The organism is Buttiauxella sp. A111 (assembly GCF_014189855.1).
Classification (GTDB): domain Bacteria; phylum Pseudomonadota; class Gammaproteobacteria; order Enterobacterales; family Enterobacteriaceae; genus Buttiauxella; species Buttiauxella selenatireducens.
In genome coordinates this window covers 514,761-572,431 of the sequence record NZ_BJFN01000001.1, presented here as the reverse complement: position 1 = coordinate 572,431, position 57,671 = coordinate 514,761, and the positions used below count along the sequence as shown (strand labels likewise).

General features: G+C 50.4%; 49 protein-coding genes and 1 pseudogene (2 of these 50 cut by a window edge). 40 read left to right on the top strand and 10 right to left on the bottom strand.

From position 1 onward, the window contains the following. The 5 genes from BSPA111_RS02570 to BSPA111_RS02550 form a co-directional block, all read left to right on the top strand. A protein-coding gene (locus BSPA111_RS02570; protein ID WP_183269639.1) for an ABC transporter substrate-binding protein crosses the window boundary here: on the top strand, positions 1 to 133 show its end. It extends 1,463 nt beyond the left edge of the window; only the last 133 of its 1,596 coding nucleotides appear in the window; the start codon falls outside the window, past its left edge; its stop codon occupies positions 131 to 133. Positions 134 to 194: 61 nt separating this feature from the next. Beyond that, the gene (locus BSPA111_RS02565; protein ID WP_183269638.1) at positions 195 to 1,148 is read left to right on the top strand and encodes an ABC transporter permease; all 954 of its coding nucleotides are present in this window, start codon (positions 195 to 197) and stop codon (positions 1,146 to 1,148) included. A gap of 4 nt (positions 1,149 to 1,152) precedes the next feature. Next, on the top strand, positions 1,153 to 1,998 hold the full coding sequence (locus tag BSPA111_RS02560) for an ABC transporter permease (protein WP_183269637.1): 846 nt from the start codon (positions 1,153 to 1,155) through the stop codon (positions 1,996 to 1,998). Further along, a complete protein-coding gene (locus BSPA111_RS02555; RefSeq protein WP_183270272.1) occupies positions 1,991 to 2,986 on the top strand; it encodes an ABC transporter ATP-binding protein in 996 nt (331 codons plus the stop codon). The genes BSPA111_RS02560 and BSPA111_RS02555 overlap by 8 nt, the downstream gene beginning before the upstream one ends. Continuing rightward, entirely contained in the window at positions 2,973 to 3,950 is a 978-nt protein-coding gene (locus tag BSPA111_RS02550) for an ABC transporter ATP-binding protein (RefSeq protein ID WP_183269636.1), read from the top strand. Before BSPA111_RS02555 ends, BSPA111_RS02550 begins: the two co-directional genes overlap by 14 nt. A 13-nt stretch (positions 3,951 to 3,963) precedes the next feature. Here BSPA111_RS02550 and BSPA111_RS02545 read toward each other — a convergent pair whose 3' ends face one another. Then, the gene (locus tag BSPA111_RS02545) at positions 3,964 to 4,536 is read right to left on the bottom strand and encodes a sugar O-acetyltransferase (RefSeq protein WP_183269635.1); all 573 of its coding nucleotides are present in this window, start codon (positions 4,534 to 4,536) and stop codon (positions 3,964 to 3,966) included. Positions 4,537 to 4,634: 98 nt separating this feature from the next. Between BSPA111_RS02545 and BSPA111_RS02540 the strand changes: the two genes are divergently transcribed. Continuing rightward, positions 4,635 to 4,886 carry a DUF2766 family protein gene (locus BSPA111_RS02540; RefSeq protein WP_064559159.1) on the top strand — a complete coding sequence of 84 codons (252 nt, stop codon included), beginning with the start codon at positions 4,635 to 4,637 and terminating at the stop codon, positions 4,884 to 4,886. A 43-nt stretch (positions 4,887 to 4,929) separates the two neighbouring features. On the opposite strand, the gene BSPA111_RS02535 is transcribed toward BSPA111_RS02540, so the two are convergent. The 3 genes from BSPA111_RS02535 to BSPA111_RS02525 form a co-directional block, all read right to left on the bottom strand. Further along, the gene (locus BSPA111_RS02535; RefSeq protein ID WP_183269634.1) at positions 4,930 to 6,273 is read right to left on the bottom strand and encodes an anaerobic C4-dicarboxylate transporter; all 1,344 of its coding nucleotides are present in this window, start codon (positions 6,271 to 6,273) and stop codon (positions 4,930 to 4,932) included. Between the two features lie 148 nt (positions 6,274 to 6,421). Then, complete coding sequence (locus tag BSPA111_RS02530; RefSeq protein WP_183269633.1) at positions 6,422 to 8,440, bottom strand: heparinase II/III family protein; 2,019 nt, start codon at positions 8,438 to 8,440, stop codon at positions 6,422 to 6,424. A gap of 11 nt (positions 8,441 to 8,451) precedes the next feature. Next, positions 8,452 to 9,675 (bottom strand): alginate lyase family protein, encoded by a 1,224-nt coding sequence (locus tag BSPA111_RS02525; RefSeq protein WP_373925623.1) that lies wholly within the window; start codon positions 9,673 to 9,675, stop codon positions 8,452 to 8,454. Between the two features lie 563 nt (positions 9,676 to 10,238). On the opposite strand from BSPA111_RS02525, the gene BSPA111_RS02520 reads away from it, so the two are divergent. From BSPA111_RS02520 to BSPA111_RS02500, 5 genes are all read left to right on the top strand, one after another. After that, positions 10,239 to 11,531 (top strand): sugar ABC transporter substrate-binding protein, encoded by a 1,293-nt coding sequence (locus BSPA111_RS02520; protein WP_183269631.1) that lies wholly within the window; start codon positions 10,239 to 10,241, stop codon positions 11,529 to 11,531. Positions 11,532 to 11,718: 187 nt separating this feature from the next. Then, positions 11,719 to 12,597 carry a carbohydrate ABC transporter permease gene (locus tag BSPA111_RS02515; protein ID WP_183269630.1) on the top strand — a complete coding sequence of 293 codons (879 nt, stop codon included), beginning with the start codon at positions 11,719 to 11,721 and terminating at the stop codon, positions 12,595 to 12,597. Positions 12,598 to 12,607: 10 nt separating this feature from the next. Next, entirely contained in the window at positions 12,608 to 13,447 is an 840-nt protein-coding gene (locus BSPA111_RS02510; RefSeq protein WP_064545771.1) for a carbohydrate ABC transporter permease, read from the top strand. A gap of 10 nt (positions 13,448 to 13,457) precedes the next feature. After that, a complete protein-coding gene (locus tag BSPA111_RS02505) occupies positions 13,458 to 14,546 on the top strand; it encodes an ABC transporter ATP-binding protein (protein WP_183269629.1) in 1,089 nt (362 codons plus the stop codon). 10 nt (positions 14,547 to 14,556) lie between these two features. Next, positions 14,557 to 15,693 carry an alginate lyase family protein gene (locus BSPA111_RS02500; protein ID WP_183269628.1) on the top strand — a complete coding sequence of 379 codons (1,137 nt, stop codon included), beginning with the start codon at positions 14,557 to 14,559 and terminating at the stop codon, positions 15,691 to 15,693. Between the two features lie 44 nt (positions 15,694 to 15,737). Here the strand turns inward: BSPA111_RS02500 and BSPA111_RS02495 are convergent, their stop codons facing one another. Further along, positions 15,738 to 16,241 carry a non-heme ferritin-like protein gene (locus tag BSPA111_RS02495; RefSeq protein WP_183269627.1) on the bottom strand — a complete coding sequence of 168 codons (504 nt, stop codon included), beginning with the start codon at positions 16,239 to 16,241 and terminating at the stop codon, positions 15,738 to 15,740. Positions 16,242 to 16,613: 372 nt separating this feature from the next. Next, entirely contained in the window at positions 16,614 to 17,480 is an 867-nt protein-coding gene (locus tag BSPA111_RS02490; protein WP_183269626.1) for an AraC family transcriptional regulator, read from the bottom strand. Positions 17,481 to 17,708: 228 nt separating this feature from the next. On the opposite strand from BSPA111_RS02490, the gene BSPA111_RS02485 reads away from it, so the two are divergent. The 7 genes from BSPA111_RS02485 (at position 17,709) to araH (ending at position 26,639) form a co-directional block, all read left to right on the top strand. Then, positions 17,709 to 19,541 (top strand): DUF2264 domain-containing protein, encoded by a 1,833-nt coding sequence (locus tag BSPA111_RS02485; protein WP_183269625.1) that lies wholly within the window; start codon positions 17,709 to 17,711, stop codon positions 19,539 to 19,541. A 19-nt stretch (positions 19,542 to 19,560) separates the two neighbouring features. Beyond that, positions 19,561 to 20,838 (top strand): oligosaccharide MFS transporter, encoded by a 1,278-nt coding sequence (locus BSPA111_RS02480; RefSeq protein WP_183269624.1) that lies wholly within the window; start codon positions 19,561 to 19,563, stop codon positions 20,836 to 20,838. A 16-nt stretch (positions 20,839 to 20,854) separates the two neighbouring features. Continuing rightward, positions 20,855 to 22,060, top strand: coding sequence for a glycoside hydrolase family 88 protein (locus BSPA111_RS02475; RefSeq protein WP_183269623.1), 1,206 nt, complete (start codon positions 20,855 to 20,857; stop codon positions 22,058 to 22,060). A 45-nt stretch (positions 22,061 to 22,105) separates the two neighbouring features. Further along, positions 22,106 to 22,663 carry a DJ-1 family glyoxalase III gene (locus tag BSPA111_RS02470; RefSeq protein WP_183269622.1) on the top strand — a complete coding sequence of 186 codons (558 nt, stop codon included), beginning with the start codon at positions 22,106 to 22,108 and terminating at the stop codon, positions 22,661 to 22,663. 321 nt (positions 22,664 to 22,984) lie between these two features. Next, positions 22,985 to 23,974: an arabinose ABC transporter substrate-binding protein gene (locus BSPA111_RS02465; protein WP_183269621.1), complete on the top strand. Its 990-nt coding sequence runs from the start codon at positions 22,985 to 22,987 to the stop codon at positions 23,972 to 23,974. 131 nt (positions 23,975 to 24,105) lie between these two features. Then, the gene (araG, locus tag BSPA111_RS02460; RefSeq protein ID WP_183269620.1) at positions 24,106 to 25,620 is read left to right on the top strand and encodes an L-arabinose ABC transporter ATP-binding protein AraG; all 1,515 of its coding nucleotides are present in this window, start codon (positions 24,106 to 24,108) and stop codon (positions 25,618 to 25,620) included. 14 nt (positions 25,621 to 25,634) lie between these two features. After that, the gene (gene araH / locus BSPA111_RS02455) at positions 25,635 to 26,639 is read left to right on the top strand and encodes an L-arabinose ABC transporter permease AraH (RefSeq protein WP_183269619.1); all 1,005 of its coding nucleotides are present in this window, start codon (positions 25,635 to 25,637) and stop codon (positions 26,637 to 26,639) included. A 114-nt stretch (positions 26,640 to 26,753) separates the two neighbouring features. Here the strand turns inward: araH and BSPA111_RS02450 are convergent, their stop codons facing one another. Beyond that, positions 26,754 to 26,963 (bottom strand): hypothetical protein, encoded by a 210-nt coding sequence (locus tag BSPA111_RS02450; protein WP_183269618.1) that lies wholly within the window; start codon positions 26,961 to 26,963, stop codon positions 26,754 to 26,756. Between the two features lie 478 nt (positions 26,964 to 27,441). Here BSPA111_RS02450 and otsB point away from each other — a divergent pair, with 478 nt between their 5' ends. Then, entirely contained in the window at positions 27,442 to 28,245 is an 804-nt protein-coding gene (otsB, locus tag BSPA111_RS02445; protein WP_183269617.1) for a trehalose-phosphatase, read from the top strand. Beyond that, positions 28,220 to 29,644 (top strand): alpha,alpha-trehalose-phosphate synthase, encoded by a 1,425-nt coding sequence (gene otsA, locus BSPA111_RS02440; RefSeq protein ID WP_183269616.1) that lies wholly within the window; start codon positions 28,220 to 28,222, stop codon positions 29,642 to 29,644. Before otsB ends, otsA begins: the two co-directional genes overlap by 26 nt. Before the next feature lie 198 nt (positions 29,645 to 29,842). Here the strand turns inward: otsA and uspC are convergent, their stop codons facing one another. Next, the gene (gene uspC, locus BSPA111_RS02435) at positions 29,843 to 30,265 is read right to left on the bottom strand and encodes a universal stress protein UspC (protein WP_183269615.1); all 423 of its coding nucleotides are present in this window, start codon (positions 30,263 to 30,265) and stop codon (positions 29,843 to 29,845) included. An 801-nt stretch (positions 30,266 to 31,066) separates the two neighbouring features. Between uspC and flhD the strand changes: the two genes are divergently transcribed. From flhD to cheW, 6 genes are all read left to right on the top strand, one after another. After that, complete coding sequence (gene flhD / locus BSPA111_RS02430; RefSeq protein WP_183269614.1) at positions 31,067 to 31,417, top strand: flagellar transcriptional regulator FlhD; 351 nt, start codon at positions 31,067 to 31,069, stop codon at positions 31,415 to 31,417. A gap of 4 nt (positions 31,418 to 31,421) precedes the next feature. Next, positions 31,422 to 32,000, top strand: coding sequence for a flagellar transcriptional regulator FlhC (flhC, locus tag BSPA111_RS02425; protein WP_183269613.1), 579 nt, complete (start codon positions 31,422 to 31,424; stop codon positions 31,998 to 32,000). Between the two features lie 128 nt (positions 32,001 to 32,128). Then, positions 32,129 to 33,022: a flagellar motor stator protein MotA gene (gene motA, locus BSPA111_RS02420; protein ID WP_183269612.1), complete on the top strand. Its 894-nt coding sequence runs from the start codon at positions 32,129 to 32,131 to the stop codon at positions 33,020 to 33,022. Continuing rightward, complete coding sequence (gene motB / locus BSPA111_RS02415; RefSeq protein ID WP_183269611.1) at positions 33,019 to 33,948, top strand: flagellar motor protein MotB; 930 nt, start codon at positions 33,019 to 33,021, stop codon at positions 33,946 to 33,948. The genes motA and motB overlap by 4 nt, the downstream gene beginning before the upstream one ends. A gap of 10 nt (positions 33,949 to 33,958) precedes the next feature. Further along, entirely contained in the window at positions 33,959 to 35,974 is a 2,016-nt protein-coding gene (cheA, locus tag BSPA111_RS02410) for a chemotaxis protein CheA (protein ID WP_183270271.1), read from the top strand. 28 nt (positions 35,975 to 36,002) lie between these two features. Next, positions 36,003 to 36,503 carry a chemotaxis protein CheW gene (cheW, locus tag BSPA111_RS02405; protein WP_183269610.1) on the top strand — a complete coding sequence of 167 codons (501 nt, stop codon included), beginning with the start codon at positions 36,003 to 36,005 and terminating at the stop codon, positions 36,501 to 36,503. Positions 36,504 to 36,608: 105 nt separating this feature from the next. Here cheW and BSPA111_RS02400 read toward each other — a convergent pair whose 3' ends face one another. Beyond that, the gene (locus tag BSPA111_RS02400) at positions 36,609 to 37,871 is read right to left on the bottom strand and encodes a dicarboxylate/amino acid:cation symporter (protein WP_183269609.1); all 1,263 of its coding nucleotides are present in this window, start codon (positions 37,869 to 37,871) and stop codon (positions 36,609 to 36,611) included. Between the two features lie 535 nt (positions 37,872 to 38,406). Between BSPA111_RS02400 and BSPA111_RS02395 the strand changes: the two genes are divergently transcribed. The 12 genes and pseudogenes from BSPA111_RS02395 to cheZ all read left to right on the top strand — a co-directional run bounded on the left by BSPA111_RS02395 (position 38,407) and on the right by cheZ (position 50,180). After that, positions 38,407 to 38,976 (top strand): spore coat protein U domain-containing protein, encoded by a 570-nt coding sequence (locus tag BSPA111_RS02395; RefSeq protein WP_183269608.1) that lies wholly within the window; start codon positions 38,407 to 38,409, stop codon positions 38,974 to 38,976. Between the two features lie 65 nt (positions 38,977 to 39,041). Continuing rightward, complete coding sequence (locus BSPA111_RS02390; protein ID WP_373925622.1) at positions 39,042 to 39,536, top strand: spore coat U domain-containing protein; 495 nt, start codon at positions 39,042 to 39,044, stop codon at positions 39,534 to 39,536. 18 nt (positions 39,537 to 39,554) lie between these two features. Beyond that, the gene (locus tag BSPA111_RS02385) at positions 39,555 to 40,304 is read left to right on the top strand and encodes a molecular chaperone (protein ID WP_183270269.1); all 750 of its coding nucleotides are present in this window, start codon (positions 39,555 to 39,557) and stop codon (positions 40,302 to 40,304) included. Then, positions 40,280 to 42,673: a fimbria/pilus outer membrane usher protein gene (locus tag BSPA111_RS02380; protein WP_183269607.1), complete on the top strand. Its 2,394-nt coding sequence runs from the start codon at positions 40,280 to 40,282 to the stop codon at positions 42,671 to 42,673. Before BSPA111_RS02385 ends, BSPA111_RS02380 begins: the two co-directional genes overlap by 25 nt. Positions 42,674 to 42,774: 101 nt before the next feature. Continuing rightward, positions 42,775 to 43,131, top strand: a pseudogene (locus BSPA111_RS22605) (fimbrial protein); the annotation flags it as partial. Then, a complete protein-coding gene (locus tag BSPA111_RS22600) occupies positions 43,108 to 43,647 on the top strand; it encodes a spore coat U domain-containing protein (RefSeq protein ID WP_308738506.1) in 540 nt (179 codons plus the stop codon). The pseudogene BSPA111_RS22605 and the gene BSPA111_RS22600, both read left to right, overlap by 24 nt. A 230-nt stretch (positions 43,648 to 43,877) precedes the next feature. Next, positions 43,878 to 45,539: a methyl-accepting chemotaxis protein II gene (gene tar, locus BSPA111_RS02370; RefSeq protein ID WP_183269605.1), complete on the top strand. Its 1,662-nt coding sequence runs from the start codon at positions 43,878 to 43,880 to the stop codon at positions 45,537 to 45,539. 42 nt (positions 45,540 to 45,581) lie between these two features. Beyond that, entirely contained in the window at positions 45,582 to 47,186 is a 1,605-nt protein-coding gene (locus tag BSPA111_RS02365; RefSeq protein WP_183269604.1) for a methyl-accepting chemotaxis protein, read from the top strand. Positions 47,187 to 47,205: 19 nt separating this feature from the next. Then, positions 47,206 to 48,072, top strand: coding sequence for a protein-glutamate O-methyltransferase CheR (gene cheR, locus BSPA111_RS02360; protein WP_183269603.1), 867 nt, complete (start codon positions 47,206 to 47,208; stop codon positions 48,070 to 48,072). Further along, positions 48,069 to 49,118, top strand: a complete 1,050-nt coding sequence (locus BSPA111_RS02355) for a chemotaxis response regulator protein-glutamate methylesterase (protein WP_183269602.1) — start codon at positions 48,069 to 48,071, stop codon at positions 49,116 to 49,118. The genes cheR and BSPA111_RS02355 overlap by 4 nt, the downstream gene beginning before the upstream one ends. Positions 49,119 to 49,135: 17 nt before the next feature. Beyond that, positions 49,136 to 49,525 (top strand): chemotaxis response regulator CheY, encoded by a 390-nt coding sequence (gene cheY, locus BSPA111_RS02350; protein ID WP_064545825.1) that lies wholly within the window; start codon positions 49,136 to 49,138, stop codon positions 49,523 to 49,525. Between the two features lie 10 nt (positions 49,526 to 49,535). After that, a complete protein-coding gene (cheZ, locus tag BSPA111_RS02345) occupies positions 49,536 to 50,180 on the top strand; it encodes a protein phosphatase CheZ (protein ID WP_183269601.1) in 645 nt (214 codons plus the stop codon). Between the two features lie 77 nt (positions 50,181 to 50,257). On the opposite strand, the gene BSPA111_RS02340 is transcribed toward cheZ, so the two are convergent. Next, the gene (locus tag BSPA111_RS02340; protein ID WP_183269600.1) at positions 50,258 to 51,148 is read right to left on the bottom strand and encodes a LysR family transcriptional regulator; all 891 of its coding nucleotides are present in this window, start codon (positions 51,146 to 51,148) and stop codon (positions 50,258 to 50,260) included. A 564-nt stretch (positions 51,149 to 51,712) separates the two neighbouring features. On the opposite strand from BSPA111_RS02340, the gene BSPA111_RS02335 reads away from it, so the two are divergent. Together BSPA111_RS02335 and BSPA111_RS02330 are read left to right on the top strand one after the other, a co-directional pair. After that, positions 51,713 to 52,102 carry a hypothetical protein gene (locus tag BSPA111_RS02335; RefSeq protein WP_183269599.1) on the top strand — a complete coding sequence of 130 codons (390 nt, stop codon included), beginning with the start codon at positions 51,713 to 51,715 and terminating at the stop codon, positions 52,100 to 52,102. 198 nt (positions 52,103 to 52,300) lie between these two features. After that, positions 52,301 to 57,671 carry the 5' portion of an autotransporter outer membrane beta-barrel domain-containing protein gene (locus BSPA111_RS02330; protein ID WP_183269598.1) on the top strand. It continues 1,706 nt past the right edge of the window, so only the first 5,371 of its 7,077 coding nucleotides appear in the window; the start codon lies at positions 52,301 to 52,303; its stop codon lies off the right edge, out of view.

Here is a 57,671-nt window from a genome sequence, read left to right as displayed (position 1 = left end):
CATGGCATGGTATCCGATTGCTTACACCAACGCCGTGGTTGCTGTAGATAAACATTTTGCCGGGACGCAAGAAGCCGAACCTAAGCCGGTTTATATGTTCCAGGATCTGTCAAAAATCTATCAACAACAGTAACAAGCACTTACCCCCAGCACTAAGCTGGGGGTTTTATTTTGGGGAAAACCTGGAAAGCAGTATGAACAATGTGTTAGTACGACGCCTGGCGCAACTTGTGCCGATGCTGTTCTTCATCTCTCTGGTGTCGTTTTTGCTGGTCAAACTGGCACCCGGCGATCCGGTGCAGGCCTATATCACACCCCGTATGAGCCCTGAGGATATTGAACGTATCCGTCACAGTCTTGGACTTGATAAACCCATGTTTATGCAATACCTGTTGTGGCTGAAAAACGTGCTGCAAGGGGATTTGGGATATTCACTGATCTATCACCGCCCGGTATTAACCATGATTGCTGAACGTATTCCGGCAACGCTTGGGCTAATGGGGGCATCGCTGGTTCTGGCAATAGTGTTAGCCCTACCACTGGGTTTGCTGGCCGGGGCTTTCAAACATCGTTGGCTGGATAACTTCCTGAACATGTTTGCCTACATCGGTATTTCAGTGCCGATTTTCTGGTTTGGTATCCTGCTTATCACGGTGTTTTCTGTGCAGCTCAACTGGCTGCCGAGTATGGGGATGCGCTCCATTGGCGTGGAGGATTCCTGGCTGGATGTGATTCGCCATGGGATTTTGCCGTGTATCGCGCTGACTTTTTACAACCTCTCAAGTTATGTGCGTTACATCCGCTCCAACACCATTACGCAATTGTCAGCGGATTATGTGCAAACGCAGTTGGCATACGGCGCCACTCGCCGCTCCATCTTATTCCGCCATGTTCTCAAAAACGTGCTGCTGCCGGTTATTACGCTGTTTGGTCTGTCGTTTGGCGAACTGGTGGTCGGCGCGTATGTCACCGAAAGTGTCTTTTCCTGGCCGGGAATGGGCCTGCTTGGGATCCAGTCGATAACCTCACTGGATTACCCGTTGATCATGGCGATGATCATGCTTTCTTCACTGATGCTTATCATCGGTAATTTATTGGCAGACATGCTGTATCGCGTGGCAGATCCGCGTATTAAGGCATTGAGGTAAGACGATGAGTAGACGTTGGCAACAAGTTAAACATGGCCTGAAACGTAATCGTCCAGCTCAATTCTCATTACTGGTCCTGATCGTTTTCAGCATTGCGGCATTACTGGCAGCACTGAGTCCTTTTGATCCTAACCAGATGTCGCTGACCGCAAGATTACTGCCTCCGGGTGTGACGCACTGGTTTGGCACCGATGACTACGGGCGCGACTATTTCACCCGTGCCTTATACGGTGGCCAGATCTCTTTGATGGTCGGTTTCCTTTCCATGTTATTTTCAACGCTGATTGGCACCCTGGTGGGTACGGTTAGCGGCTATTTTGGTGGCCGCGTCGACAACATCATGATGCGTGTCGTCGATATTTTGCTGTCGATTCCGGCGTTCTTCTTATTGCTGGTACTCAACGCCTACCTGAAGCCAGGAATTGCCAATATCATCTTGATTATCAGCGCATTGACGTGGATGAACATGTCTCGTCTGGTACGGGCGGAAACCTTGTCGGTCAAAGAGCGTGAATATGTGGTGTACGCGCGCGCTTGCGGTGAACACCCGTTCATCATCATTGCACGCCATATTATCCCGAATATCTTGCCGACCATTATGGTGGCCGCGACGCTGAATATAGCCTCGGCGATCCTGATGGAATCGACACTCAGCTTCCTCGGACTTGGCGTACAACAGCCGAATGCGTCGTGGGGCAGTATGCTGAACAACGCACAATCTTTCATTGGCGAAGCCACCTGGCTTGCCATGTTCCCTGGGGTTCTGATTTTGCTGACGGTACTGAGTTTTAACGTTCTGGGCGATGTGTTGCGTACCGCCTTTGAGCCGGGGGCTAACCGTGATGAATAACTTACTGGAACTCGACAACCTGCAAACGTCCTTCTTCACCCGTGAAGGGGAAGTGAAGGCGGTGCGTGGCGTGAGCTTTGCGGTAAAACGCGGTGAAGTGGTGGGGATCGTCGGTGAATCTGGCTGTGGTAAAAGTGTCACCTGTAAGTCGGTGCTCAAACTTCTGGGCAGCAATGGCAAAGTGGTGGGGGGACATGTCCATTTTAAGGGTGAAGATTTAGCCCGTAAAACACTGGAACAGATGCGTCATATTCGTGGCAATGATATTGCGATGATCTTCCAGGATCCGATGACTGCGCTCAATCCGGTGCTGACAATTGGCAAACAGATGAGTGAGATTCTGATTCGTAATCAGAATCTCAGCAAAAAAGCGGCGAAAGAAAAGGCCATTGCCATGCTGCAACAGGTGGGTATTGGCAACGCGGAAATCCGTTATAACCAGTACCCGCATGAATTCAGCGGCGGTATGCGCCAGCGCGTGATGATTGCGATTGCGCTCTCATGCCATCCCGCGTTGTTGATTGCCGATGAGCCAACCACCGCGCTGGATGTCACCATTCAGGCGCAAATTTTACGTCTGTTAAAACAACTGCAACAGCAAACCGATACCGCCATTATGTTGATCACTCATGACCTGGGCGTAGTGGCACAGGTCTGTTCACGAGTGGTCGTGATGTACGGTGGGCTGGTGATGGAGCAGGGCAGTGTGGAAGATATTTTCTACAGACCCGCTCACCCTTATACCCGTGGCTTGCTGGCGTCCCTGCCTCGTCCGGGCGAAACCGGGGCGCGTTTATCGCCTATCGAAGGTTCGCCACCCGGCTTACTGAATCCACCGCCGGGTTGCCCGTTTGCTGAGCGTTGTCCGCAGCGCATGGCGCGTTGCAGTACGCTGCCGCCAATGTATGAAACGGGAGAGGAACACCAGGCTATGTGCTGGTTATGGGACCCTGAGGTGAACGCGGAGGTGAACAATGCAGGACGTTAAGCCATTAGTTCGGGTCAACGGGCTACGCAAGTATTACCAGAGTCAGCAGGGTTGGTTTAACAAAACGCCACCGGTAAAAGCGGTGGACGGTGTGAGTTTTGATATCTATCCCGGTGAGACTTACGGGCTGGTGGGTGAATCAGGGTGCGGTAAATCGACATTAGGGCGCAGCGTGCTTCGTTTGTTTGATATTACTGACGGTGAAATTGAGTTTGCCGGCCAGAACATTGCCAACATGAGCGATAAGCAACTCAAGCCGTTGCGCCGCCGCATGCAGGCCATTTTCCAGGATCCGTACTCGTCACTTAACCCTGGTATGACGGTCGCGCAACTCATTGCCGAGCCGATGAAAATCCATGGATATGGCAAAGAGCAACGCACGGCGCGCACGCTGGAACTGCTGGAGAAAGTGGGGTTAAAAGCTGAGCATTTGAATCGTTTTCCCCATGAGTTCAGCGGCGGCCAGCGCCAGCGAATCAGCATTGCTCGCGCCTTGTCGGTCAACCCGGAGTTTGTTTTGTGCGATGAACCGCTGTCGGCGCTGGACGTTTCCGTGCAGGCGCAGGTGGTGAATATTTTGCAGGATTTACAGCAGGCGTTAGGGCTGACGTACCTGTTTATCGCCCATGACCTCTCTATGGTTCGCCATATTTCTGACCGGATTGGCGTGATGTATCTGGGCGCACTCGTCGAAGAAGCGCCGGCTGAAACGTTGTATACCGAACCGGCACATCCCTACACGCGTGCGCTACTGGCATCTATACCGGTGGCTGACCCGCATGTGCAAATGCTGGATCAGGGGGGCATTAAAGGGGAGTTACCCGGGGCTATCAGCGACTGGCAGGGGTGTAAATTCTGCAACCGCTGCCCAAGAGCGATGGACAAATGCCAGAGCCAATCACCGATGATGCGGGAGATTGCGCCAGGCCATCGTGTAGCTTGTTGGCTATTCAACGAATCGTAAACACAGCGGGGGCTTATTCAAGCTCCCGCACCACTTTACAAGGCTGCCCCATCGCCAACACGCCCGCCGGGATATCTTTGCTGACAATACTGCCCGCCGCGATGGTGGTGTTATCACCAATAGTCACCCCTGGCAAAATAACCACGTTGCCACCAATCCAGACATTGCTGCCGACCACAATCGGTTTGGCGCAGGTCAAAAATGGATAATCGGGATTTCCAGTCAGTCGCTCTTTTGCTGATAACGGATGAACCGGCGTGTAGAACTGTACATTTGGCCCCACCAGGGTGTTATCGCCAATGGTTATGGTATTGCAGTCGAGGAACACCACATTGGTGTTGATAAAGCAGTTGCGACCAATCGTGACGTGTTTGCCGTAATCACACCAAAACGGTAGCTCAATCCAACTTTCATCGCCAAAACCGCCCAGCATTTCGCGTAAAAGCGCCAGTTTGCTCTCCGCGTCGTGGGAATCGAGTTGCGCCAGTTTTTTAGTGATTGCGCGTGCGTTGTGGTACATCCCGAGTAGCTCAGGGTCGCGAGTGTTGTAGTTCAGACCCGCCAGTAATTTTTCATGTTCAGTCATTGTTGTGCCCTTATTTTTCCTGACAGCATTCTATTATTTATACCGTTTCAGCGTACAGATATGTACTATGACGCCCATTGCGAAACAGGAGAGAAATAATGTCTGAACAATTATCTGCCGACCAGGAATTAGTATCCGATGTGGTGGCGTGCCAGTTAGTGATAAAGCAAATTCTGGATGTCATTGATGTGATTGCACCCGTTGAAGTGCGTGAAAAAATGGCGAATCAGTTGAAGACCATTGATTTCGCCACGCATCCGGCAGCGGCAGATCCTGTGACCCGCCGCGCGATTCAAAAAGCGATTTCGTTGATTGAGCTGAAGTTTACGCCGCAGGGCGAAGCGCATTAACTTCTGTACGTGAATCGCCCTTTGTTAAAAGGGCGATTCACCGTCAAAAGAAGGTCATTACCAACAAATAACTCGCCGCACACGCACAACTCACACCGATCAAACCTGGCAAAATAAAACTGTGGTTAATGATGAATTTGCCTATTTTTGTGGTGCCGGAACGGTCGAAACCGATGCACGCCAAATCACTTGGATAAGTCGGCAAAACGAAGTAACCGTAGGATGCCGGGAAGAAGGCAATCAGCATTTTCGGCTCAACGCCCAGCATCAAGCCCATCGGAGCGACGGCCGTTAACGCCGAAGCCTGGCTGTTCACCAATTTCGAAACCAAAAACAGCACAATGGCATAAGTCCATGGATGGCTTTTCACCACGCCTTCCAGCGCCATTTTTAGTTCTTCAAGATGGGCCTGGAAAAAGGTATCGCTCATCCACGCGACACCAAATACCGAGAAAATCGCCACCATTCCGGCTTTAAACACCGCACCGTTGGAGATGGCCGAAGCATTCACTTTACACACGATGAGCATCACGGCACCCGCAATCAACATCATCATCTGGATAACCAGATTCATTGATAACGGTTTTAACGAACCTTTGATATCGAAAGCCGGGCGCAGCGCCGGAATCGCCCCTAACAACACCACGACCAGAATGCCGGCAAAGAAGATCCACGTTGACCAGTAGGCTTGCTTGGGGAAAACCTGGTTCATCAGGGTTTCGCTGCCGCCGTAGATAAATTCACGCTGTTTTGGATCTTTGAGTCTTTCCTGAAACTCCACGTCATCTTGCAAATCCTTGCCACGACGCAAACTCCACAGCGCCGCAATCAGCACTCCAAACAAGGAGGCGGGCACGGAAACGCAGAGAATATCTAGGATGCCCCACGCGTGGCCAATACCGTGGTTTGCCGCCAGAATCGAAATCAGCGAAACCACCGCCACTGAGACGGGAGAAGCGGTAATCGCCATTTGCGAGGCAATTGATGCCACCGCCATCGGGCGTTCCGGACGAATACCTTTCTTCAGTGCGATATCGGCAATGATTGGGAACATGGTGTACACCACATGGCCTGTGCCGCACAGGAAAGTCAGCATCCAGGTGGTGAAGGGGGCAAGCAGAGTGATGTGCTGAGGGTGTTTGCGCAGCAGACGCTCGGCAAACTGCATCATGACATTCAGGCCACCTGCAGTTTGCAAGGTGGCGGCACAACCAATCACCGCAAGAATGGTCAGCATCACATCAACGGGCGGTTTTCCTGGCTCAAGACCAAAGATAAAGGTGAGAATAAACAGCCCAATCCCACTGATCAGGCCAAGCCCCATCCCGCCAAAGCGTGTGCCGACTAACAGGCATAAAATAATAACAATGAATTCAATAGTTATCATGGTCGTCCCCTAAAATTACACATGCCATTAGCATTACAGAATGTAGGGATAACCATTGAGACGCAGATCTTGTTTGTTTAAATTCAATAAAAACAGTTGGTTAGTAACAATATATTAACACTCCGCCTATAACCGGCGGAGTGTTCTCTCATAACGGCAGATGGGAATGCTGAAGACGAGGAAGGGCCGTGAAGTCATTTGTCACATCGACGACTAACACCTCTTCACCACGTTTTAGCAAAATACGCATACCCCCGTTGTCCGGCGTAACCTGCATATCGGTGATAGGTTGCTGGTTATCAAAATCCCAAACGCTGACGAACTCCGGTTGAAGGTCATGGCTGCGTAACACCAGATAACTTAACTCCCCAATGGCAGGGTTATCCGGCGCGTTTCCCTGCCACAACTCGGCCTGACCATAAAGCCATAATGCTTGCCCGTTAGGGTGGGTGGCAAAGTGGCGAGGCTGACTGCTCGTTAACGATGCACAATGCGCGTCATTCATCATCGTCAGTGGGCCGTGGGCACTAAACTGACCTGGCTCCCCCTCAACATCCAGCGCTTTCCCCTGAAGATGAAGCGTCCAGTCAACTTGTTGGCAATGCGGATTTTGCACACTGCTGATATCAATTAATGCGTTATCCAGCCATAACAAACGGCGGCGAAAACGCACGTCACGCCACGCTTCGCTGTCCCACTGTACGCGAGTGTGGCTGTCGAGTTCAGGCGGCGTTTGTCGCCAGTCGACTTCTGTATCCAGCCAGCAGAACGCCTCGCTTGCGTGATACTGATGCACCACGGGTAGCGCAGGGGGCTGGTTGGTTTGATTGACTGTAATGGTGTTATGGGTGGCGCTGTTTTTGTAATACGCATAATGCATTGGCGCACCGTAACCGGTGGTGCCAAGATCCGGCAGGATCTCTTGTCCATCATTAAACAGTAGAATATTCAGGCGGTCATAATGGTCATGCTCACCGCCGAAAGGCGTGTGTTTAATCAATAACGCACGTTGCTTTTCTGCGTTACGCCACAGGGTCAGGCCACAATCAGGGGCATGAAGATGGCAGACTGGAATGAGCTCAGGAACCGTCTCTGGCAGTGGAGTCGTGTAAAGAAAAGCATCGAGATTCGGTTGTGGGTGCTGCGCATTGATAACCTTGAGCGCGGCGGCATACTGCTCATCACGATAGTAATGCCATGCAAATTGATAAAGATGGCTGTGGTCTAATTTTTCCTGGCCGTAGATACAATCATTGATACGTGGAAAGGTACCGTCAGGCATCAAAAGAGTCAGTGGGAAACTGAGCATTTTTTTATAGTAAGGTTTGTCCAGCAAACTCCAGCGTGTACCGATGGCCAGCTTTTCGAAGGCGAGAAAGCCTTGTAGCGCGTAGAAATGATAATGAATAGACCCCTCGAACCACAGCCCTTCGTCGAATAAACCCTGCTCAAGCTGATAGCGCAGCCCGTAAGGTTGATTGACCGCGAATTCGACTAACGCATCGTCCTCCAGCACCAGACCCAAAACCCCCACCGAGCTGCCGATTTTCACTTCATGGTTATGTAATTGGGCTGTGCGATGGGCCATCAAAAACTGCGCACCTTCGCGCAATAATCGCGTCGTAATCGTGTTGCGCTGCTCGACGGTAAGCGCCTCAGCGATGCAATCATAGCCGAGGGCGAAATCCAGCATGCAGTTCGCTTCGCACAGCGTCTGGGCATTCATTTTCCCCGGCCCATTGTACGGAATACCGCCGTGAATTTCGTAATCCGGATAGAATTCGGCATAGCGCAGCAGCAGTTCACGGACTTTATCCAGATAGACCTGCTCACCGGTAAGTTGCCACAATAAACCCAGCTGGTGGCAGGCTTTGGCATTCAGGCCGTTGAGCTCACGCCACCACGCGCCATCAAAGGGCTCGCCGCTAAACTGTTGCCCATCGACCGGGCAACAATGGGCGGTCGGGGAGTTGCGATCCCACACCAGCCTGACGCCGTGCTCAGGGCAAAAATAATAGAGATTCCAGGTTGCCCGCGCAGTTTCCGGCACGAGTACGGGGTTGTTGAGAACCACACTGTTATCGGCAATCAACTGTTCAATGATCTCGGGTTGAGCGCTAACGCGTTGCTGAAGAAGAATAAGTTGTTGCGTGGTGAACTGCTTCATCGCTCGATCCTTCATCCCTGGCTATGTGGTTTTAACGGGGTAATCAGATGTGAAATATCATCGGGATATTTCGCCATTAGCCACGCGGCTTTTTCAGAAAACACTTTGTCGTCAGGCCAGGCCCGTACGGCACTGACCATGTTGATCAGGGCTTTTTTATCGTCCATTTTATCAATATCCTTCCAGGGCCATGATTCATTGCCATTGATGTAGTGTGCAATGTAGTGATAACCCTTGCGCAAACTATGGTCATCAAGGGAGAAATTCCACACATCAACCCCAGCAACTTCCCCCAAACGCCCCAGTTTGTTGTAAGCCTCAAGATGGAAATTGCTGTAATGCCACGGTCGCGTGCGCTCAATTTCCGCCATCTGGCGGCCTTCCTTATCAAAGTGGGAAGGAATACGTCGCAGTTGGGTTATTTGCAGTCGCTTTTTTGCCGCTGCCGTATCGCCGCTAAACAGGGCAAAGGACGCTGCTTGTAAATCAAAATAAGTGCCGTGATTGTTGTGCCAGTTATCTTCTTCAAATCCGTTTTGGCTGGTGGTCATCCAATGGTAAAAATCGCCATACCACTGTTTTATCTTCTGATAATCTTCATCGCTTATCACATTCGCCGGGCGTAATAATTCAACCGCATCAATCACTTCTACCAGGGCTCGACTGTCAATCAGACCGATTCCCCGCCCATCGTTGATACCAGGAATCGCCTGCGCATACTGCAAATTAGGATTCATGCGCGTTTCTGGCTTCACAAACCAGTTCAATAACTGATCGCGTGCTTTTTCAGCGTAGGCGGGTTTTTGCGTAAATTGCCATGCCAACGCCAGTGTCCACACATCATTACTCATGCTGACTAAGCGTTTTTTGTCTGTGGCATCACTGTTGGCATCGGGATTGGTTTCTCCGTCTTTACGCAGATATGGCAGCCCATCTTTTTTCGTCGGGTCAGGCCACCAGTAGGGCGGGAAGCTGTAGTAATCATGCTTATCGCCACTGGCGGCGATCAGCGTTTTATCCATCACCGAATACAGCGGTTTATTCAGTGCTTTATCCGCGACAGCAATGAGTTTGTGATACGCGCCAACAAACTGTGGGTTTTGTGCGTTCACTTGCTGTTGGCTATAGCGCAAATCTTCGAGCTTAATTTGCAATGGATGTGCATCGGCGGCGTATAGCGGCGAGGCGGTTAGTGCACCCACCACAGCCAGCGAAAGCAATGACAGGCAAGACAATAAATGAGTCTTTTTCTGGCGCATATTCTCTACGTCCATCAGTAGGTTGAAAAAATTATCCCGGAGCGAAAAGCATCCATCGCATGGGGTCGCTGCGATATATTTAAACGCTCACTGATATTATTAATTTTTCGTTAAATATGAGATTTGAAATAATGTTTCGAATGTTGAGTGCGCAGTGTAAGAGACGGATTTAAAATTTATGTGATTCATATCAAATTAATGCCGCCAATGTGAAAATACCTCTAAAAATGTATTCCATGTCACATAAAATAGCGTTTTTAAACTTTTATTGATTATGTGTGATTATTGTTTAAGTTTATAACACATTGATTTTGTTAAAAATTTAAAAATGCATTTTTTCTACATTACTTATGAGCGTGATTTGCAGCATACTTTTTGATTATGAAATACCATTTCTTTTTTTTGCTGTTGTTTTTGAGTTAGGTGTTCTGTTTAATTGCTGGACGTTTTTTTTCATTTCAGAAATAACGTGCTTCACTCCATTAAGCTATTAATTGAATCTCTTAATTGAACCTCTTAAATAAGGAAGTGAAAAATAAATGTTTCCTACAAAATTAAAATCTCTATTGCTGATTTCAACTCTTGGTTTAGGTGCCACGCAAACATTTGCGGCTGAAACCCTGAATGTCTGGATCCGTGCCAGTAACGACTCCAAAAATATTTACAAACAAGAGGCTGAAACGTTTGAGAAAAAAACCGGGATTAAAATTGAGTACTTTAATGCCACTACCGACTTCGAACAGCGCCTCGCCAGGGCTGCGGCAGGCAACGCACTGCCTGACCTCATCTTTAACGATGCAGTCGCGATTGGGCAATTTATCCAACTAGGTATCGCGGAAGAAATTGACCCGAAAGCCATTGCCGGAGGTGAAAACCTTTATCCAACCGCGTGGGAAAGTACCCGTTACACCGACGGTAAATTCTATGGGGTTCCGACGTCAGCTCAAACCTTTGCACTGTTCGTGCGTAAAGACTGGCGCGAAAAATTAGGCTTACCTGCGCCAAAAACCTGGAGCGACGTCGAAACGTTAGCCAAAGCCTTTACGACTCAAGACCCTGATGGCAATGGCAAAAACGACACTTACGGCTTTTTACTGCCGGGTGCCACCACACGCGGTTACGCCAGCTGGTTTATGAGTGCATTCCTGTGGCAGGCCGGCGGTGATTTTATCCGCGAAGGGGCGAAAGGGACGTTTAAAGCGTCACTCGACGAACCTGCCGCTCGCGAAGCGTTGAAATTTATGCGCGGCATGTTGTGCGAAAAAGTCGTCCAGCCGGGTGCCATTAACGCCACCACCGCCGACATCATTCCGTCCTTCCGTTCCGGGCAAACGGGAATGTTTTTCACCGGCCCTTATCACATCGCGCTATTTGATAAAGATCCTGGCAAAGACAAGTTCGAAGTGGTGACGCTAACGGGGCCGAAAGGCAGCGCGACGCTTGCTGAAGGGACTACGGCGTTCATGATGAAAAGCAGCAAAAACAAAGAGGCGGCTCGCAAATTCATTGAATTTATGATTTCCCAGGAAGGGCAAGAAATTGGTATGGGCAAAGGCAGCAAACATATGCCTGTTGTGCGCTTACCTGTAAACAAAATGGTTGATACGCAAGCGGTCTATAACGATGAACGCTGGGCAACTTTCAGCAAACTTTACGCCGAACAGGGCCGCTATGTGCCGCAAGTTCCAAACTGGACACCAATTCGCCAGATAACCGCCGATGGTTTCAATAGCATTCTGGCTGACTGCAACAGCGATATTGCCGCCGAACTCAAAACCACCAACGAAAAGGTCAACGCTGAGTTGGCTAAACAGCAGGTGCTGGCGAAGTAATCCCGATCCGTCCCTTTCTCCCTTGAGAAGGGTAAAGAATGCATACCCAAAATAATTCGAGTTGCAGGAAGGCGGCAAGAGAAAGAGTCCCGATGAGCTTACTTGAGTAAGTGATTCGGGCGATTGAGCGCAGCCAACGCACATGCAGCTTGAAGTATGACGGGTATAAACAAGAGCGAAAACAACGATGTTAACCTCCCGCCAGAAACGAAACCTGGTGCCGTGGATATTTCTTGCTCCGGCGCTAGTCATTTTCACCTGGTTTAAATTCATCCCGATGCTGCAAGGGCTGGTGATGAGTTTTTACAAAGTGAACTTCAATCAACCTGACGAATGGGTTGGGTTTGCCAACTTTGCCCGCGCGTTTGCAGATGTTGAACTGCATTCGGCCGTTTTCAACACCTTTCTTTATGTGGTGGTGACCATGGTGGTTGGGGCCATTCTGGCATTCTTCCTGGCTATGTTGCTTGAAGGACCCGCCCGCCATTTGCGTTTCATCCGTACCGCGATTTTCTTACCGGCTGTGACCAGTGCGGCCATCGTCGCCGAAATGTGGCGCATCCTGTTTAACCCTACGCCTAATGGTGTAGTGAACCATATCCTGAGCTGGTTCGGTGTTGCAGACCAGGGGTTCCTCGCCAGTGCCGATCAGTCACTTTGGGTGATCATGTTGCTGCATATCTGGAAAGCGGTGCCGTACAACATGGTTATCTTTATTGCCGGTCTGGCGGGGATTAGCCGTGATTTGTACGACGCCTCAAATGTGGATGGCGCGAACTGGTGGAACCGCCTGCGTTACGTCACGTTGCCTGGCATGATCCCGGCCATTTCTGTGGTGTTGATGCTTTCGTTCATTCGCGGTTTCCGCGTATTTGCTGAAGTGTATGCCACGACAGGTGGTGGGCCATCCGGTGCCACTGAAATGATCATGACCCATATCTACAAACTCGGTTTTGAACAATTTGACTACGGCTATGCTTCGGCGGTGTCGTTCCTGTTATTCGCCTTCACGGTGGTGCTGACAATCTGTCACCTCACGTTGAAAAAGCGCATTGCCCGCTATTAAGGAGCAGCCCATGTTAGGTAAACGTTGGGATACGGTAGGCCGCTGGATGATTTATGGCTTGCTGTTAATTGTATTTGTTGGACCGTTCTGGGGCATTGTCGCCACGGCATTCAGCGGTGCACCGGTTAAACCAGGCGAGCTCCTGGCATGGCCGAATGAGTTTTCAATGGAGAACTTTATTTTTGCCTGGCAGGACATCGGCGTTTGGCAATATTTGCTGAACTCGATGGTGGTGGTGTTCTTTGGCACCATTTTGCAGGTTGCCGTCAGTGCTCTTGCCGCCTACGCGCTGGCGCGCAAAAAATTCATCGGGGTGTCGTTGGTCAGCCTGGTCATTCTTTCGACCATGATGCTGCCGGAGGAAGTGATCGCCATTCCGTTGTACATGATCATCAACTGGCAACTGCCGCTGATTGATTCGTCACTCTACAACACCTATCTGGGCATGATTATGCCGGTGGTTGGCTGGGCGTTCTCCATTTTCGTATTAAGCGAATTTATGGCCGCGATCCCTAAGGAGCTGGAAGAAGCGGCACGAATTGATGGTGCGAATGAATGGCAGATTTTCTTCCACGTCATTTTACCGCTGGTCAAACCGGCCCTGGGAACCGTCGTGACGTTTGGCTTCATCATGATTTGGGACCAGTACCTGTTGCCGCTGATTGTGGTGAACCATGACAGCCTGAATACCATCCCGGTCATTCTTGGCCGCCTGCGTACTGACGAAAGTATTACGCCGAACATTTTTATTGCCATCACCTTACTGGCGATGTTGCCAAGCATCATTGTTTATCTCGGTCTGCAAAAACATTTCAATCGCGGGATTATGTCCGGCGCGGTCAAAGGATAAGGAGCGACAAATGGGTTCCGTAGTATTGAAAAATGTCTGTAAATCATATGGCGATGCGCATGTCATCAAAGATGTCTCGTTGACGATCCCAGACGGGGAGTTCTGTGTGTTGGTTGGCCCAAGTGGCTGCGGTAAATCAACACTGCTGCGCATGATTGCCGGACTTGAAGAGATAACGGGTGGGCAGGTTGCTATCAATGAGAAGGACGTGACTGACGTCGAGCCAAAGCTGCGCGATATCGCGATGGTATTCCAGAGTTATGCGCTCTATCCGCAGATGACCGTGCGCGAAAACATGGGCTTTGCACTCAAAATGGCGAAACTGCCGAAGGCGGAGATCAGCCAAAAAGTGGAGGGTGCCGCAGAACTGCTGGGATTAGGTGTGCTTCTGGATCGCTTACCGAAAGATCTTTCCGGCGGCCAGCGCCAGCGTGTGGCGATGGGGCGCGCCATCGTGCGTAATCCGCAAGTATTCTTGTTCGATGAACCGCTCTCTAACCTTGATGCAAAATTGCGTACTCAGGTGCGTGGGGAAATCCGTGAACTGCATCGTCGCCTGAAAACCACATCTGTCTACGTCACGCACGACCAAATCGAAGCGATGACCATGGGGCAGATGATTGTTGTGCTACGGGAAGGGCGCATTGAACAGGTGGGCAGCCCGCTGGAGTTGTATGACCGTCCCGCCAATTTGTTCGTGGCCGGGTTTATCGGCTCACCGGAAATCAATCAGCTCAAAGGTGAAGTGACGCTACATAACGGCGAGATGATGTTACGCCTCGCCGACGGCTCGTTATTAAGCTTGCCACCGGGCATACAGGTGAAGCCGCAGCAAAACGTGGTTTATGCGATTCGCCCAGAGCAGGTCAATGTAGTAAGTGAAACGGAACAGAGTGGGGCGCTAAAAGCGACTATCACCGCCATCGAAAATACCGGTTCTGATATGCAGTTGTTCTGTAACACAGGAGGCGGTTCATTCACCTCGGTGTTTAAACAGCGCTTAAATGTTAAGGAAGGCGAAACGGTATGGCTGCAACCCAGGGTGACCGGTATTCACATTTTTGATGCTAAAAGCGGGCAACGTATCGCGTGCCAGTAAGGAGCAATAAATGAAGTTGTATACTCTCGATGTGGCGTGTCTTGAAAATGCCCGCCGTGGCTTACAGCAGCCTTTTTCTCCTTTACAACTGGCGCTGGGGCAACTGGTCAGCGAGGCGGATAAACTCCGTGGCCAGCCCACAGAAAGCGTGGTGCATAAAAAATTGCGCCCGGTGAGTGGTGATCCGCATGATTACTACAGTCTGGGAACATACTGGTGGCCTAACCCGCGCAGGCCAAACGGCCTGCCCTATATTCGCCGCGACGGGCATACCAACCCGCAATGTCAAAATAACGATACCGACACCACGCGTATTATTCGCATGTGTGAACGTAGCCTGACATTAGGCCTTGCCTGGTATTTTACCGGTGAGCGTAAATATGCTCAGGCTGCGGCGGAACAAATCAAGTGCTGGTTCCTTGATGAACAGACGCGCATGAATCCGCACCTGAACTACGGTCAGGCCATTCCTGGCATTGTTTCTGGCCGTGGTACGGGGCTAATTGATACACGTCTGTTATGGATGGTGATTGATACGGTGGGTTTGATTAGCGCGGCAGGCGTACTGGACACCGACGACATTATCGGTTTGCACCAGTGGTTCAGGGACTTTAACCACTGGATGTATTACAGCGATGTCGGTCACTCTGAATATGTCTGGCATAACAACCACGGCACCTGGTATGACGCGCAGCGTGCGGCTAATGCCCTGTTTTATGGTGATAAAGGGCTGGTAGCGCGCATCATCCAGCAGGGGATAACGCAACGCATGGCGGCGCAAATCGACCAGGAAGGTAAACAGACCATGGAACTGGAACGCCCGGTGCCGTTCCACTATTCCTTGTTTAACCTCGAAGCGCATTTGTTGTTAAATCGCTACGCAGAACATGTCGAGTTCGATCGCTGGAATGCGGTGCAGGATGGCCGAAGTGTGAAACTCGGTATCGATTATCTGATGCCGTTTATCGCCGACCCAGATTTATGGCCATATAGCGATTTACAAGGCATTGTCTGGGATAGCGCTTTGCGTATTTTGTTGCAATCGATACGAGGGCTTCCAAAAGAGGCGACACGCTATAAAACGGTGCTGACCAGTTTCCCGGAAAATACCTTGAGTCTGCGTGAACAACTGATGTGGTGTGCGTGACACAACGCTTAAATAGAGGTCGGGCACGCCCGACCCTAAGGGGCTTAATGTTGCTGATGATTGACGAGATTCGTTAAATGCTCATCGGTCTGGGTCATACACAGGCCGGCTTTATGGGCGCTACGTACTTCGTCGAGAATAGTCGTCAGCAACACGCCTTCTTCTTGCTGCTCCCGATCGACTGTTTTAAGGAAGGTGAGTGTAGGGTAATCTTTCAGGTCGGTCGCTTCAGCGGTGAGTTTCGATAAGGTCACGCAACGCTGGCGATGATCCTCCAGTGTTTGTTCAAACAGCATTTCTAAAGAGTTGCATTCACAGTGTTGAGTATCGATTGCGCCAACAATGGGGGTGCCACCTGCTTGCTTCATGAAATTAAATACGCGCATCATTTGCGTCACATTACTTTGTGCCTGGCCCCTTAAGAAATTTGCGGTGCCGGTTAAACTCTTTTCTGAGCACCAGGCGCTGAGTCGCAAATAAAGGTTAGAGGAACAAAAATCACGGTTTATCTGTAAGTTAAGTCTTTGGACCATTCCGGAATTGGTCATAATATTTTCCTTTTTGACGTGACACATCAGTTAAGCCTGGAATAAAAGCCGTGCCAGAATTCCAATAACGGTGAAGGAAAGGGTTTTCTATAATTATCAGATAAAACAACAGCATCGCATTCATTGTATTTTCATCGGGCAGCGTCATGAATGCATTAATAAAAATAATACCTCTTTTGGGTTATCTATGGAATTATTAATTTTGCTGTTTTAACTCTAATTTTCAAACTGATTCACTATGAAATAATAAAAAACAAAACAAAAAATAACTTTCATGCCGGAATTATAAATATGGACAATTAAATATAATGACGAGAATTGTGATTCGTCTCGTAATAGCAAAATATCAAATAGATACTTTATTGTGTTAGATCATATTTTCAACTCATCGGATAATTTCGCTCGCGACTGCTTTCTGTACTGCAACGGGGTCTGGTTCATCATCTTCTTGAAGCAGGTTATGAAATACGTGACCTCAATAAACCCCACTTCCTGTGCGATGGCGTCAATGCTTAACGGGGAAGTGCGCAACAGGTCGCAACTTTTCTTGAGGCGCCGGGTTAACAAATATTCATGAATGCTGCCCCCGGTCTGCTGGCGGAAAATACGTGAAGTGTAGCTACGCGATAGGCCGACAGACTGCGCCAGTTCATCCAGTGAAAATTTGCCGCTGTAATTATTCTCCACCCATTGCATGATGCGTGATGAAACCGTCTGTTGTTGCGGGATAAATTCCTGCGGCTGTGCGGGCAGGAAGGCCATTATCTGCATCACCATTAATGCAACCTCACTGGCCGTGGAGTGGGCTGTCTGGTCCAGTTTGTCGAACTTACTGAGGATCACCTCCATAAATTCTGCCTGCTCGCTCAAATCATAAATCTGAGCGGGAACATGACTGGCGGCGAGGGCTGAAAACTGCGCCTGCTGGCGCGGGAAAGCTTGCAGAATGCCGATCACCGATGAATGCTCAATGTGCATGGCGGTACGGTGATACTGATTTTTGTCACTGGCCTCGACATGCACCTTGTGTAAGCGGAACGGCGGGAAGATGAACAGTCGACCCGGTCGCGCGGTGTAATGCTGATTATCCACCACAACAATTCCATATCCACTTGAAATATAGAGAAATTCAACACACTGATGCCAGTGGTAATACTGTGCGCTGGATGCTTGCAAACGATGAAATGAGATAACCTGGCTATCGAGCGTAATTCGCTCCATCAATTGTGCTTCACTCATTTCCCCTCCAGGACAATAGATTTAAGTTTTTACGCCATCATTTGTAATTTATTCACCCGCTAAAAAGAAAATGCCAGCAAAATTGAAATGGCGGTTTATTTTTGTGATGTGGCTCACTCTGAGTCGGGATTAAAAGCGACTACTCTGTGCATCAACGCGAAGTATTAGCGCTTAGAAAATATGGATAACAATAACTTACAAAATTCTCGTGTTTGACGGGAGGGTATCTTGCAACCTAAAAACATCACACTAAACAATCGCCTGGAAAGCAGGGGCGATCTCCAAAAACTGGTCAATGAGTTATTGAATGCCGTTTCGCCATTCTTTAAAAAAGACGCCAGTCGGGTTGACCTTGCTAATTTCACAGCACATTACGGCCAGCAGATTGCCAATATGGAAACCTTCTCGCGTTTGCTGTGGGGTGTCACTCCATTACTGGCGGGTGGGCATGAGCCTGAGCATTTCTCTTTCTATATTCAGGCGATTAAAAACGGAACTAACCCGGAACACGCGGATTACTGGGGCGAAGTTGACCCTTGCGACCAGCGCATTGTGGAAATGGCCGCTTACGGATTGTTGCTGGCGGTCGCTCATAAACCGCTGCTGGCGCACTTCAATGAACAAGAAAAGCTGCATCTTTGGCAGTGGTTAAAGCAAAGTGAAAACCAGGCGATTCCAGATAACAACTGGCATTTCTTCCCGATTCTGGTGCAGGTCGGTTTTCATCATTGCGAAATGCCGACCAATGCCGATGCGCTGGAAACGCATTTTGCCGCGATGGAGCGCTATTACCTTGGCGATGGCTGGTATTCAGACGGTCCTGGGCGTCCGCGCGATTACTATATCTCGATGGGCTTCCATTTCTATGGGCTGATCTACGCCAAATTAATGGCAGATGTGGACCCTGAGCGCTGCAAAAAACTTCGTGAACGTGCGGCTCTGTTTGCCACCGATTTTATCCATTTCTTTGCCGACGATGGTTCCGCCATTCCCTTTGGCCGCAGCATGACCTATCGCTTCGCGCAGGCAGCATTCTGGAGTGCAGCCGCGTTTGCTGGGCTTGAAGTCTTTGAGCCGGGCGTGGTGAAGGGCATTGTGATGCGCCATTTGCGCTGGTGGTTGCAACAACCGATGTTCGACAGAGATGGGGTGCTGAGTGTCGGTTACAGCTATCCAAATCTGATCATGGCTGAAGATTACAACGCGCCCGGCTCTCCGTACTGGGGGCTTAAAATCATGCTGGTCATGGCGTTAGGCGAAGAAGATGCGTTCTGGCAGGCGCAAGAATTGCCGCTGCCACCGCGTGATGCGCACCATAGCATCCCTCATGCTGCGCAAATTCTGGTTCATCAGCCTAACCATTTATGGATGCTGACTTCCGGGCAGCTTGAGCTGAACAACTTCGTTAATACCGAAGCCAAATACTGCAAATTTGCCTACTCCACGCGCTACGGTTTCACCATTGAACGTGGCCGTTACGGGCTTAATCATGCCGCGCCAGATTCGATGCTACTGCTATCGGAGAAAGACGATTACTGGCGTGGACGTCGCGATTGCGAGAGCGTCACCACCGCTGATGGCATGATTTACAGCCGTTGGCAGCCGTGGAGTGATGTGACTATCGACACCTGGTTGTTGCCATTGGGCGACTGGCAAGTGCGCGTCCACCACCTCAAAACTGCGCGTGAACTGGATGCCGTTGAAGGCGGGTTTAGTGTGCCTAACCGTCCACTGCCACAGGTCCAGGCAGCACAGGCGGTATGTCAGGTGACAACGCATGACGATATTAGCGCCGTTTATTGCTTAAGCCCGCAACCTCGTCGCGGCGAGCAGGTTGTGACACCACCAAACAGCAACCTGTTGTTTGCTGAACGGGCCGCTATTCCATTGCTACGCGGTGAGTTGACTGTCGGGACACACATGCTGGTCAGCGCCGTTTGGGCGGGTGATGCGAGCGCGTTTGACCCACATTCATGCCCACAAGCTGAGATCCGCGAGGGTGTGGTCAGCGTGGTGATGGGCAGTCATGAAAAGCACATTACGTTACATAAATTGCCGTGATGATTCAGGAGAAACATCAATGAACAAGTCGTCACTCACGCGTACCGCTCAAGTAAAAATGAGCAGCTTTATTTTTCTCTACTTCTTTACCTGGTCTTCAAGCTTCGGGCTGTATGCCCTGTGGCTGAGCCAAAAAGTCGGTTTGGACAGCATTACCATCGGTAGCGTTTTTGCCATCAACGGCGTCTTTGCCGTCATGATGAAGCCAGTCTACGGCTACATCATGGACAAAATTGGCATGAGCAAGTGGCTGTTGTACGGTGTTTGCGCCGTATCGGCACTGATGGCTCCGTTCTTTACCTTCGTCTATCAGCCGTTATTACTCTCTCACACCATGGTGGGGATCTTCATTGGTGCAATCTACCTGAGCCTGGGGTGGTATGCCGGTGTTGCCGCGTCCGAATCCTATGCTGACCGCTTTAGCCGTCTGTATGGTCTTGAGTTTGGCCGCATTCGTATGTGGGGCTCGCTTGGCTGGGCAATGGCTGCTTCGGTTTCCGGTTTACTGTTCAACTACACGCCGCTGGCAAACTTCCTCGTCAGTAGTACGACTTCAGTCCTGATGCTGTTGGTTTTGGTTAGCCTCAAGATTGGTGATGAGCAACTGCGTAATAACAACATCATTTCATCGAACAAAATTGTGTTTACCGATGTGCTGATGCTGATGAAGAACAGCAAGTTCTGGATGTTCAGCCTGTATGTCGCGGGTGTGGCATGGATGATGTTTATCGCCGAACAGCAATTCCCACGCTATTTCGTTTCATTCTTTGAAACCAAAGAGCAGGGTAATGCCTGGTACGGCTACCTGAGCACCGTACAGTCCGGCACGGAATTTGTGATGATGATGTTCATCCCGTTGCTGGTAAACCATTACGGCGCCAAAAAAGGCCTGTTGTTCTGCGGCATTGTGGTCGGCGCACGCCTGATTGCTTCTGGCCTGGCAACGGACCCACTGGTTATTTCGATTATCAAACCGTTATACGGTATTGAGATCTCACTGCTGCTTATCTCGGTATTCAAATACATTGCGGAGCATTTCGATAAGAAAATCAACGCCACCATGTATTTGCTGGGTTACCAGGCAATGCTCTACGTCGGCTCTGTGGTTGTGGCGCCGCCAGCAGGTTACCTTTACGACAAAATTGGCTTCGGGAACACCTACTTAATAATGGGAAGCTGTGCCCTGGTATTCACGTTCATCTCTGCTTTCACACTGTCTCGTTGTCAGTCAAAACGCGATGAATCCAGCTTTCTTAAACCCGCTTTAAATTCTGCTCCGGTAGAACCCGCTAAATAAAATGTCAGGAGAAGTTATGACCCATATTACAGTCACTGAAAAAGTCGTGACCGAGGCACTGCGCCCGATTGAATTGCACCAGGTTGACCGTCTGGCACTGAATCGCAAACTGGATGCTGCTTTACAGAGCGTCACCAAAAAACTGGATAAAAACATCGCCGCGTTCGGTGACAAATTCCCGAATGAAAACTGTGAAGGCGGCAAATGGCAGCCTTCTGATAACGTTGAGTGGACCACCAGTTTTTGGACTGGCCAGCTGTGGCTTGCCTGGGAGATGACCGGGGATGATAAATACCGTCAGGCTGCCGAACGTTATCTGCCTTCGTATGCTGAACGTATCGAAAACCGTATCGATACCGCGACCCATGACCTTGGCTTCCTGTATACGTTGTCTTGCGTCAATGCCTGGCGTTTAACCGGCAATGAAGAAGCTCGTCAAACGGCGCTGCATGCGGCTGACGTATTAATGGATCGTTACAATCCGGTGGCCAAAATCATTCAGGCGTGGGGTGATTTGAATGATCCAGAACAACAGGGCCGGATGATTATTGACTGTAATATGAACCTCCCGCTGCTTTATTGGGCAAGCCAGCAAACCGGTGATGCGCGTTATGCAGAAGCGGCAACGGCGCACTCACAGCAGGCTGCGAAGTATATCGTCCGTCCGGATGCGTCCACCTTCCACACCTTCTATATGGATGTGAATACCGGCGAACCACGCTTTGGCAATACACACCAGGGTTTCAGTGACAGCTCATGCTGGTCGCGTGGGCAAGCGTGGGGCATTTATGGCTTCATGCTGAGCTACCTGTATACCGGCGACAAGAGCATGGTGGAGTTGAGCCGTAAGCTTGCGCACTACTTCATCAACCGTTTGCCAGAAGATGATGTTTGTCACTGGGATCTGGCGTTGCTGGGGACCGACGCGGTTCGCGATAGCTCTGCTGCTGCGATTACGGCGTGTGGTTTGCTTGAACTGATTAAAGCGTTGCCAGTGCAAGACGAGCATCGCGCCCATTACGAAGAGATGGCGCTGCGTATCATCGAGTCACTGACCGATAACTATCTGGCGCGTGACGACGAAGCGTGTGAGGGGTTGCTGAAACACTCTGTTTATCACATGGCAAGCGGCAAAGGCGTTGATGAATGCTGTAGCTGGGGAGACTATTTCTACCTTGAAGCACTGACACGCGTGCGCCAGGTATGGAATCTTTACTGGTAAATATTTCGCCCCCGCGGTCATGCGGGGGCAACATGGAGAGTCGAGATGAAAACCGTTGCAGTCCTGTTGGCCCCTGGTTTTGAAGAAGGGGAAGCCATTGTCACTATTGATATTTTACGTCGCCTGAAAATTGAAGTGCGCACACTGTCATGCGTGGATACCCGTGCAGTGGTTAGTTACCATGATATTCCGATGGTTGCGGATGCCACCTTAAGTGAATGTTTTGATGAAACCTTTGATGCGGTGGTATTGCCAGGCGGCCCGGCAGGCAGCGTCTTTTTGGCGGGCAGTGAGAGTGTGATTGCCTTTGTGCGCCGTCATGACGAACTGGGCAAATTCATCTGCCCAATTTGTTCCGCAGCGGCGCGCGTACTGGGCGGTAATGGTTTGCTGAAAGGCCGTCGTTATGTCTGTTCCGGTGATTTATGGCAGCAGGTCACCGACGGGGAATATGTCGACGCCGACGTGGTTGAAGACGGTAACCTGATTAGCGGCAGAGGACTGGGTAAAGTGTTTGATTTTGCCCTGACCGTGGCAGCTCGACTGGAAGGGGATGAAGCCCCAGCACGTGACCACGCGGATCATATTTATTATCCGTGGTGACAGACCCAGAACGTTGGCGGGAAAGCGCAAGGCTTTACCCGCCTTTTAGTTATAGATCGCATTATCCACTTCCTCGCTAATTTTATGGACAAACTTGCTAATCGCGGTTTTATTTGTCCGACATTTCACCGTGTTTTTATGTCTTTAATAGCTGAATACATGCACGGTTTTACTGTATTTCTGCTGTGTGATTCGGCTCTCCTATGGATTATTAATTTCCCGCTACAACTACTTCAGCCCAGAAAGTAAAAGCCCACACGGCTAATGGCTTGTTTTAACTAAACCTTACCCTACAGATAATAAAATCGAGCTGGAGTACACATGCACAAATTTACTAAAGCGCTGGCGGCCCTTGGCATCGCTGCGGTTATGTCACAATCCGCTATTGCAGAAACCATGAAGCTCGGTTTTCTGGTTAAACAGCCAGAAGAACCGTGGTTCCAGACCGAGTGGAAGTTTGCTGATAAAGCGGGGAAAGATCTCGGTTTTGAAGTGATTAAGATTGCGGTTCCAGATGGTGAGAAAACGCTGAACGCCATCGACAGCCTGGCCGCCAGTGGCGCGAAAGGCTTTGTGATTTGCACCCCAGATCCCAAACTCGGCTCCGCGATTGTTGCTAAAGCAAAAAGTTACGACATGAAAGTGATTGCCGTGGATGACCAATTCGTGACCGCCAAAGGTGCGCCGATGGAAACCGTGCCGTTAGTGATGATGGCAGCAACCAAAATCGGTGAACGTCAGGGGCAAGAACTCTACAAAGAGATGCAAAAACGTGGCTGGGACGTGAAAGAGTCAGCGGTCATGGCGATTACAGCGGATGAACTCGACACGGCACGTCGCCGCACTTCTGGCTCGATGGACGCCCTGAAAGCCGCCGGTTTCCCGGAAAAACAAATCTATAAAGTGCCGACCAAATCTAACGACATCCCTGGGGCATTCGATGCGGCAAACTCAATGCTGGTACAACATCCAGAAGTGAAACACTGGCTGATTGTCGGCATGAATGACAACACCGTACTGGGCGGCGTGCGCGCCACAGAAGGGCAGGGCTTTAAAGCGCCGGATGTGATTGGCGTCGGTATCAACGGTGTTGATGCGGTAAGCGAACTGTCGAAAGCTCAGGCGACCGGTTTCTACGGCTCGCTGCTGCCAAGCCCGGACGTTCACGGTTATAAGAGCAGCGAAATGCTCTACAACTGGGTGACGAAAGGCGCTGAACCACCGAAATTCACCGAAGTGACCGACGTGGTACTGATCACGCGTGACAACTTTAAAGAAGAGCTGGCGAAAAAAGGCCTCGGCGGTAAGTAATCTCCGAAAATCCGGTGGATGACACTGTGTTTATCCACTCTACAAGCCCGAACCGTAGAGTGGATAAATGTTAGTGCCATCCACCCACCGGTGGTCAGTCGTTCAACCCTGGGTAAAGCAAAGGGTCAATCATGCAACAGCACACTCCGTATCTCTCTTTTCGTGGTATAGGCAAAACCTTCCCCGGCGTGAAAGCTTTACAGGACATCAGTTTCGACTGCTATGCCGGGCAAGTTCACGCTCTGATGGGGGAGAATGGCGCAGGAAAATCAACGCTTCTAAAGATCCTCAGCGGGAACTACGCGCCGAGTGAAGGCAGCATCGTCCTGCGTGGTGAAGAGGTCACTTTTGCCGATACGCCCGCCGCACTCAATGCTGGCGTGGCGATTATTTATCAGGAACTCCACCTGATACCGGAAATGTCGGTAGCCGAAAATATTTACCTCGGGCAACTGCCGCATAAAGCAGGTTTTGTGAACCGTTCGCTATTGAATTACGAAGCGAAATTGCAGCTTGAGCATCTTGGGCTGGATATTGATCCGACCACACCGCTCAAATATTTGTCCATCGGTCAGTGGCAGATGGTGGAAATCGCCAAGGCACTGGCGCGCAATGCAAAAGTGATCGCCTTCGATGAGCCGACCAGTTCTCTGTCGCGCCGTGAAATCGACAACTTGTTCCGCGTGATTCGTGAATTGCGTGCCGAAGGCCGTGTCATCCTCTACGTTTCGCATCGTATGGAAGAAATTTTCGCCCTCAGCGACGCGATTACCGTGTTCAAAGATGGGCGTTACGTACGCACGTTTGATGATATGGAGCAGGTCAATCATGACTCGCTGGTGCAGGCGATGGTCGGGCGCGATCTGGGTGATATTTACGGCTGGAAACCGCGTGAGCATGGCGCTGAGCGCTTGCGACTTGTGAACGTAAAAGCCCCGGGGGTACGCACTCCCATTTCGCTTACGGTCCGCCGTGGTGAAATCGTTGGGTTGTTTGGTCTGGTGGGCGCTGGGCGAAGTGAATTAATGAAGGGGATGTTTGGCGGCACGCGCATCACCGACGGCAGCGTGCAGATTGATGGCGAGGTGATAAACATCAACAAACCCGCCGACGCGATTCGTGCTGGCATGATGCTGTGCCCGGAAGACCGTAAAGCTGATGGCATCATTCCGGTGCACTCGGTGCGCGACAATATCAATATCAGTGCGCGGCGAAAGCATATCAGCGCAGGTTGTCTGATTAATAACCGTTGGGAAGCGGACAACGCGGCGTCACACATTCGTTCCCTGAATATCAAAACCCCTTCAGCGGAACAACTGATCATGAATCTCTCCGGCGGTAACCAGCAAAAAGCGATTTTAGGACGCTGGCTGTCAGAGGAGATGAAAGTGATTTTGCTCGATGAGCCTACACGCGGCATCGACGTTGGTGCTAAACACGAAATCTATAACGTCATTTATGCCCTGGCTGAACAAGGTGTAGCAGTGCTGTTTGCGTCAAGCGATTTGCCTGAAGTGTTAGGACTTGCCGATCGCATCATTGTGATGCGCGAAGGGGAAATAGCCGGTGAATTGCACCATGGCGAGGCCAATGAACAGCAAGCACTGAGTCTCGCGATGCCCAAAACCAGCGCATCTGCTGCATGAGTAAGGAGAGAAAAATGTCTGCATTAACGCCATCATCAACAAATACATCATCTGGCGACAACAAGAAAAAGTCGTCTCTGAGTCTCGGTCGCATTTGGGACAACTACGGCATGCTGGTGGTGTTTGCGGTGCTGTTTATCGCCTGCGCCATTTTCGTACCCAACTTCTCTTCTTTCGTGAATATGAAGGGCTTGGGGCTGGCTATTTCGATGTCGGGCATGGTGGCCTGTGGCATGTTGTTCTGCCTGGCATCAGGTGATTTCGACTTGTCAGTCGCCTCCGTGATTGCCTGTTCTGGGGTCACCACGGCGGTGGTTATCAATATGACTGAAAGCCTGTGGATTGGCGTGGCGGCAGGATTGTTGCTGGGTGTGTTAAGTGGCCTGGTCAACGGTTTTGTTATCGCCAGGCTTAAAATCAACGCGCTGATTACCACACTCGCCACCATGCAGATTGTACGCGGCCTGGCATACATTATTTCGGACGGTAAAGCGGTCGGTATCGAAGATGAGCGTTTCTTTACGCTGGGCTATGCCAACTGGTTGGGTCTGCCTGCGCCAATCTGGTTGACGGTAGGCTGTCTGATTATCTTTGGTTTCTTGCTCAATAAAACCACCTTTGGCCGCAATACGCTGGCGATTGGCGGCAATGAGGAAGCGGCTCGTCTGGCGGGTGTGCCGGTGGTGCGTACCAAAATCATCATCTTTATTCTCTCCGGGTTAGTCTCAGCCGCAGCGGGGATAATCCTTGCTTCGCGGATGACCAGCGGCCAGCCGATGACCTCGATCGGCTACGAGTTGATTGTGATTTCAGCCTGTGTGTTGGGGGGCGTATCGCTGAAAGGGGGGATCGGTAAGATTTCCTACGTGATTGCCGGTATTTTGATTCTTGGCACTGTAGAAAATGCCATGAATTTGCTGAATATTTCACCTTTCTCGCAATATGTGGTGCGTGGGTTGATTCTGCTGGCGGCGGTTATTTTTGACCGTTACAAGCAGAAAGCGAAACGGGCTGTTTAAGCGAGTTCGCTCATTGTTTGTGCATCGTGAGATCTGTAATGCCGAGGTGTTTCCGTTCACCCGTGCGGCTGATTATCTCTGTAACCGTTGTTAACGGTGAACGTGCCAGGTGGCTCACGCCAGCCCCCTGGCAACCCCGGCGCCCGGCAAGTCAATCGCCGCTACGCGGTAAACACCGTTTTTCACCCAACATTCGCGGTCGTTCGCGATTCGTTCCCGACGATCGCTCTCTTTCGCCGCTCCCGGCGGCTCAACCACGACTGAAGGGTAAAAAACGGCGCGATTGAAGCCGGAACCAACGTCAACGTCAAAACCTAAGGTCAAAAGCCAAACCGGTTTTGACCTTGTCCCCGGTATAAATTGCCCCAGTGTTCCCCATAAGTCAGGGTGGCGTGGTCGGGAACCACGCCAGTGAGCGATCGCCGGGAGCGAGTCGCGAACGACCCTGAACGTTGGGGATAAGCTGGGGTTTACCGCGAAGCGGCAATTTAAAACCGGGCGCCGAGGTCGCCAGGAGGGTGGCGTAACCCTCCTGGCACGTTCACCGTTCACAACGGTTGCAGGGATAATCCAACGCGCGGGTGAACATAACCTTCCGATACTGACAAAGTGCCACCGGCACCGGAACCATCACCGCTTCCAACATAAACAACTAAACCTCGTCTCGAAGAGATGATTGCATCCCCCCCGATTATTCCTGGAAAATTGCGACACCCGTCACCCTGTCTATACTTACATGGCTAATCATCATCACTCGTTACCGTTATGGTGGCGTGATTAACTGTGTAAGGAGGAGCCGCTGGTGGCTGATGTATCTTCTGTACCACCTCTACTTTCAGGAAACCTTGCCTTTTTCTTTGACCTCGATGGCACGCTTGCAGAAATCAAACCGCACCCGGATCAAGTCACCATTCCGGCCGCAGTGCGTACGTTGCTGCAAAAAATCTCCATTATGAGCGATGGGGCACTGGCATTGATTTCAGGGCGCTCAATGGCTGAGCTCGATAAACTCGCGACGCCATTTCACTTCCCGCTTGCGGGAGTGCATGGCGCTGAGCGCCGTGATATCAATGATAAAACCCACGTTGTGACCCTACCTGAGCCTGTTGTATCTGCACTCCAGCAACAATTAACTGAAGCGCTATTGCAGTTCCCGGGTACGGATTTAGAAGCCAAGGGCATGGCCTTTGCGCTCCATTACCGCCATGCACCCGAGGCGGCAGACGCGATCTTACAATTGGCACAGTCGATGACGCTGCGCTACCCCGAACTGGCGTTGCAACCGGGGAAATGTGTAGTGGAGTTAAAACCGTTGGGAATCGATAAAGGTGCTGCGATTCGCGCCTTTATGCAGGAAGCACCCTTTGCGGGTAGAACCCCTGTCTTCATAGGAGACGACCTCACGGATGAGGCGGGATTTAAACAGGTCAATGCGCTGGGCGGGTTGACCATTAAAGTCGGTAGTGGTGAGACCATTGCCCATTATCGACTGGCCAATGTTCGCATGGTTTATCACTGGCTTGGAAAATTAACTCATCACATAGAACAACAAAAGTCAGCCATTTCACGGGGAGAAGATTATGAGTCGCTTAGTGGTAGTCTCTAATCGCATTGCACCACCGGATGATAAAAAAACCAGTGCCGGTGGCCTGGCGGTGGGCATTTTAGGCGCATTAAAAACGGCGGGTGGATTATGGTTTGGCTGGAGCGGCGAGGTAGGGGATCCTGATGCTGCTTTAAAAAAGACCAAGCGCGGCAACATTACCTGGGCATCCTTCAATCTCAGCCAGGAAGATTACGAAAGCTATTATCTGCAATTCTCTAACGCCGTACTTTGGCCCGCGTTTCACTACCGTTTGGATCTGGTCGATTTTCAGCGCGAAGCCTGGGAAGGCTATCGTCGGGTCAATACGTTGTTGGTAAGCAAATTAAAACCGCTACTGGAAGAAGATGACATCCTGTGGGTGCATGACTACCACTTGCTGCCTTTTGCTGCTGAATGCCGTAAACAGGGGCTCGATCACCGTATCGGTTTCTTCTTACATATCCCGTTCCCCACTCCTGAAATTTTCAACGCGCTGCCGCCACATGAAGAGCTTATCGAGGCGCTGTGTGAATACGATTTGCTGGGCTTCCAGACGGAAAACGACAGGCAGGCTTTCCTCGATTGTGTCGCCTCTCAAACGCGCCTCGACCATCAGGGTAAAAACCAATATCAGGCGTTCGGCAACACGTTTTGTGCCGAGGTTTACCCAATAGGTATTGAGCCGCAGGAGATCAAAAAGAACGCACAAGGGCCGTTACCTCCGAAGCTTGCGCAACTCAAAGCCGAACTGGGCAGTATCAAAAATATCTTCTCGGTGGAGCGGCTGGATTATTCCAAAGGGTTGCCAGAGCGCTTTCTCGCATTTGAAGCATTGCTGGAAAACTTCCCGCAGCATCACGGTAAAATTCGTTATACGCAAATCGCACCGACCTCGCGTGGCGATGTGCAAGCGTATCAGGACATTCGTCACCAACTGGAAACCGAAGCGGGGCGCATCAACGGTAAATACGGCCAGTTGGGCTGGACACCGCTGTACTATTTAAATCAGCACTTTGACCGCAAACTGGTGATGAAAGTGTTCCGTCACGCTGATGTCGGTTTAGTCACACCGCTGCGCGATGGGATGAATCTGGTGGCGAAAGAGTATGTAGCCGCACAAGATCCGGCAAATCCAGGTGTACTGGTGTTGTCAAAATTTGCCGGTGCGGCGCATGAGTTGTCGTCGGCACTTATCGTTAACCCCTACGACCGTGATGAAGTCGCGGCTGCACTGGACAGGGCATTGACGATGCCGCTCGCCGAACGTATTGCACGTCATAGCGAAATGATGGCGGTGATTGAGAAGAACGATATTCATCACTGGCAAAAGAGGTTTATTGGGGATTTAAAGCAGGCGGCGCCACGCAGTGATAAGTCTCAATTGGACAAAAAGGTGGCGACGTTTCCTAAGCTGGCGTGAGCCGTTTTTACTCGCGTAAGCCGAGTTCTGGAGAATGTATCAGGGAAGCTAATTTAAGCTCCCTTGATACATTTGTTTATCGCGTGCAGAGGTCTTTGTTCCGGGGTTCGAAATATCCGCACAATGTGAAATAGTAATGTGTGTCTAATTTTTTCTTATATATTGCGCTAAAAGAGCATGACTTATCTTAAATCGGCCTTATCTCAGCGGAACCAACAGTACATCCACCTTGCTTGACTCCACCACAGCCTTCGCGGAGCAAATTATCTTGCTGAAAAAGGTTTGATTGTGGTTGCCGCAAATCACTAAATCCACCGAACCCTTATTACAAATTGCCATTATGTGCTCACTTAATTCGCCCGTAGCAATAACGGTTTGTGCAATGGGGTAATGGGCTTTCTCGATCAATTCATCAATAAAAATTTGTGTCTCTTCAAGCATTAATTCCCGAAGGTTTTCCAGCATTGGCGCGGCGAATTGATTATAGAGTTCGGGTTCTGAAGCGAGCGTAATCAGTGTGATTTTCCCATTAACGGGCTGAGCAATGGAGACCGCACGAGCCACCAATAAATGACTTTCCGGGCTGATGGCGACAGCAACCAGTATATGTTTGTAGCTCATTACAACCTCCTGTTGCCTGATAATCAGACGGTTAACATTTTCCTACATCAAACACCATTTTTACGCAAGGACAGTAACCATGTAAAACGTGAGCCTGCTCATGAAAAATGATTAATAACGCTAATGTAAAATAGTTGTAATGGAAATGTAATGCATAGATTGTTCATTTATCCATCAAACATTCGTATCATTTTTCGTGCATTTACGACCGACTCGCTTTCACTGAGGATTTATTCGATTTCATCGTCAAAACATAACATTACAAGGTGTTGTGTACTGAAGATGGCGTGATTGTCAGGATTTTTGTTGGTGAATGGAAAAATGCGATATAAATCACATGGCTAAGCCAGGGTCAGGACCCGTTATGAAGAGTAAGTCATTAGATTGTTAGCCAGAAGAAAACCAAATACCAGATTATGGTAACGGATATTCCCAATCTGCTCGTAAAACGCTCAATTGAAAAGTCTTTCTGATGTTTGAGGAGGATGCATAAAGTAAATATATGTGATCTGCGTCACATAAACTTGAAAATTCGTCGGCACCCGCATTGTATGTCTAAAAGGCTACGAGTAGAGTTTGCGCGGAATTAGGAAAAATCTTAATTTCTTACAAAAAATTTACGCTCAGATAAAACGCACTTACAAGGACGTCTCCACCGCATTTTGTATCGGTGGTTTCAGTGCATGTTATCGGTTAAATAATGAGCTTTTTTGGTAGGTTTAATTTTAACCGGGATTTCCCGGCGACTCACGGGGTGCGGTAAAGCCGCATGTATAAAAGTAAGTTTTTCAGGATGACAAAATGCATACATCCGAGTTGTTAAAACATATCTACGATATTAATTTGTCGTATTTACTTCTTGCTCAGCGCCTTATTAACGGCGACAAACCCTCCGCAATGTTTCGTTTGGGCGTAACAGAAGAAATGGCAAATACCCTTAGCGAATTAACCTTGCCACAAATGGTGAAATTAGCGGAAACCAATCAACTGATTTGTCAGTTCCGTTTTAGTGATAACCAAACCATCACTCGTTTAACACAAGACTCACGTGTGGATGATTTACAGCAAATTCACACCGGCATTTTGTTATCCACCCGCTTATTAAATGAGGTGTCCCCGATAGACGAGGCATCTCGCAAAAAAAGGGCGTAACAAAATGAGCGAGAAAAGTATTGTTCAGGAAGCCCGCGACATACAACTGGCGATGGAATTAATCACGCTAGGCGCTCGATTGCAGATGCTTGAGAGCGAAACACAATTAAGCCGTGGCAGACTAATCAAACTTTATAAAGAGCTCCGTGGCAGTCCTCCGCCGAAAGGTATGCTGCCTTTTTCTACCGACTGGTTTATGACCTGGGAGCAAAATATCCATGCTTCCATGTTTTGTAACACCTGGCAGTTTTTGTTACGCACCGGATTATGTTCCGGCGTTGACGCGGTCATTAAAGCTTACCGCCTGTATCTTGAACAGTGCCCGGCACAAGAAGGTGGCCCGCTATTAGCACTGACTCGCGCCTGGACACTGGTGCGTTTTGTTGAAAGCCACATGCTTGAATTGAGCAGCTGCAACTGCTGCGGGGGTAATTTTATTACCCATGCACACCAACCCGCAGGTAGCTTTGCTTGCAGTTTGTGCCAGCCTCCATCCAGAGCAGTAAAAAGACGTAAACTTTCTACGAATACTGCCGATATTATTCCACAACTGCTGGATGAACAGGTCAAACAGGCCGTTTAACAGTTCGGTGTGGATAAACACTCCAGCAGCGATAAGCAATTATCGCTGCTTTTTTTTGCCCTGCACCCGGCTGTTATCACCTCTGATTTGTGATTCCTCGTCACATTTAACAGCAGAAGGATGTACTCGTGCTGATTGTAATAGGTTATCTGGTCGTTATTGCGACAGTATTCGGCGGCTATATGATGACCGGGGGTCATCTTGGCGCTCTCTATCAACCAGCTGAATTTATCATCATTGGTGGAGCAGGGGTGGGTGCCTTTATCGTGGGGAATAACGGTAAAGCGATCAAAGCGACGTTAAAAGCGTTGCCATTACTTTTCCGCCGCTCGAAATACACCAAAAGCATGTATATGGATCTCATGGCGCTGCTTTATCGCCTGATGGCGAAATCACGCCAACAGGGAATGTTCTCGCTGGAACGCGATATTGAAAACCCGAAAGAGAGTGAAATATTTGCCAGCTACCCGCGAATTTTAGCTGACGCACTGATGCTGGATTTTATTATTGATTACCTGCGTCTGATCATCAGCGGGAATATGAATTCATTTGAAATTGAAGCGCTGATGGATGAAGAAATTGAAACCCACGAAAGTGAGGCGGAAATACCCGCGAATAGTCTGGCAATAATGGGGGACTCACTCCCGGCATTCGGTATTGTGGCGGCAGTTATGGGGGTGGTTCACGCCCTGGCTTCTGCGGACCGTCCTGCGGGTGAACTGGGTTCGTTGATTGCACACGCGATGGTGGGAACCTTTTTGGGTATTTTGCTGGCATACGGTTTTATTTCGCCGCTGGCGACCGTGTTACGTCAAAAAAGCGCCGAAACCACCAAAATGATGCAGTGCGTGAAAGTCACATTACTCTCAAGTCTTAACGGCTACGCACCGCCTATTGCCGTCGAATTTGGTCGTAAAACACTCTATTCCAGTGAACGTCCTTCGTTCATTGAACTTGAAGAACATGTGCGTGCCGTTCGTTCGCCGAATGCGCAAGCCCGTGCCACGGAAGAAGAAGTATGAAACACAACGCGCGCCCCATTGTTGTCGTAAAACGACGCAAGCACAAAGGCCACGGCGGCGGCGCGCACGGTTCATGGAAGATTGCCTACGCAGACTTCATGACGGCGATGATGGCCTTTTTTCTGGTGATGTGGCTGATTTCAATCTCCAGCCCTAAAGAACTGGCACAAATTGCCGACTATTTCCGTACGCCACTTTCGGCGGCTATTACCGGTGGGCAACGTATTTCTGATAGCCAAAGCCCGATTCCTGGCGGCGGGGATGACGTAACTCAACAACAGGGCGAAGTGAAAAGACAGCCCAATATTGAAGAACTCAGAAAACGGATGGAAACCAGCCGCCTCAAGCGACTGGGAGACAAACTGGATCAACTGATTGACGCCGACCCTAAGTTGCGCGCACTGCGCCCGCATCTGCAGATTGATCTGGTTCAAGAGGGATTGCGGATACAAATTATCGACAGCCAAAACCGTCCGATGTTTAAGAACGGCAGCGCTGAAGTTGAGCCTTACATGCGTGATATTTTGCGCAGTATCGCGCCATTACTGAATGAGTTTCCTAACAGAATAAGTTTGTCGGGTCACACGGATGATTTGCCCTATGCAATGGGCGAGCGTGGTTATAGCAACTGGGAATTATCTGCTGACCGGGCAAACGCTTCGCGGCGCGAACTGATGTCAGGCGGACTTATTGACGGCAAAGTCTTACGCGTCGTGGGCATGGCATCCACTATGCGCCTGACTAACCGCGGGCCTGACGATGCGATCAACCGACGCATTAGTTTGCTGGTACTGAATAAACAAGCTGAAGAGGCCATCGTGCACGAAAACGCAGAAAGCGATAATCAGCCACTAAGCATTCTCCAACAACCTGCGGCCGTGGAACCGGCGCAGAACACATTACCGCCACAATCCGGTACGAGGTGATAGCGTGAGTATGGATATCAGCGATTTTTACCAGACATTTTTTGACGAGGCCGACGAGTTACTGGCTGATATGGAACAACATCTGCTGAACCTGGTCCCTGAAGCGCCAGATTCAGAACAGCTTAATGCCATATTTCGTGCTGCACACTCGATCAAGGGAGGGGCGGGTACGTTCGGCTTCTCCATTTTGCAGGAAACCACGCACCTCATGGAAAACCTGCTTGACGAGGCGCGGCGCGGTGAGATGCAACTCAACACCGATATCATCAACCTGTTTTTGGAAACCAAAGATATTATGCAGGAACAGCTGGACGCTTATAAAAACTCCCAGGAACCGGATGCTGAGAGTTTCGATTATATCTGCAAAGCGTTACGCCAACTGGCGCTGGAAGCCAAAGGCGAAGCACCTGCGCCGGCCACAAAATTAACGGTTGTTGAGAAAGAAACCGTTGACGCGTTGCCTGCCAGTGACGGTCATTTACGCATTGCCATTACCGGCCTGAAAGCCAGCGAACGCAATTTGTTGCTGGAGGAGCTATCCAACCTCGGCACGGTAAGCGATGTCGAACAGGGTGAAGGTTCCGTCACCGCCACGTTAGAAACCACCGTCAGCGCCGATGACATCAGCGCGGTGCTCTGTTTTGTTATCGAACCTGAACAAATCGAGTTTCTGCCATTAATAGCGCGCAGTGCGGTTGCAGATATTGCGGCCATTGAAGAGCCGGTTGCCGTAGCTGTGAATGCACCGCAAGCCGTGGCTGAAGGGGTAAAAGAAGCCGCGCCTGCTGCACCTGTTTCACCGCGTAGCGAAAGAGAAAACAAAGCGCCTCGCGTCAGCGAGTCGAGCAGCATTCGTGTCGCAGTTGAAAAGGTCGATCAGCTCATTAACCTGGTGGGCGAACTGGTCATCACGCAGTCGATGTTAGCCCAACGTTCCAACGAACTTGACCCGGTTGAACACGGTGAACTGATTACCAGCATGGGTCAGTTACAACGTAACGCCCGCGATTTGCAAGAGTCGGTAATGTCTATCCGTATGATGCCAATGGAATATGTCTTCAGCCGCTTCCCGCGTCTGGTGCGTGATCTGGCTGGAAAACTGGGTAAACAGGTTGAACTGACGTTGCAGGGTAGCTCTACTGAGCTGGATAAAAGTTTAATCGAACGCATTATCGATCCGCTGACTCACCTGGTGCGTAACAGCCTCGATCATGGCATCGAATCTCCGGAAAAACGCCTCGCTGCGGGTAAATCGGCAGTGGGTAATTTGATTCTTTCGGCAGAGCATCAGGGCGGGAACATCTGCATTGAAGTGTCCGACGATGGCGCAGGCCTGAACCGTGAACGTATTCTTGCTAAAGCCCTGTCGCAAGGCATGGCCGTTCACGAAAACATGTCAGACGACGAAGTGGGAATGTTGATTTTCGCCCCTGGATTCTCGACCGCCGAGCAGGTCACTGACGTGTCCGGACGCGGTGTGGGCATGGACGTGGTGAAACGTAACATCCAGGAAATGGGTGGCCATGTCGAAATCAAATCTCAGGCCAATGTCGGTACCACGATCCGCATTATGCTGCCGCTAACACTCGCCATTCTTGATGGGATGTCGGTTAAAGTCAGCGACGAAGTCTTTATCCTGCCGCTCAACGCGGTGATGGAGTCGTTGCAGCCGAAGGAAGATGATTTACATCCTCTTGCGGGGGGCGAGCGTGTGCTGGAAGTGCGTGGCGAATACTTGCCGCTGGTTGAACTGTGGAAAGTATTTGATGTAGCTGGGGCTAAAACGGAAGCGACGCAAGGCATCGTGGTGATTTTGCAGAGTGCCGGGCGACGCTACGCGCTGCTGGTTGATCAGCTGATCGGTCAGCATCAGGTGGTGGTGAAAAACCTCGAGAGCAACTATCGCAAAGTGCCGGGTATTTCGGCCGCAACCATCCTCGGTGATGGCAGTGTGGCGCTGATTGTCGATGTTTCAGCGCTGCAAGGTTTGAATCGTGAACAACGTATGGCCGGCCACGCCGCCTAGTCCTCCGGATTTGAGAAAGGATAAGTAAATGACTGGATTAACCAATGTGACAAAAATGACCGGGGAAACGGTAGGGCAAGAGTTCCTCGTTTTCACCCTGGGTGACGAAGAGTACGGCATCGACATTTTAAAAGTGCAGGAAATCCGCGGGTACGATCAAGTCACGCGTATTGCCAACACGCCTGCGTTTATCAAAGGGGTGACGAACCTGCGCGGTGTGATTGTGCCAATTCTCGACCTGCGGATTAAGTTTGCGCAAGATGGTGTCGAATATAACGATAACACGGTAGTTATCGTGCTGAACTTCGGCCAACGTGTGGTGGGTATTGTGGTGGATGGCGTGTCTGACGTGTTGTCTCTGACTGCCGAACAAATCCGCCCGGCACCTGAATTTGCCGTGACGTTGTCGACTGAATACCTGACCGGACTCGGCGCACTGGGCGACCGTATGCTGATTTTGGTTAATATCGAGAAGTTGCTCAATAGCGAAGAAATGGCGCTGATTGATGATGTAAGCCGCGTAGCCTAGTTTGATGAAGTCGGGTGTCGCTCACGCTAACCCGACCAGGGCAATGAATGGTGGTTTTTAAGGGCGGATGGGCGCAAAGCGCTATCCGCCAATATCACAGGCCAATTACGCTTCTACGCGCTCGCCAGCTTCCACTTCTTCTTCCATCTCACCTTCATTTTTCGACAGCATTGCCGTCGCCACACCGTTACCCAGCACGTTAATCGCTGAACGGCCCATGTCGAGGAAATGGTCTATCCCCATCAGCAGCAAGATACCCGCGACCGGAATATTAAAGCTCGGAATGGTAGCAGCCAGCACGACAAGCGCAGAACGTGGCACGCCCGCAATACCTTTAGACGCCAGCATCAATGTCAGCATCAGCACCACAATCTCAGAAAACGTCAGATGGATGTTGTAGGCCTGCGCGATAAACATGGAGGCAAAAGAGCAGTACACCATCGAACCGACCAGGTTGAACGAATAACCAATCGGCAATACGAACGACGCGATGTTACGGGAGCATCCAAAACGGGTCAGTTGATCGAGCGTTTTAGGGTAAGCCGCTTCGGAGCTGCTGGTGGTAAATGCCACCAGAACCGGATCTTTCAGCATGGCAATCAGGCGGAATACGTCACGCTTGAGCACCATATAACCGACGCCAATCAGCACCATGCACGTCAGGATAATTGCCAGATAGTAACCGCCGATGAACGATGCATAGTTGAGTAAAATGCCCAACCCTTCGGTGGCTACGACAGAAGAAATCGCAGCGAAAATAGCCAGTGGTGCCACATACATGACGTAGCCCGTCACTTTGAGCATGATATGGGAAACCACATCCAGTGCCGCGACTAATGGCGTGTTGAATTTCTCACCCAGTGACGCGCCGGCAATACCGAAGAACAGCGAGAACACTACAATTTGCAGGATTTCGTTATTCGACATTGCGCCCGCAATGCTGGTTGGAATGGTATGCGAGATAAAGGCTTTCAGGTTCATACCGCTTACCGCAAGACCGGTTTGCACATCACCAGCTGGAACCTGGAGATTCATGCCTGCACCCGGCTGCTGGAGGGTGACGATGAACAAGCCCACCAGAATCGAGAGCACTGAAGAGGAGACAAACCACACCATCGCTTTGCCACCTACGCGGCCAATGGTTGAGGTTTCACCCATCTTCATTATGCCAACGGTCAAAGTGCTGAACACCAACGGTGCGATGACCATTTTGATCAGTCGTAAAAAAATATCGGTAAACAGCGTGATGTTCTCGGCATAACTTTTGATGTTGTCTGCTGCAGCGTATTCGTGAATGGCTGCGCCAGAGAGAATACCGGCGAACATGAAGAGAAGAATAAATAACGTGAGTTTGTTTGAGCTAGACAATTACGTAGTATCCCCATCGATACCCTTCATACTTCAAGCTGCATGTGCGTTGGCTGCACTCACTCACCCCAGTCACTTACTCAAGTAAGCTCCTGGGGATTCCTGAGTTTGCCGCCTTCCTGCAACTCGAATTATTTCGGGTATATTAATTAACAATTATTTAACTTATTGAACTATATATAATTATTATGTTTGTCCAATTTCTATTCGGCTCATAAATTGAAGCAAACTGAGTTCGGATACAACTTTTTTTTACTTTTTGTCGCATTTGTTAATTCAGCAGGTCTTATGTAACAACGTGACTACAATCACGAAAATAATATTAATATTTCCGCAAAAACAGGAGGGTGTTCCTACGGATTTTCTGTTAATACATTGATTATGAAGTTAAATATTTTGCAATAGTCCATTAGGCTGATTCGTTGTGAGGTTTCTGGTCATTTCTGAATACCTAATCTAAATTTCAATAAGTTAGTGGATTCAGCACCCTGGCCGTTGAAGGGGATCGGATGTGCAAACAACATGAGGCTTAACTATGAAAGCACATGCACTCTTATTGCTTTGTGGAAGTGGTTTGCTTTGCGGCATAACCGAAGCGCAGGCGGTGTCCAGTAACGGGACCATTAATGCGACACTGACGCTGACCAATGGCTGCCTGATCAACGGCTCACCTGCTCAGAATGGCATCAACTTTGGTACCCTGGATTTTGGTGAGCATCCGGCAACCTTCTCAACGCTGACTACGGAGTTAGCGGGTGCCGCTGGCGGTAACAGCTTCGGCATTCAATGTACCACCGGTTCTACTTACACAGTGCAGGTGACGGGCAGCACCAACGGCGCGCCGGGAACGACCGTCGGCACCCCCGGAACGCCCGCCCGCTATCTGGTCAATACCTCTGACGCGACACAAGGTGTGGCGTACAGCATCTATAGCGACAGCGCATTCAATAATGTCATCACCAACAACACCGCGATCCCGAAAGCTTCCACCACTGATGGCGTCGACAATTACATTGTTTACGGGCGTATTCAGGGCGGGGGAGATAGCGTGACGGTGAAACCTGGGACGTACACGGACATTATTAATGTCAGCGTAACCTACTAACAAACTGACTCTTGTCTGATTTTACGGCAGGTAGCACACCTGCTGAGGGCCGCGCTTTGCATAAAATTCAGCTCTGCTTGTGGGGATTGATGGGTGCACTCCCGGTGGGCGCGGTCACTCAGCAGTCCTTTCAGGTCGGCGCGACCATCACGCCGGGATGTTCGGTCGCCAGCGGCAGCGGGAGCAATTTTGGTAGCCTGAATTTTGGTACGCACAGCGGTGTGGAAAGCGGCATCACCAGTAACGCATTCATACCCAACACCTCGCTGGCACTGGCTTGTACGCCAGGTGTGGCGTTGAGTATGTCCATCGATGGCGGCAAAAATTACACCTCAGTACGCAATATGCTCCGCACCGGAAGCAGTGAAAAAGTGCCGTACCGCCTTTATACCAGCGGCGCGCTCACCGCCAATACCGAAATTCTGGTTAATCAAGCGGTGGCGATTACCTACAGCAACAGTAACAGTATTTCGTTGCCCATTTTTGGCGCGGCGCAATTAACCGGATTCAGTCCGGCAGGGGCTTATACCGACCAACTCACTGTGACGTTGTCATGGTAAAAAAGGGAGCAAACAATGATGCAATGGCGCTCGCGTACACTGTTACTCGCCGCAGGTTTGTCGGTCAGCGCGCAGGTGCTGGCGGCAGGAAACATTCTGATTTGGCCGATAGACCCCTATCTTGATGCCGATGCCAAAGCCGCAGAATTGTGGATCCAAAACCAAAGCGACACTGCCACCACCATGCAGGTGCGGGTAGTCGGCTGGCAGCAACAACAAGGACATGAAAAGTATCAATCGCAGCAGGATGTGGTCGCCAGCCCGCCGATTGTGCGCATTGAAGGGGGTGGCAAACAACTTATCCGCCTGATCAAACAAAATGTGGTGCCAGCGGGACAAGAACTGGCATACCGCATTGTGGTGGATGAAATTCCCCCGCCTGTGGAAAGCGGCAATCCGCAAATGGGGCTCAAGTTGCAGATGCGCTACTCCATTCCCCTGTTTTCGTATGGCGCGGGTATGGAAATCCATAAAACCGCCAGCAACCACGCGAATGCCGAATCGGAGAAACTGTCGTGGCGTGTGGTGAATGAAAATGGCCAGCCTGCTTTGCAGGTCACTAATCGCGGCAATGTTCATGCGCGCCTGAGTCAGGTGACATTACGCCAGGGGAGCCAAAAGCGTGCATTGACCGACGGGCTGATGGGCTATGTGTTATCGGGTAGCCAACGTGAATGGCCACTGCCAGCGTCATTCACCCAGCCTGACCACCTGTCAGCCACGATCAATACTCGTTCTGGGCAATGGCAATCCTCTCCGGTCAATTGAGTCGATTACCCGTGGCTATGCTGATCTTCTCTTTGCCGCTGTGCAGCCATGCCGCGCAGCAAGATGACGTATTGCCCCCGCCGCCGGATGCGGAATCGCTGAACCCATCGGCACCGTTCCATTTATCTCTGGTGTTCAACCAGTGGGATAGCGGGGTGGTGGTGCCGGTCACTCAACGCAGCGGGCAATTTTTTGTCAGCCGCGCGGATTTGCAGCGCGCCGGATTGCCGGGGGATAAATTTAGCCATGACGAGGTGAATGTCTCAGCACTCAACGGCGTGAAAACGCAGTACGACAGCGCCGGGCAGCGTCTGCTAATGGAGGTTCCCAACGATTGGCTGCCCAGCCAGGCCATCACTCTTGGCAAACAGGAAGCCAGCTTCAAGCCGTTAAGCGGTAGCGGGGCGCTGCTCAATTACGACGTCTATGCCAACCATACTCAAAACAGCGGCGCTCAGGCCTCGGTTTGGCATGAGTTGCGGGTATTTAGCGGCAATCTCAGTCTTTCTTCAACCGGAACCTGGCGTCAGGATTTCTCCGGCTACGATGCCGGAGGCACCGAAGGCTATCTGCGTTATGACACCACCTTAACCGGGACCGATGAAGATGAGATCATTAGCTGGTCAGCAGGGGATGTGGTGAGTGACGCATTAAGCTGGAGTAACAGCGTGCGTATGGGCGGGATTTCAATTGGCCGTGATTTCTCGTTGCGCCCGGACTTAATTACCTATCCGCTACCGGCATTTTCCGGTGAAGCGGCGGTGCCTTCCACCGTTGATGTGTTTATCAATGGCTATCGCAGCGGCAGTACGCAACTGCAACCTGGCCCTTTTACCCTGACCAATCTGCCTTACATCAATGGTTCTGGCGATGCCGTGCTGGTCACCACCGATGCGTTGGGTCGCCAGGTTTCCACCACGCTGCCGTTTTATGTTGCAAGCCAACTGCTAAAACCGGGCTTAAGCGACGGAGCGTTCACGCTCGGCAGCTTACGGCGTGACTATGGTATCAACAACTTTTCCTATGGCCCTGCGGCAGTCAGCGGTTCTTATCGTTACGGGGTGAACGATAACTGGACACTGGAAAGCCACGCAGAAGGCGCACAATCGCTAGTGTTGGGTGGCATCGGAACGCTGGTGAAACTGGGTCGTTTTGGGGTGGTGAACGGGGCGTATTCGCGCAGTGAAATGCGCGGACAGAGCGGGCAGCAGATGAACTGGGGTTATCAATACAACACCGAATGGTTCAACATCGGTACTCAACACAGCCACCGCGATCGGGGGTTTGGCAACCTCGCGCTCTATGACTCACCGGACATGTATGACGAAAACAACCAACCGATAGCCAGCCTTAGCCGCAGCACCGACCAATACTCACTCTCTTTTAATCTCGGAAGCTATGGCAACCTCGGGGCGGCGTGGATTGACATCCGCAGTTTCGATAATGAAAAAACCCAACTGCTGAATCTGTCATGGAGCAAAAATCTGTGGGGAAACAGCAGCTTTTATCTCGCGGCCAGTCACGATCCCGCACAAAACGGCTGGAGTCTGGCACTGTCATTACAAGTGCCGTTTGGCACGGAAAACAGTGCCGCATTCAGTGTCGAAAGCACCCCTGATGCGGGCAGTACGCAGCGGATCAATTACAACCATGCGATGCCAAGCAACGGCGGTTTTAGCTGGAATCTGGCATACGCACATCAGAGCGACGCTGACGATTACCAGCAGGCCACGCTTGGCTGGCGCAACAACAAAGTGGAGTTGCAGGGCGGTGTTTACGGGCAACGCGATAATCTTACCCAGTGGGGCGAAATGTCCGGCTCGTTGGTGATGATGGATAACACTCTGCTGGCGGCCAACCGGATTAACGATGCATTTATGGTGGTCAGCACCGACGGTTATCGCGATGTGACGGTGAATTTTGAAAACCAGCCAGCCGGTACTACTGACGATGACGGCTATCTGCTGATAAGCGGTGTTTCGTCTTATTATCCGGCTAACTACAGTATCAATACACTGAATCTGCCCGCGGATACGCGGATTAAAGAGACTGAACGCCGTGTGGCCTTACGCCGTCACAGCGGGTATTTTCTCAATTTCCCGATGGAGCAGCAGCGCGCCGCCAGCGTCATTTTACAAGACAGCAACGGCAACGATTTACCTGTATCAAGCCAGGTGTATCGCGCTTTGCAACCCCCTTCACCGGTGGGTTATGACGGAATTGTTTACCTCGAAAACCTCAGTGATGTGAATCCACTGACCGTGACGCTGCCGGATGGTAAGCGTTGCAGCACCCAATTAACCCTGGATAAAAATCCCGATCGTAAGCTGAAAACCTACGGCCCGCTGATTTGTCGGGACGGCGCATGATTATCGGGCGCGGTTTAGGGGGGGGGCTGGCTATCGTGCTGCTGCAAATCATGATGCCTGCCCAGGCTGACTGCCGCTAGAGTGGTGTAAATGGTTCGTTTGGCAGCCAAAGCTCGTTTGTGGTGGGTTCTACTGTGCAAAACACCACCGCATCAATTTCCGTCGATTGCGACAAAGTGCTGAGTTTGCTCACCGCCGACTCGATAAAACTCACTTATCTTGGGGCAACGCCTGCGGTAACGGGAGCGCGCGGTTTGCTCAGGCGCACCGACGATACCAGTAATCCCGATAACGTCCCGGTGGTGGTATGCGTCCAGTCTGGATGTGCGGGGAGCAGTGAAGTTCAGGTCGGGGGAAGTTACACCTGGAGTGGCAGTACACTGCTGAGTTTACTGACCAGCCAGCGCTATACCTTGCCGATTTACTTGCGCACCGTGGCCGGACAAAACGTCAGCGCGGGGCCCTACAGCGTGGCGCTAAATTTCCGTATTGACTGGAATGTGTGCAATCTCGGCGTCGCGGTTTGTCTGGCTTACCAGACCGGCAGCGGCTCGCCTGGCACCACCGTATCACTGACGGTCTCCAACGATTGCAGCACGATAACCGCCCCGGCGGTCAACTTCGATAGCGCACCGCTGGTGCAAAACTTTAAAAGCGTCTCGCAAAGCATTGCTGTTACTTGTACCAAAGGCAGCACTTACACCGTGGGTGTGAGCAATGGCGCAAATGTCTCTGGCAATGTACGCCGGATGAAAAGTGGCAATAACTATATGAGTTATGAAATTTATAAATCCAATGGGACTGACCGCTGGGGCAGTCTCGGCGCAGAACGCTGGGCCAGTTCTGTATCATCTGGCTTGAGTAGCGATGGTTTACTGCGTAACTACAACTACGTGGCAAAGGTGCTGACGACGCAAACGACACCCCCCGCCGGGAGTTATACCGATACGCTGGTGGTGGATGTAGCCTTTTAGGTTTAACCGCTCTCACCCCGGCCCTCTCCCTGAGGGAGAGGGAGGATCCGATCCTGTCCTGTCTTCTTGAGGGAGAGGAAGAACTCGATCTAGTCCCCTCTCCCTGAGGGAGAGGGTTAGGGTGAGGGGAGTAAACGAAGCGCCATCCACCCGTTGCGCCTGCAATTTCCGTTAAAGTTCCTTTTCCTCACGCCGATAACACCGATAAGAAATCATTAAAAGGGTGTTATATGTTGAACCGTATTCGCGTTGTCACCATGCTAATGATGGTGCTGGTGGTGTTCGCGCTCCTCCAACTCATCTCTGGCGGAATGTTTTTTAACTCACTCAAACAAAATAACGACAGTTTTAAAGTCTCCAGAGAGTTACGCGTTCAGCAATCCGAACTGGCGAATGCCTGGGAATTGATGCTGCAAACGCGCATTAACCTGAGCCGCTCCGCTGCCCGTATGATGATGGATGCCAGCAATGGTCAAAGTGCGGCAAAAACCGAGCTATTAAATAACGCCAAGAAAACCCTGGCGCAAGCACATACCCATTACGAAGCCTTCAAAAAAATCCCTGCAATTAATCCAGAACTTGAATCCCTGGTGAAAGGCATTGATGACGACTACCAGAACTACAACCAGGCATTGAGCGAACTGGTGGGTTATCTGGAAAGCGGCAACATGGATGCCTATTTTGCGCAGTCCACACAAAGCCTGCAAAACACCCTCCAGACCGAATATGGCAACTACATTGCCATGAATGACCGCATGTACGAGCAGTCGTTTATCGCCAGCACCCATGATTATAACTTTGCCAAATGGCAAATTGCCGCACTGGCGTTAGCACTGTTCACGGTCATTGTGCTGGTCTGGCTTGGCATGCGCCGCATCCTGCTGCAGCCACTATCGGTGGTTATCGGCCATATTCGTGAAATTGCCAATGGCAACCTGACCGAAAACATCATTTCCACCGGGCGTAATGAAATCAGCGAACTGACCGCAAGCGTTCGCCATATGCAGCAAGAGTTGATTATTACTGTCGGCAGCGTGCGTGATGGATCTGACGCGATTTATAGCGGTGCCACTGAAATCGCTGCTGGAAATAACGACCTCTCTTCCCGTACCGAGCAGCAGGCTGCCTCTCTTGAAGAAACCGCAGCCAGCATGGAACAACTTACCGCGACGGTGAAACAAAATGCTGAAAACGCCCGTCAGGCTTCGCAACTTGCATTAAGCGCCTCCGAAACCGCTCAGCGCGGCGGAAAAGTGGTGGATGGTGTGGTGAAAACCATGCACGACATTGCGGGCTCTTCGAAAAAAATTGCTGACATTACCGGCGTGATTGACGGTATCGCCTTCCAGACCAACATCCTGGCGCTGAACGCCGCCGTTGAAGCAGCAAGGGCGGGTGAGCAGGGACGCGGATTCGCGGTAGTCGCAGGCGAAGTACGCAATCTTGCACAACGCAGCGCGCAGGCGGCCAAAGAGATCAAATTACTGATTGAAGACTCTGTCTCCCGCGTAGATACCGGCTCGGTATTGGTGGAAAGCGCCGGGGAAACCATGAGCGACATCGTCAATGCGGTCACGCGTGTGACAGACATCATGGGCGAAATAGCATCCGCCTCTGATGAACAAAGTCGCGGTATCGATCAAGTTGCGTTGGCGGTTTCTGAAATGGACCGCGTGACACAACAAAACGCCTCTTTAGTGGAGGAGTCCGCGTCTGCGGCCGCCGCCCTTGAAGAACAAGCCAGCATGCTCAACCAACTGGTTGCTGCCTTCCATTTACAGGCTGAACCTGCGGCTACACCTCCTGTTATTGCCTCGACGTCAACGGCTCCGGTACGCAAGACCAGCAAGCCGGCAGTCAGTGGGCATGACGATAATTGGGAAACTTTCTAAGCATCATTAATGGCTGTCAGACGTGCTAACTGAGGGGAATTGATGTTCAACCGTATCCGAATTTCGACCACGCTGTTGTTAATCTTGATCGTCTGCGGCGTATTGCAGATTGGGAGTAATGGACTCTCCTTTTGGGCATTCAGGGATGACTTTCAGAATTTAAAAATGGTTGAAGTCGGAAACCAGCAGCGCGACACCTTAACGCAAAGCCGTGCAGCATTGTTGCAAGCCAGTACCGCTTTAAGCCGTGCCGGTACGCTGACAGCATTGAGTTACCCGCAGGAAGATATTAAACGCCTGATGGCGAATACCCGTAGCAGCCTGAAACAGGCTGACATGCTGTTTAACCAGTTTTTGGAGATCCCACCTTTAAATAAAGAGGGTGAAGATATGGTGGCGTCGACGAAACAAAGTTACGCCGCCTGGCGGGATGACTTGCAGCATCAGGCCACCTGGCTTGAAAGCAATCAGCTGTCTGATTTCCTCAGCGCGCCGACCCAGAAGTCACAGGATATTTTTGACGCCTACTTTAACGCCTGGCAGCAAAGCATTAATGACACCGTGGCGGCATCGAGTGCGGACAGCAAACTGAACTATCAGACCTCGGCAATTATTTTTGCCGTTGTGACGGTGATTGCGATTCTGATGCTGATTGGCTCCATCGTCTGGTCACGCAAAATGCTGGTGCAACCGTTGAACATTGTGCGCAACCATTTTGAGCATATTGCAGCAGGGGATTTGGCGCGCCCTATACATGTATTTGGGCGAAACGAAATCTCCGAGATTTTCCTCAGCCTGAAAAACATGCAGCTCGCGTTGAAAGAGACCGTCTTGCAAGTGCGTCAGGGCAGCAGCGCGATGCATACCGGTATCGCAGAAATTGCCGCAGGCAACAATGACCTGTCTTCACGTACCGAACAGCAGGCCGCATCGCTGGCAGAAACCGCCGCCAGCATGGAGCAACTGACCGCGACAGTCAGCCAGAACGCTGACAATGCACGCCAGGCGGCACAACTTTCCCGCACGGCGGCGGACACTGCCCAGCAAGGCGGCCAGCAGGCAGCAAATGTCGCTCGCACTATGCACGACATCGCAGGCAGCTCGAAGAAAATTGGCGATATCACCAGCGTGATTGATGGCATTGCTTTCCAGACCAACATCCTCGCGCTGAACGCCGCCGTTGAAGCGGCACGAGCGGGTGAGCAGGGGCGCGGATTTGCCGTCGTCGCAGGCGAAGTGCGCAACCTGGCAAGCCGCAGTGCGCAGGCGGCAAAAGAGATCAAAGTATTGATCGAAGAGTCGGTTAACCGCGTACAGCAGGGCTCGCAACTGGTGGATACCGCCGCCTCAACAATGGCGGAGATCGTCCGTTCAGTCACGCAGGTGAACGATATTATGGGCGAAATTGCCTCTGCCTCTGACGAACAACGTCGCGGTATCGAACAGGTGGCGCAGGCAGTCAGCCAGATGGATCAGGTCACACAACAAAACGCCGCACTGGTAGAAGAAGCGGCAGCAGCTACCGATGCGCTGGCAAACCAGGCCGAACACCTGAGCGGTGTCGTTTCGGTGTTTAATCTGGATGATGTTGCTACAGAGAGCATCAACAGAGATTTACAGGCCACTGGGGTGCTTGCCACCTCCTGATTGTGAGTAAGAAGGCGCTATGACATCACCACTGTCCACCGGACAATCGTCATTACTGTTACAGATGACACAGCGTCTACCGCTGTCCGACACGCACTTTCGTCGGATATGCCAGTTGATTTACCAGCGTGCAGGTATCGTGCTGGCCGATCATAAACGCGACATGGTTTACAACCGCCTTGTGCGCCGTTTGCGCACGTTGGGGTTGGAGGATTTCGGGCACTATTTGAGCATGCTGGAAGCCAACGGCAGTAATGCCGAATGGCAGGCGTTCATTAATTCCCTGACCACCAACCTGACCGCGTTTTTTCGCGAGGGTCACCACTTCCCGATCCTCGCAGAACATGCGCGTAAACGGAGCGGCGAATACCGGGTTTGGAGTGCGGCGGCGTCCACGGGCGAAGAACCGTATTCCATCGCGATTACCCTCGCTGATGTTGTCGGCATGGCACCGGGTCGCTGGAAAGTTTTTGCCAGTGATATTGACACTCAGGTACTGGAGAAAGCCCAAAGTGGGGTTTATCGCCAGGATGAGCTGAAAACGCTGGCACCGCTCCAGATGCAGCGCTATTTCATGCGCGGCACCGGGCCACATGAAGGACTGGTGCGCGTACGCAGCGACCTGGTCAGTCACATGGAATTTGCGCCGATAAATCTTCTGGATAAGCAAGCGCCAATTCCAGGGCCGTTTGACGCCATTTTTTGTCGTAATGTGATGATTTATTTTGACAAAACGACACAGCAGCAAATTTTGCAGCGCTTTGTACCGCTGCTTAAACCGGGCGGATTGCTGTTTGCCGGGCATTCGGAGAATTTCAGTAATCTCAGCCGTGAATTTTTGCTGCGAGGGCAAACGGTATACGGACTGAGTAAGGAAAGAGCATGACAAAAATAACCGTGCTTTGTGTCGATGATTCTGCCCTGATGCGCCAAATCATGACAGAAATAGTGAACAGCCACGATGACATGGAAATGGTGGCGACCGCGCCAGACCCGCTGGTAGCGCGGGATTTGATTAAGAAATTTAATCCCGACGTGTTGACGTTAGATGTCGAAATGCCGCGCATGGACGGGTTGGACTTCCTCGAAAAACTGATGCGCTTACGTCCAATGCCGGTGGTGATGGTGTCATCGCTGACCGGCAAAGGCTCGGAAGTCACGTTACGGGCGCTGGAGTTGGGGGCGATTGATTTTGTCACCAAGCCGCAGTTGGGTATCCGTGAAGGGATGTTGGCGTACAGCGAAACCATTGCTGAGAAAGTACGGACTGCGGCAAAAGCTAAACTGGCGGCTCGCGCCCCGGTTGCCGCCCCCACCGCACTGAAAGCCGGGCCGTTGTTGAGCTCAGAAAAGCTGATAGCTATTGGTGCGTCAACCGGTGGCACCGAGGCGATTCGCCATGTGCTCCAGCCGCTGCCGCTGACCAGCCCTGCGGTGTTAATTACCCAGCACATGCCGCCTGGTTTTACGCGCTCGTTTGCCGACAGGCTCAATAAGCTGTGCCAAATCGCCGTGAAAGAAGCTGAAGACGGCGAACGCGTTTTGCCTGGGCATGCGTACATTGCCCCGGGCGATAAACATATGGAGCTTGCTCGCAGTGGGGCGAACTACCAAATCAAGATTCATGATGGCCCGCCTGTGAACCGGCATCGTCCGGCCGTGGATGTGCTGTTCCATTCTGTTGCGAAATTCGCCGGGCGAAATGCCGTGGGCGTGATCCTCACCGGAATGGGGAATGACGGTGCCGCTGGGATGCTGGCAATGCATAAAGCCGGGGCATGGACAATCGCCCAAAACGAAGCAAGTTGTGTGGTGTTCGGCATGCCGCGTGAAGCTATTAACAGTGGTGGCGTCAGCGAAGTGGTCGATTTAAGCCAGATTAGCCAGCAGATGCTGGTGAAGATTAGTGCCGGACAGGCAATACGTATTTAACTGAAGGAACCCAATAAATGGCAGATAAAGAACTTAAATTTCTGGTGGTGGACGATTTTTCTACCATGCGTCGTATCGTACGTAACCTGCTAAAAGAGCTGGGTTTCAATAACGTAGAAGAAGCAGAAGACGGTGTCGATGCGTTGAATAAACTGAATGGCGGCGGCTTTGGCTTCGTGATTTCTGACTGGAACATGCCGAACATGGATGGCCTGGAATTGCTGAAAACCATTCGTGCCGATGGCGCAATGGCGGCAATGCCGGTGCTGATGGTGACGGCTGAGGCAAAGAAAGAGAACATTATTGCTGCAGCGCAAGCCGGGGCGAGTGGCTACGTGGTGAAACCCTTCACCGCAGCCACTCTGGAAGAGAAGTTGAACAAAATCTTCGAAAAGCTCGGTATGTAAGGAGAGGCACATGCACTCATCTACAAATCCCGCGTCAGAGTTAAACTCAACCGGCGATATTATCGTTCGGATTGGTAGCCTGACGCGTATGCTGCGTGACAGCTTGCGCGAGTTGGGCCTTGATCAGGCGATTGCTGAAGCGGCAGAAGCCATTCCTGATGCCCGCGACCGTCTGGACTACGTGGTGCAAATGACCGCGCAAGCTGCCGAACGCGCACTGAACTGTGTGGAGCTGGCTCAGCCTCACCAGAACAAACTGGAAAGTGATGCCAAAGCGTTAAATGGCCGCTGGGACGCCTGGTTTGAAAACCCTATTGAGTTGGGTGATGCACGTGAACTGGTGACCGATACGCGTAATTATCTTTCTGCCGTGCCGTCGCATACCAGTTTCACCAATGCCCAGCTTCTGGAAATCATGATGGCGCAAGATTTCCAGGATTTAACCGGGCAGGTTATCAAGCGAATGATGGATGTTATCCAGGAAATTGAACGCCAGTTATTGATGGTGTTGATGGAGAACATGCCTGAACTGGATGCTCGGGCAAAACGTCCTGCTGACAGTCTGCTCAATGGCCCACAAATGAACGCCAGCGCTGCGGGTGTGGTGGCAAGCCAGGATCAGGTTGATGATTTGCTGGATAGTTTAGGGTTTTAGTTGTGGGCGCTGTGTTCTGGTTTGGACACAGCGTTTTCTTCGTTTTGATTCTTGCCAATATGGCAAAATTAGTCTCCTTACTGACATAACCTAATGATTTTTTCAATCAGTTGATCCCCAACATTTTGTTTTTGGATATGCGCCAGGTACTTCACATTTCCGTGATTCAGAAAATCACATTTCACTTCTCGAATTGCGATGGTTTTTTTCAAAATTTGCACATAGCGGGAAGGGAATATGAGTAATAAATCCCCGAGAAGAGTCGCCAAAACGATATTGAAATGTGAATCGCTCACGATTACAGGGGCGGTTTCTCTTAATGCAATGGCGTCAGCCGTATCCGTTCGCAAATGAGTACTATAGAAAGGAGAACCAAACGCAATATATTTCTCCTTTGCAAATTGCTCCCTGGTGATGCTGTCACCGACTGTTTTGTGGTCGTTTCGGCATATTAGCGTGAAGTCCAGATCGAACAGAGGGCGTGCCACGATGCGCATGTCACCCTGAATCGGTAGGCCAATATCAATATCAATTTCTTTAGTGCGCAGTTTAGCGGCGCGCTGTTCGCCCTCCATCGAGATATATCGGAATTCGACCCTGCACTCGTCGGGAATTATATGCTCTTTAAGAAGCTTCTCGGTTAGCCATAGTTCTGTAATGGGGTCGCAGCGGATATAGATGCATCGCTTACTGTTCTGAGACACTGATGTTAGGTTAAGGGCGCTGGTGATATCTGCATCAATGGCCTTGAATTTGTTGTAAAGATTCATCGCCAATGCAGTGGGAATCACACCATTGAGAGTGCGAGTGAACAGTGGATCTTGATAGTGGTCACGCATTTTTTTTACCGCATAGCTTATTGCTGACGGTGCGACATCCAATCGCTCTGCCGCGTTAGCCATACTGCGAGTTTCAACGATAATGACCAGATAACGTATTAAATTATAATCAAATTTTTTCGTGTCCATCGCGTGTCAAGGGTGGCTTTTATTGTGGAGACTTAAGCCAGAGTATAGTTCAGCGAATTTTTACATGAGTGCAATTCTGTTCATTCATTTTTGCGATGAATAAAATTGTGGTTCAATGACCTTGTTCCGAAATGTTGAAGAGGTCCTGTTGTTTCCATTAACATGATTTTAACTTTCAGGGCACCAGGTCGCTAATTTAAATAAGTCGTCAATAACATTTCAGAATGTACGTATAAACTATCCGTTTTTGGACTCTCTTTTTTTATAGATAAATCATGATGGTTTCGTACTAATCAGCATTTGTCACTGCCAGTATACAAAAAACAAGATTATCCGTTGAGTCTGTGGCTTAGGCGTCTCTGATAAAAAATCCTGATATTTTTAATTTGGCAGAGTTAACGTCTGTCGATGTGCATATCATAGATACTAACATCTATATTTAACACTATTTAAACATCATCCATCTCGCGGGTTCATTGGATTACTGATTCATGGTGTTTATATAAAATACGAGTAATTGCACGATTGCTTTAAAACGAAGCTCAATCAAATCAGGGCAAAATTATGTTCAGGACGACTTTTGGATTCTTGATCAACGACAATATTCAAATTGATATACATAACCGGAGAATTATAAAGCTCGACATAGAAGAAGATCGCAAACCCTATGTTCTTAATGTCAGCGTCATTTCCATTAAGGATCTGCAAATGATGTTGCTGGCATATTTACTGGCTAATGGGATTAGCCATCCGGTTAAGCGAGACGATATCTTAAAAAACGTCTGGGATAACAGAGATCTGAAATCCTCCAGTCAGATATTGTGGGCAACTTTAAAAGACCTTAAATCTAATCTTTCACGAGTGGGGTTAGGTGAGGATTTTATTGTTAGCGATAAAGGATCAAAATACAGCATTAATGCTATGAAAGTGCAGGCGCTATATATGGGAATCTGAAGGAGTAGAGATACACTACATTAAAGTAGTTCGCATTATTGTTTTAACAACAAAATCAGTCATATGTATTAATTGTTTATCCACTAAATAGTGGAGGCCTGACTATACATTAAATTCACTGATTTTGTCTAACGGGTTAAATAAATAACTCATTTAACCTCGCAAAGTTAATTATATTTAAGCATGATCGGGTGTCATATGAACAAGTTTTACAAAGTGATTTGGAATGCCACGCTTGGCAGATATGTTGTCGCCTCCGAACTTTCTCAGGGCCGGAAGAAAAGCAAATCATCTTGCGCTGGCGCGATATTAGCCGATGTTATTTTCTCCAGGAAAATGCTGCTGACCTGCATTTTATCGGCACTGGCGACAGAAAAAACCTTCGCGACGGACAGTGAAGTGGGCTTCTTTACGCCACAGGATAGCGCGTATTCAATTATTACCGGACAGGTTAATCTGATTACTGGCGGCAGTAATGGTTTTGCTAATATTAGCAAAGGTGACCCCGGTTATAAAAACTTCACGCTGCAACAAGCACTTGATGCAGGTATAGTGACTTCAGGATCTGAATATATTTCCGGTGATATATTTAAAATTGGTAAAAAAAGCCAGACTATTTCATATACGGATAAGCAAACTCAGAATCAGGTAACCGTTTCCGTTTACGATAATGCAAACATGGCCGTTAGCTCTGCGGCTTCATTTATGTTCCCTAACTCTTATGCTGTGGGCGAGCATGGTCAGTATGTTGACACAAACCTTTTCTCTGTCAAATCAGGGGGAGACCTGACGGTTAGTGTCGGTTCTACGGTGACAAACTGGGTGAACAATGCCGCAAATAACCTTTCAGTAATAATGAAGGGAAGCCAAAAGGATATTCCTACTGCCAGCATATTTGATGTCGGTGGAACAGGCACGCTTGATTACAATTCTAAAACTGTCGCCACGTTGGGTAACACCAATAATAATAACTCTGGTGCTAAGTCGGTCGCCTCTTTTGTCGGTGGTTTCAGCAATGCGGTAAACAGCAAAATTGGTAACTTTGTTGTTAACGATCTGGCAGGTTTCCAGGCTTACAATACTGCACTGCAAAATGCGATTAAAACCGGTGCGCTAGCCGCTGCGGATTACGATGCCGAAATTGCTAAAGCTTATGATACAACGCTGAAACAGGTTTATGTCAGTGCGAATATTCCTGCCAATGACGCAACCAATATGAATGTTGATCGCGACCGTGTGTCCTTTATTAAGGCCGACGGTGCCGATGCAAGGGTTAATATTAGCAAAGATGCCAATATACAATTATATAACTCTGATGCTTCGCTGGTCAGGCTGTTAAATGGTGCGGTGCTAAATAACCTGGGTGTTCTGGGTACAGCGTATAACTCTTTGCGTGGAGCCTATGTTGTCTATGCAAATAATAGTGTGGTTAATAACCAGGGTGTTATTGATGCAGGTACCAATCCTGAAATGCAGGCGTACACCCCGGCCAAAAGCAAAGGGACCAATACCGGCATCGGTATGCAGGTGGGTATTAATGCCAATGGCAACAGTACGGTATTAAACGACGGCATTATTAACGTGGCACCTGTTCAGGATTATGCTTTGAGCACGGGTGTTTCACTCAATGATGCCGCGACGCTTGTCAACAACGGCGCTATAAATGTTGCTGCACTTCCGCCTCCTGCCTCGGTTAATGGTGGGTATGTTGCAACCGGTGTTATTGTGCAAAACCAGGCTAAATTCGACAATAACGGTCAACTCTATATTGGGCGTCAGGCGCAGCGATCGTTATCCGATATGACCAGCGATGTATTGGTTAATCAGTTCGGGACTGTTGGAGTCAACGTAATTAAAGGCGGTGTATTTAATAACAATGCCACTGCCAATATTACTTTGGGTTCACAAACTCAAGGCGCAACGGCTATTTCCGTCTCTGACGCAGCTTCAGTGGTTAATCAAAAAGGCACGATTGATATTAATGGTCGTGTTGCCCAGAACGGGGATTCCAGCGGTCTTAATACCGGGATAAGTTCTTCTGGCAGCGCTAAACAGGTGACAAACAGCGGAACCATTAATCTCAACGGTATTAACGCCAAAGGGCTGATGGTCAATACCGGGAGTACGGCAACGAATAGCGGTACGATTAATGTTAATCAGGGCGTTGATCCGGTCAGCAAAACTGCCAACTACGGTATTCAGGCTGAAGGTGCAGGTGCGGTTGCGACACAATCAGGCACGGTTGCGCTTAAAGGAGATCGCGCAATTGGGATTTATGCAAAAAATAAAGGCGTTGTAAAACTCGAGGGGGCGGGCCAGGTTGCCTTCGACTCCGGTGAAAACCAGCTTGGCTACTTTGTCTACGGTGCGGGTTCGGCCATCGTAGATAACAGCGCGGGCGAGCAGAATGTCTCAACCAAAGGTTCAACACTTTATCGCATTGATGGCGGTTCGACGTTTGCGGGTAGTGATAGCAGCACCTCTGTGATGAAAGCCAGCGGTGAGAACAGCACGATTCTGTTGGTTACCGGGAAAAGTGATGACGGTAAAACCATCAGTAAATTGAACACCGGGAGGATGGTGCTCAACGTTAATGCTAAAGGTGCCACCGCAGTTAAAGTTGAAGGTGGCGCGCAGGGCGTTTTGGATCAGGGTGTCATACTGGCTCTGACGGCTGAAAATGCGACGGCTGGGATTGTGGATGGTAATTCAACATCCATCATGGGAGCGGCGGGTGCCACGGGTGCTTCACAGCTTACGTCTTACGCGAAAATTGATAACACCAACGCAGCCACGGGGGCGATGGGGTATATCGCGCGTAACAATGGCACATTGATTCACAAGGGATCGTTGTCATTTACGGCAGCTGACAGCACTGGCGTTTTGGTTGACGGTGGCAAGCTGGAAAACAGCAGTGATATCTCGGTAAATGGGATTGCCGTTGATATCGTGGGTGGCGCATCGAAAGTGTTAAACACCGGAACCGTGACGGCGACAGGCGGAACGGCGGCTTATCGTCTGAAAGACGGGGCTTCGCTGGCGTTAAGCGGGCAGGGAACGACAATTGCCAAAAACGGCGCACACGGTGTTTTGTTGGATGTTCCAACAAACCCTTCGCTTTTACGTGCATCGCCAGATCCTGAATTGACCGTGACCGATGCGACCATTTCTGTGACCGAAACGGGCAACGCTATTGAAAACGCCGCTGAAGTTGCTGGTATTCGTATCGTTAATGCGAAGCTGAACGTGGAACAGGGCGCAGCTATTCGAACTGGAGCCGAATTGGGTCTGTCCAACAGCGGCGCGATCACGGTTAACGGTTCGGGTAAAGGTATTGCATTAATGCATGCTGATGGTTCCGCAACCACGGCGGATTTAAATCTGCTGGATTCCGATGGTTTGACGATCAATGTCACTGGGGCAAATGGTTCAGGCATTGTCACTAACACCAGCGGTTCAGTGAAAAACGGGACGAAGGTTAACGTTCAGGCTGATAACGGCGGTGCTGCGCTTGCGGTGGGGGGGACAACCACCAATGTATTGCAGGCAGGCCAGTTAAATTCGACTTCACTGACCACAGAAGTCGTCAATCTGGATAACGGTAAAGTCAATAGCTTTACTAACAGCGGTGCTATCAAAGCTAAAGATGCCAGCCAGATTGCCGTATTAAGCAATTCAGGCAACGGAATGACCTTCAACAACAATAGCGGCGCTGAAATTATCGGTAAAGTGAATCTGCTGACGGGTGATAATACCGTTAATCTGCAAAGCGGCAGTAAAGGCACTGACTTCTTTACGGGCAACGGTGTTGATATTTTCAATCTGGTGAATATTGGCGAGCAGGAAACTTCACTCTTCACTTCGCTCAACGGTGGAGAGGGGAAAGACACCCTGAATCTGGACAATTCGCAATATATTCTCAAGGATGCGAATGCAATTACCGGAATGGAAACCGTTAATCTTAAAAATGGTTCCCGCTTAACAGAAGCGAATGTGTTGTTAGCATTAGGGGATGATAAAGCCGACCGTACCGACACGACATTTAACATTGATGAGAGCAGTAGCCTGGTGCTCAACAATACCAGTGATGTGGAATTTAAAAACCACCTGGCAGGCAGCGGGACGGTAAAAGCCGATTTATCAAATAAAGCCTTTACCTTTACCAATAATAATAAAGCCGATGGATTTAACGGTACGCTGGATCTGGCAAACAGCACTTTTGCACTGGCAGATGCGAATACTCAGGCTCTGAGCGCGGCACGTTTAAAATTAAGTTCTGGCAGTATTGCGACCGTAGGTCAAGGGCAGCAAAACATCGGTGGACTGGCCTTTAATGGTGGTACGGCTGACTTTGGTGCGCTAAACCCAGGGATGACAATCGCTGACAACTTGATTCATACGGGGAACAACCTTGATATCAGTGGGCAGGGCGTCATTAAAGTCGCGCTGACGAATGTGATTAACGACAACCCGTTACCGGATAATCATCTACCGCTGATGGCGCAGGACGACGCGCAAACACTGGTAAAAATGGCTGATAGCAGCGGCACAGTGACCGGCAGCGGCGGCAACCTCAAGCTTGTCGATCAGGACGGCAACGAAATCACCGATGCTGCCACCCTCGATATCACCCAGGCAGGTGAAACCGTCGCCAAAGGAACGTGGGATTACCGCATGACCAGCGGCGAAAACGCCGACGGCTTGTATATCAACTATGGCCTGAAGCAAGTCGAATTGTTGGGCGAAGGCGCCAGTGCGCTGGTGCTCGACAGTAACGGCGCAACCGGTGCGGCCAGTGACCTGAGTGCAAAAGTGACAGGTAACGGCGACTTACATATTGATACCGGAACCGGCAACGTTTCCCTGTCTAACCTTGATAACGATTATCTGGGTGAAACGCTCGTTAGCAGCGGCACGTTGGACTTTGCCAATGACAACGTACTGGGCAAAACCCGTCGTCTGACGATTGAAGATCTGGCTTTTGTTGACACCCACGGTTTCAGCCAAAGTATCGGCGCACTGAACACCGCAGCAGACAGCCATTTGGATTTGGCCGAAGGCAGCGTGTTGACCATCACCGATGCCCAACGCAGCGCGGGTGATGTTAACGGCGGCGTGATCAATGCGGATACGCTGGCGGGTGCCGGTAAGTTAGTTATCGACCCAAGCGTGGTGACGGTGAATGGCGCAAATACCGGCTTTACCGGCGATGTTGCGCTGCAAGGCGGTTCACAGGTATTGCTGAACCATGTTTCTGGCCTCGGGGATTCCGGGCGGGTCACGCTGGCGGGTGCAGACGATCGCTTAACGTTTGCGAAGCAACTGGCGACGGATGCCGCAACGGTGGGTAATCTGGCTAAACAACTGGCAGGTGTTGGTACCGTTGAGCTGAAAGACAACGCAGATATCAACCTTGTTGCGGATAACCGCGCTTTTGCGGGCGAATTCGCTCTGGATTCCGGTACGCATCTTCGTGCATCTGGTACCGAAAACCTGGGGGATGCGAGCATCAGTAACAACGGTAGCTTGCATCTTACTGCCGATAACGACTGGGAGCTGGCTAATGCGG

Bases quoted from the DNA above. Each gene is read 5' to 3' on its own strand.
- flhD (WP_183269614.1), top strand. From the start codon at position 31,067: ATGCATACATCCGAGTTGTTAAAACATATCTACGATATTAATTTGTCG.
- BSPA111_RS02500 (WP_183269628.1), top strand. From the start codon at position 14,557: ATGAAGTTGTATACTCTCGATGTGGCGTGTCTTGAAAATGCCCGCCGT.
- BSPA111_RS02495 (WP_183269627.1), bottom strand. From the start codon at position 16,241: ATGACCAATTCCGGAATGGTCCAAAGACTTAACTTACAGATAAACCGT.
- BSPA111_RS02565 (WP_183269638.1), top strand. From the start codon at position 195: ATGAACAATGTGTTAGTACGACGCCTGGCGCAACTTGTGCCGATGCTG.
- BSPA111_RS02550 (WP_183269636.1), top strand. From the start codon at position 2,973: ATGCAGGACGTTAAGCCATTAGTTCGGGTCAACGGGCTACGCAAGTAT.
- uspC (WP_183269615.1), bottom strand. From the start codon at position 30,265: ATGAGCTACAAACATATACTGGTTGCTGTCGCCATCAGCCCGGAAAGT.
- BSPA111_RS02380 (WP_183269607.1), top strand. From the start codon at position 40,280: ATGGCAATCCTCTCCGGTCAATTGAGTCGATTACCCGTGGCTATGCTG.
- BSPA111_RS02510 (WP_064545771.1), top strand. From the start codon at position 12,608: ATGTTAGGTAAACGTTGGGATACGGTAGGCCGCTGGATGATTTATGGC.
- otsA (WP_183269616.1), top strand. From the start codon at position 28,220: ATGAGTCGCTTAGTGGTAGTCTCTAATCGCATTGCACCACCGGATGAT.
- BSPA111_RS02470 (WP_183269622.1), top strand. From the start codon at position 22,106: ATGAAAACCGTTGCAGTCCTGTTGGCCCCTGGTTTTGAAGAAGGGGAA.
- BSPA111_RS02385 (WP_183270269.1), top strand. From the start codon at position 39,555: ATGCAATGGCGCTCGCGTACACTGTTACTCGCCGCAGGTTTGTCGGTC.
- cheA (WP_183270271.1), top strand. From the start codon at position 33,959: ATGGATATCAGCGATTTTTACCAGACATTTTTTGACGAGGCCGACGAG.
- BSPA111_RS02355 (WP_183269602.1), top strand. From the start codon at position 48,069: ATGACAAAAATAACCGTGCTTTGTGTCGATGATTCTGCCCTGATGCGC.
- BSPA111_RS02475 (WP_183269623.1), top strand. From the start codon at position 20,855: ATGACCCATATTACAGTCACTGAAAAAGTCGTGACCGAGGCACTGCGC.
- BSPA111_RS02520 (WP_183269631.1), top strand. From the start codon at position 10,239: ATGTTTCCTACAAAATTAAAATCTCTATTGCTGATTTCAACTCTTGGT.
- tar (WP_183269605.1), top strand. From the start codon at position 43,878: ATGTTGAACCGTATTCGCGTTGTCACCATGCTAATGATGGTGCTGGTG.
- BSPA111_RS02530 (WP_183269633.1), bottom strand. From the start codon at position 8,440: ATGAAGCAGTTCACCACGCAACAACTTATTCTTCTTCAGCAACGCGTT.
- BSPA111_RS02540 (WP_064559159.1), top strand. From the start codon at position 4,635: ATGTCTGAACAATTATCTGCCGACCAGGAATTAGTATCCGATGTGGTG.
- cheY (WP_064545825.1), top strand. From the start codon at position 49,136: ATGGCAGATAAAGAACTTAAATTTCTGGTGGTGGACGATTTTTCTACC.
- BSPA111_RS02555 (WP_183270272.1), top strand. From the start codon at position 1,991: ATGAATAACTTACTGGAACTCGACAACCTGCAAACGTCCTTCTTCACC.
- BSPA111_RS02505 (WP_183269629.1), top strand. From the start codon at position 13,458: ATGGGTTCCGTAGTATTGAAAAATGTCTGTAAATCATATGGCGATGCG.
- BSPA111_RS02340 (WP_183269600.1), bottom strand. From the start codon at position 51,148: ATGGACACGAAAAAATTTGATTATAATTTAATACGTTATCTGGTCATT.
- BSPA111_RS02545 (WP_183269635.1), bottom strand. From the start codon at position 4,536: ATGACTGAACATGAAAAATTACTGGCGGGTCTGAACTACAACACTCGC.
- cheW (WP_183269610.1), top strand. From the start codon at position 36,003: ATGACTGGATTAACCAATGTGACAAAAATGACCGGGGAAACGGTAGGG.
- BSPA111_RS02480 (WP_183269624.1), top strand. From the start codon at position 19,561: ATGAACAAGTCGTCACTCACGCGTACCGCTCAAGTAAAAATGAGCAGC.
- BSPA111_RS02490 (WP_183269626.1), bottom strand. From the start codon at position 17,480: ATGAGTGAAGCACAATTGATGGAGCGAATTACGCTCGATAGCCAGGTT.
- araH (WP_183269619.1), top strand. From the start codon at position 25,635: ATGTCTGCATTAACGCCATCATCAACAAATACATCATCTGGCGACAAC.
- BSPA111_RS02365 (WP_183269604.1), top strand. From the start codon at position 45,582: ATGTTCAACCGTATCCGAATTTCGACCACGCTGTTGTTAATCTTGATC.
- BSPA111_RS02465 (WP_183269621.1), top strand. From the start codon at position 22,985: ATGCACAAATTTACTAAAGCGCTGGCGGCCCTTGGCATCGCTGCGGTT.
- BSPA111_RS02515 (WP_183269630.1), top strand. From the start codon at position 11,719: ATGTTAACCTCCCGCCAGAAACGAAACCTGGTGCCGTGGATATTTCTT.
- BSPA111_RS02395 (WP_183269608.1), top strand. From the start codon at position 38,407: ATGAAAGCACATGCACTCTTATTGCTTTGTGGAAGTGGTTTGCTTTGC.
- BSPA111_RS02335 (WP_183269599.1), top strand. From the start codon at position 51,713: ATGTTCAGGACGACTTTTGGATTCTTGATCAACGACAATATTCAAATT.
- cheZ (WP_183269601.1), top strand. From the start codon at position 49,536: ATGCACTCATCTACAAATCCCGCGTCAGAGTTAAACTCAACCGGCGAT.
- flhC (WP_183269613.1), top strand. From the start codon at position 31,422: ATGAGCGAGAAAAGTATTGTTCAGGAAGCCCGCGACATACAACTGGCG.
- BSPA111_RS02535 (WP_183269634.1), bottom strand. From the start codon at position 6,273: ATGATAACTATTGAATTCATTGTTATTATTTTATGCCTGTTAGTCGGC.
- BSPA111_RS02560 (WP_183269637.1), top strand. From the start codon at position 1,153: ATGAGTAGACGTTGGCAACAAGTTAAACATGGCCTGAAACGTAATCGT.
- cheR (WP_183269603.1), top strand. From the start codon at position 47,206: ATGACATCACCACTGTCCACCGGACAATCGTCATTACTGTTACAGATG.
- motB (WP_183269611.1), top strand. From the start codon at position 33,019: ATGAAACACAACGCGCGCCCCATTGTTGTCGTAAAACGACGCAAGCAC.
- araG (WP_183269620.1), top strand. From the start codon at position 24,106: ATGCAACAGCACACTCCGTATCTCTCTTTTCGTGGTATAGGCAAAACC.